The 57671-nt window shown below is 39.8% G+C and carries 44 protein-coding genes (2 of these 44 cut by a window edge); 24 read left to right on the top strand and 20 right to left on the bottom strand.

The annotated features are described in order from the left end of the window. On the bottom strand, window positions 1–539 hold the beginning of the coding sequence (locus SKC35_RS10380) for a M14 family metallopeptidase (protein WP_377979300.1). 2110 nt of this gene lie to the left of the window's left edge; only the first 539 of its 2649 coding nucleotides appear in the window; the start codon lies at window positions 537–539; the stop codon falls past the left edge of the window. 76 nt (window positions 540–615) lie between these two features. Here SKC35_RS10380 and SKC35_RS10375 point away from each other — a divergent pair, with 76 nt between their 5' ends. Then, window positions 616–2010, top strand: coding sequence for a PQQ-dependent sugar dehydrogenase (locus SKC35_RS10375; protein WP_377979299.1), 1395 nt, complete (start codon window positions 616–618; stop codon window positions 2008–2010). Window positions 2011–2310: 300 nt separating this feature from the next. Beyond that, window positions 2311–4740 (top strand): TonB-dependent receptor, encoded by a 2430-nt coding sequence (locus tag SKC35_RS10370; protein ID WP_377979298.1) that lies wholly within the window; start codon window positions 2311–2313, stop codon window positions 4738–4740. A gap of 210 nt (window positions 4741–4950) precedes the next feature. Here the strand turns inward: SKC35_RS10370 and SKC35_RS10365 are convergent, their stop codons facing one another. Together SKC35_RS10365 and SKC35_RS10360 are read right to left on the bottom strand one after the other, a co-directional pair. Next, window positions 4951–7056 carry a TonB-dependent receptor domain-containing protein gene (locus SKC35_RS10365; RefSeq protein WP_377979297.1) on the bottom strand — a complete coding sequence of 702 codons (2106 nt, stop codon included), beginning with the start codon at window positions 7054–7056 and terminating at the stop codon, window positions 4951–4953. Further along, a complete protein-coding gene (locus SKC35_RS10360) occupies window positions 7049–7645 on the bottom strand; it encodes a DUF4956 domain-containing protein (RefSeq protein ID WP_377979296.1) in 597 nt (198 codons plus the stop codon). Before SKC35_RS10360 ends, SKC35_RS10365 begins: the two co-directional genes overlap by 8 nt. A gap of 153 nt (window positions 7646–7798) precedes the next feature. Here SKC35_RS10360 and SKC35_RS10355 point away from each other — a divergent pair, with 153 nt between their 5' ends. The 7 genes from SKC35_RS10355 (at window position 7799) to SKC35_RS10325 (ending at window position 24136) form a co-directional block, all read left to right on the top strand. Beyond that, the gene (locus SKC35_RS10355; protein ID WP_377979295.1) at window positions 7799–8230 is read left to right on the top strand and encodes a Rieske 2Fe-2S domain-containing protein; all 432 of its coding nucleotides are present in this window, start codon (window positions 7799–7801) and stop codon (window positions 8228–8230) included. Next, on the top strand, window positions 8230–9141 hold the full coding sequence (locus tag SKC35_RS10350; protein ID WP_377979294.1) for a DUF5777 family beta-barrel protein: 912 nt from the start codon (window positions 8230–8232) through the stop codon (window positions 9139–9141). The genes SKC35_RS10355 and SKC35_RS10350 overlap by 1 nt, the downstream gene beginning before the upstream one ends. Beyond that, a complete protein-coding gene (locus SKC35_RS10345) occupies window positions 9138–9674 on the top strand; it encodes a YceI family protein (protein ID WP_377979293.1) in 537 nt (178 codons plus the stop codon). The genes SKC35_RS10350 and SKC35_RS10345 overlap by 4 nt, the downstream gene beginning before the upstream one ends. Further along, window positions 9671–10384 (top strand): hypothetical protein, encoded by a 714-nt coding sequence (locus tag SKC35_RS10340; protein WP_377979292.1) that lies wholly within the window; start codon window positions 9671–9673, stop codon window positions 10382–10384. Before SKC35_RS10345 ends, SKC35_RS10340 begins: the two co-directional genes overlap by 4 nt. 30 nt (window positions 10385–10414) lie before the next feature. Continuing rightward, window positions 10415–11326, top strand: a complete 912-nt coding sequence (locus tag SKC35_RS10335) for a bile acid:sodium symporter family protein (protein ID WP_377979291.1) — start codon at window positions 10415–10417, stop codon at window positions 11324–11326. Window positions 11327–11442: 116 nt separating this feature from the next. After that, on the top strand, window positions 11443–23253 hold the full coding sequence (locus tag SKC35_RS10330) for a putative Ig domain-containing protein (protein ID WP_377979290.1): 11811 nt from the start codon (window positions 11443–11445) through the stop codon (window positions 23251–23253). Window position 23254: 1 nt separating this feature from the next. Then, window positions 23255–24136 carry a PorP/SprF family type IX secretion system membrane protein gene (locus SKC35_RS10325; protein ID WP_377979289.1) on the top strand — a complete coding sequence of 294 codons (882 nt, stop codon included), beginning with the start codon at window positions 23255–23257 and terminating at the stop codon, window positions 24134–24136. A gap of 45 nt (window positions 24137–24181) precedes the next feature. Here SKC35_RS10325 and SKC35_RS10320 read toward each other — a convergent pair whose 3' ends face one another. From SKC35_RS10320 to SKC35_RS10305, 4 genes are all read right to left on the bottom strand, one after another. Continuing rightward, on the bottom strand, window positions 24182–27046 hold the full coding sequence (locus tag SKC35_RS10320; protein ID WP_377979288.1) for a caspase family protein: 2865 nt from the start codon (window positions 27044–27046) through the stop codon (window positions 24182–24184). Between the two features lie 3 nt (window positions 27047–27049). Then, on the bottom strand, window positions 27050–27847 hold the full coding sequence (locus tag SKC35_RS10315) for a DUF4384 domain-containing protein (RefSeq protein ID WP_377979287.1): 798 nt from the start codon (window positions 27845–27847) through the stop codon (window positions 27050–27052). After that, a complete protein-coding gene (locus tag SKC35_RS10310; RefSeq protein ID WP_377979286.1) occupies window positions 27828–28379 on the bottom strand; it encodes a hypothetical protein in 552 nt (183 codons plus the stop codon). The genes SKC35_RS10315 and SKC35_RS10310 overlap by 20 nt, the downstream gene beginning before the upstream one ends. Window positions 28380–28527: 148 nt before the next feature. Next, complete coding sequence (locus tag SKC35_RS10305; protein ID WP_252624131.1) at window positions 28528–28800, bottom strand: hypothetical protein; 273 nt, start codon at window positions 28798–28800, stop codon at window positions 28528–28530. 86 nt (window positions 28801–28886) lie between these two features. Here SKC35_RS10305 and SKC35_RS10300 point away from each other — a divergent pair, with 86 nt between their 5' ends. Together SKC35_RS10300 and SKC35_RS10295 are read left to right on the top strand one after the other, a co-directional pair. Next, window positions 28887–29933 (top strand): helix-turn-helix transcriptional regulator, encoded by a 1047-nt coding sequence (locus tag SKC35_RS10300; RefSeq protein ID WP_377979285.1) that lies wholly within the window; start codon window positions 28887–28889, stop codon window positions 29931–29933. 185 nt (window positions 29934–30118) lie between these two features. Next, window positions 30119–31513 carry a Gfo/Idh/MocA family oxidoreductase gene (locus SKC35_RS10295; RefSeq protein ID WP_377979284.1) on the top strand — a complete coding sequence of 465 codons (1395 nt, stop codon included), beginning with the start codon at window positions 30119–30121 and terminating at the stop codon, window positions 31511–31513. Here the strand turns inward: SKC35_RS10295 and SKC35_RS10290 are convergent. Next, complete coding sequence (locus SKC35_RS10290; RefSeq protein WP_377979283.1) at window positions 31510–32859, bottom strand: 3-oxoacid CoA-transferase; 1350 nt, start codon at window positions 32857–32859, stop codon at window positions 31510–31512. The two genes, SKC35_RS10295 and SKC35_RS10290, sit on opposite strands and share 4 nt — an antisense overlap. 52 nt (window positions 32860–32911) lie before the next feature. On the opposite strand from SKC35_RS10290, the gene SKC35_RS10285 reads away from it, so the two are divergent. Beyond that, entirely contained in the window at window positions 32912–34093 is a 1182-nt protein-coding gene (locus SKC35_RS10285) for a helix-turn-helix domain-containing protein (protein WP_377979282.1), read from the top strand. A gap of 18 nt (window positions 34094–34111) precedes the next feature. On the opposite strand, the gene SKC35_RS10280 is transcribed toward SKC35_RS10285, so the two are convergent. Next, complete coding sequence (locus SKC35_RS10280) at window positions 34112–34603, bottom strand: ester cyclase (RefSeq protein ID WP_223131307.1); 492 nt, start codon at window positions 34601–34603, stop codon at window positions 34112–34114. Between the two features lie 173 nt (window positions 34604–34776). Between SKC35_RS10280 and SKC35_RS10275 the strand changes: the two genes are divergently transcribed. After that, complete coding sequence (locus SKC35_RS10275) at window positions 34777–35685, top strand: nuclear transport factor 2-like protein (protein WP_377979281.1); 909 nt, start codon at window positions 34777–34779, stop codon at window positions 35683–35685. An 84-nt stretch (window positions 35686–35769) separates the two neighbouring features. Then, window positions 35770–36726, top strand: a complete 957-nt coding sequence (locus tag SKC35_RS10270; protein ID WP_377979280.1) for a Fic family protein — start codon at window positions 35770–35772, stop codon at window positions 36724–36726. Here SKC35_RS10270 and SKC35_RS10265 read toward each other — a convergent pair. Beyond that, window positions 36718–37563, bottom strand: coding sequence for a helix-turn-helix domain-containing protein (locus SKC35_RS10265; RefSeq protein ID WP_377979279.1), 846 nt, complete (start codon window positions 37561–37563; stop codon window positions 36718–36720). The two genes, SKC35_RS10270 and SKC35_RS10265, sit on opposite strands and share 9 nt — an antisense overlap. Before the next feature lie 116 nt (window positions 37564–37679). Between SKC35_RS10265 and SKC35_RS10260 the strand changes: the two genes are divergently transcribed. The 3 genes from SKC35_RS10260 to SKC35_RS10250 all read left to right on the top strand — a co-directional run bounded on the left by SKC35_RS10260 (window position 37680) and on the right by SKC35_RS10250 (window position 41425). Next, window positions 37680–38630, top strand: coding sequence for a phytanoyl-CoA dioxygenase family protein (locus tag SKC35_RS10260; RefSeq protein ID WP_377979278.1), 951 nt, complete (start codon window positions 37680–37682; stop codon window positions 38628–38630). Window positions 38631–38659: 29 nt separating this feature from the next. Further along, complete coding sequence (locus SKC35_RS10255; protein ID WP_377979277.1) at window positions 38660–41038, top strand: zinc-dependent metalloprotease; 2379 nt, start codon at window positions 38660–38662, stop codon at window positions 41036–41038. Window positions 41039–41128: 90 nt separating this feature from the next. Further along, on the top strand, window positions 41129–41425 hold the full coding sequence (locus SKC35_RS10250) for a hypothetical protein (RefSeq protein ID WP_377979276.1): 297 nt from the start codon (window positions 41129–41131) through the stop codon (window positions 41423–41425). Here the strand turns inward: SKC35_RS10250 and SKC35_RS10245 are convergent. The 3 genes from SKC35_RS10245 to SKC35_RS10235 form a co-directional block, all read right to left on the bottom strand. Then, window positions 41422–42285: an EamA family transporter gene (locus SKC35_RS10245; RefSeq protein ID WP_377979275.1), complete on the bottom strand. Its 864-nt coding sequence runs from the start codon at window positions 42283–42285 to the stop codon at window positions 41422–41424. The two genes, SKC35_RS10250 and SKC35_RS10245, sit on opposite strands and share 4 nt — an antisense overlap. Beyond that, window positions 42279–43481: a hypothetical protein gene (locus tag SKC35_RS10240; protein WP_377979274.1), complete on the bottom strand. Its 1203-nt coding sequence runs from the start codon at window positions 43479–43481 to the stop codon at window positions 42279–42281. Before SKC35_RS10240 ends, SKC35_RS10245 begins: the two co-directional genes overlap by 7 nt. A 90-nt stretch (window positions 43482–43571) precedes the next feature. Then, window positions 43572–44600: an alginate lyase family protein gene (locus SKC35_RS10235; RefSeq protein ID WP_377979273.1), complete on the bottom strand. Its 1029-nt coding sequence runs from the start codon at window positions 44598–44600 to the stop codon at window positions 43572–43574. Window positions 44601–44752: 152 nt separating this feature from the next. Here SKC35_RS10235 and SKC35_RS10230 point away from each other — a divergent pair, with 152 nt between their 5' ends. The 3 genes from SKC35_RS10230 to SKC35_RS10220 are packed head-to-tail and all read left to right on the top strand — an operon-like array spanning window position 44753 to window position 47481. After that, window positions 44753–45250 (top strand): ester cyclase, encoded by a 498-nt coding sequence (locus SKC35_RS10230; protein ID WP_377979272.1) that lies wholly within the window; start codon window positions 44753–44755, stop codon window positions 45248–45250. A 2-nt stretch (window positions 45251–45252) separates the two neighbouring features. Next, window positions 45253–46566 (top strand): serine hydrolase domain-containing protein, encoded by a 1314-nt coding sequence (locus SKC35_RS10225; RefSeq protein WP_377979271.1) that lies wholly within the window; start codon window positions 45253–45255, stop codon window positions 46564–46566. Between the two features lie 9 nt (window positions 46567–46575). Beyond that, window positions 46576–47481, top strand: a complete 906-nt coding sequence (locus tag SKC35_RS10220) for an alpha/beta hydrolase (RefSeq protein ID WP_377979270.1) — start codon at window positions 46576–46578, stop codon at window positions 47479–47481. A 34-nt stretch (window positions 47482–47515) separates the two neighbouring features. On the opposite strand, the gene SKC35_RS10215 is transcribed toward SKC35_RS10220, so the two are convergent. Then, on the bottom strand, window positions 47516–47869 hold the full coding sequence (locus SKC35_RS10215) for an ACT domain-containing protein (protein ID WP_377979269.1): 354 nt from the start codon (window positions 47867–47869) through the stop codon (window positions 47516–47518). Window positions 47870–48071: 202 nt separating this feature from the next. On the opposite strand from SKC35_RS10215, the gene SKC35_RS10210 reads away from it, so the two are divergent. The 4 genes from SKC35_RS10210 (at window position 48072) to SKC35_RS10195 (ending at window position 53501) form a co-directional block, all read left to right on the top strand. Further along, on the top strand, window positions 48072–48929 hold the full coding sequence (locus tag SKC35_RS10210; protein WP_377979268.1) for an alpha/beta hydrolase: 858 nt from the start codon (window positions 48072–48074) through the stop codon (window positions 48927–48929). 36 nt (window positions 48930–48965) lie between these two features. Further along, on the top strand, window positions 48966–50276 hold the full coding sequence (locus tag SKC35_RS10205; protein WP_377979267.1) for a flavin-containing monooxygenase: 1311 nt from the start codon (window positions 48966–48968) through the stop codon (window positions 50274–50276). After that, complete coding sequence (locus SKC35_RS10200) at window positions 50273–50974, top strand: alpha/beta hydrolase (protein ID WP_377979266.1); 702 nt, start codon at window positions 50273–50275, stop codon at window positions 50972–50974. Before SKC35_RS10205 ends, SKC35_RS10200 begins: the two co-directional genes overlap by 4 nt. A 70-nt stretch (window positions 50975–51044) precedes the next feature. After that, window positions 51045–53501 (top strand): T9SS type A sorting domain-containing protein, encoded by a 2457-nt coding sequence (locus SKC35_RS10195; RefSeq protein WP_377979265.1) that lies wholly within the window; start codon window positions 51045–51047, stop codon window positions 53499–53501. Window positions 53502–53576: 75 nt separating this feature from the next. Here SKC35_RS10195 and SKC35_RS10190 read toward each other — a convergent pair whose 3' ends face one another. The 6 genes from SKC35_RS10190 to SKC35_RS10165 form a co-directional block, all read right to left on the bottom strand. After that, window positions 53577–54314: a hypothetical protein gene (locus tag SKC35_RS10190; RefSeq protein ID WP_377979264.1), complete on the bottom strand. Its 738-nt coding sequence runs from the start codon at window positions 54312–54314 to the stop codon at window positions 53577–53579. 9 nt (window positions 54315–54323) lie between these two features. Then, a complete protein-coding gene (locus SKC35_RS10185) occupies window positions 54324–56147 on the bottom strand; it encodes a KAP family P-loop NTPase fold protein (protein ID WP_377979263.1) in 1824 nt (607 codons plus the stop codon). Between the two features lie 222 nt (window positions 56148–56369). Continuing rightward, window positions 56370–56735 (bottom strand): hypothetical protein, encoded by a 366-nt coding sequence (locus SKC35_RS10180; RefSeq protein WP_377979262.1) that lies wholly within the window; start codon window positions 56733–56735, stop codon window positions 56370–56372. Between the two features lie 19 nt (window positions 56736–56754). Beyond that, a complete protein-coding gene (locus SKC35_RS10175) occupies window positions 56755–57009 on the bottom strand; it encodes a hypothetical protein (RefSeq protein WP_377979261.1) in 255 nt (84 codons plus the stop codon). Between the two features lie 15 nt (window positions 57010–57024). After that, window positions 57025–57330 carry a hypothetical protein gene (locus SKC35_RS10170; RefSeq protein ID WP_377979260.1) on the bottom strand — a complete coding sequence of 102 codons (306 nt, stop codon included), beginning with the start codon at window positions 57328–57330 and terminating at the stop codon, window positions 57025–57027. 38 nt (window positions 57331–57368) lie between these two features. Continuing rightward, window positions 57369–57671, bottom strand: the end of a protein-coding gene (locus SKC35_RS10165) for a hypothetical protein (protein ID WP_377979259.1). It continues 639 nt past the right edge of the window; the window shows 303 of its 942 coding nt (coding positions 640–942); the start codon falls outside the window, past its right edge — the gene reads right to left on this strand; the stop codon is at window positions 57369–57371.

Below are 57671 nucleotides of genomic sequence, written 5' to 3'. Positions count from 1 at the left end.
GTATCTGCTTTGCGCATATACCAATTGGAAACGAGTTCTTGACCATCTGGATTCGCGTGAACAAATAGGATGATGGTGTTTTGAAGAATGCGTTTCGTTTCCTCATCGTTTCTGGTTGTGAACTGATAAATGGATTCGATCCACTGGTGGATTCCCACGGTTTCAGTGGCGTGCAAACCGCCGTCGATCCAGACGATGGCTTTTCCTTCTTTGGCCAAAGACTTAGCCTCGTGCTCAGACAAGCCCTCCGCCCGCGCCAAGCGCTGCGAAATCGCTTTGTACTTAGCTAAATTCTTAATATTTGCCGGATCAGAAACGATGACCATGTATTGATTTCGGCCCTCTTCCGTCTTTCCAATCGACTGCAATTTCACGCGATTAGACGCCGCTGCCACCTTTTTCAGGTAGCCTTCGGTCTGCGTAAATGTAGCTAAATGGTAATTATCGCCTATATTAAAGCCAAAATGCGATGTAGGACTAGGAACCTGCGCGCGAATCGTCAGCGACGCGAATAATAGAACGAGTAAGATTTTTTTCATAAGTTGAATCAGGTAAGTTTTAAAGATAGAAATATAGAAATTAATATTTAGCTTCGTGGCAGAAAAATACCAAGCTATGTTAAAAAAAATATCCTTTATTGGCCTGATTGCGATGGCCGCTTTAAGTACCATGTCCTTGACGAATGCTCCAGCTGTTGCTGAAGAGCCAGCAGAGGTTAATTACACCAAATATTGTGCATCCTGCCACGGCGAAAAAGTGGAAGCTTTTGTGGACCGCAAATGGAAACACGGAGATAAAAAATCAGATATCTTAAACAGCATTACGCATGGCTATCCTGATGCCGGAATGCCTACTTGGAAGGAGGTTTTGACACCTAAAGAAATTGAAAAACTGGCAGATTTAATCGTCGAAAATTTAGCAGGCGTAGAACAATATAAATTTGCTAACAAACCGACTTCGAACATCTTTAAGTCAGACGGAATGACCATCGTTTTAGATACGATCGCCACTGGTTTCGATAGCCCATGGGGTTTCACGCAACTTCCTTCGAACGACTATTTGATTACAGATCGCGCGGGTGTATTATATTTAGTAGATCAAAAACGCAACAAAACGGCGATCAAAGGGACTCCAGAAGTGTATGCGCAGGGACAAGGTGGTTTATTAGATGTCACGCTTCACCCGCAATACGAGCAAAATGGCTGGATCTACTTATCCTACTCGAAGTTTAAAATGGAGGATGGGGCCAAAGTAAATACAACAGCCATCGTTCGTGGAAAAATTAAAGACAATAACTGGGTAGATGCACAAGAGATATTCGAAGCGAAACCTTACACAAAAACTTCTTTCCACTACGGATCCCGTATCACCTTTGACAAAAAAGGACATCTATTCTTCTCTGTAGGTGAGCGTGGAATGGAAAAAGTATTCCCTCAAAGTTTAGATAATGACAATGGTAAGATTCACCGTTTAAATGACGATGGAACAGTTCCATCGGATAATCCATACAAGAACACAGATCACCCAAGCATCTACTCTTATGGACAACGTAACCCACAAGGTTTGACGACGAATCCATGGACGGACGATATTTGGGAGACGGAGCACGGTCCTCGAGGCGGCGATGAGATTAACATCATCAAAGCAGGCAAAAACTACGGCTGGCCGGTGATTACCTATGGCATTAACTACGATGGAAAACCGATTTCAGCTATCTCCAAAAAAGACGGAATGGAGCAACCTATCTCCTATTTCATCCCATCGATTGCCCCATCTGGTTTGACTTTTGTGACGGGTGATAAATACCCGGCTTGGAAAGGCAACTTGATGATCGGCTCTTTACGTTTCAATTATTTGAACCGTGTGGAGGTTAAGAACAACAAAGTGGTGAAGCAAGAAAAGGTATTGTTAAACGTAGGGCGTATGCGCAATGTGAAGCAAGGCCGCGATGGGTATTTGTATGTGGGGGTGGAGAGTCCGGGGATGATATTCCGTCTTAGACCGCAATAGTTTATAGAGAGGTTTTAAATGTAAATCAAAATTGTGCTGCGCAAAAATTTTGTAATTTTCATTTAAAACCTCTCTAACCTTCTTGCGTTCTAAATCACTTAATCCTTTCTTCAGACAAAATCTATTCTCTCCATTAAATGTGAGGTCAATCACTATACCATCAAAAAAAGGGCCTCGGCCCTTTTTTTGATTCCGACTTTATGCTTTAAATGGAAAATCAACCGATTATCAAAAACTCATACGTAACGCAACGTTTTTGTTGAAATTTGCATCTTCATAATTCATTAACAAATTGCCTAGATGAGATTATTGATTTTATTGACATTCTGTTCGATTACGGCTTTTGGCCAAAATTCCTTACACCTCCGCCTTCAGGATTCTAATAAAGAAGCACTGCCATTTGCGACAGTACTTTTGAAAAAAACGACTGATTCAAGCCTTGTTAAAGGGATGAATACAGACGAAAATGGAGAATTACGGGCTACTAAATTACCCCTAGGTAAATTCACCTTAACCCTTCAATCGACGGGTTTCAAACCAACGAAAATCGCCTTAGATGAGATATCAGCGAATACTCAAATCGAATTAGGGGTCATCACATTACAGCCATTAAGCACCGAATTAGCGGAAGTGAAAGTGAAGGCAACGAAACCATTTATTGAAAAAAAGCTAGACAAGACGATCGTTAATGTGGAGAATTCTGCCATGGCGGCTGGAAATACGACCATGGAATTACTGGAGCGTTCTCCAGGTGTGATCGTGGACAAAGATGGCAACATTTCCCTTAGAGGGAAATCGGGTGCTGCCATTATGATTGATGGGAAAATCTCCTATTTAAGTGGAGCTGACTTAGCAAATTATTTAAAGAATTTACCGGCTGACCAAGTCTCTCAACTGGAGATCATGGCGAATCCGTCCTCTCGCTATGACGCAGCAGGAACGGGTGGTATCATCAACATCAAACTGAAAAAGAATTCAAACATTGGGCTGAATGGTTCTGCGAATGCGACTTTGGCACAAGGAGTATATTCGCGCCAAAGTACAGGGGTTAATTTGAATTACCGGAAGAATGGCTGGAACTGGTTTGGAAATGGATCTGTAGTTAACAGAGCAACTTTAGAACGAAATAATTTAACCCGTTATTTTAGAACCCAAAATGAGGTGTGGGAGAATGGATATGGTTTCAAAAATGAAAACCAATCGACGCAATTGAAAGGTGGTGTGGACTGGTATTACTCTAAGAAAACGACGTTAGGAATTTTGGTTTCTGGCAACATTAATCAATTTACTTTACGCGATGGATTGAATCAGACGGTACAATATACGAGTGCTGGAACGGCTTTGACCCGCTTAAATACGTTTAATAATGTCGGAAATCCGAGTCATAATTATGCTGCAAATTTCAACTTCAAGCATAGTTATGATAGCACGGGTCGGGAATTAACGATCGATGTGGACTATGCCCGTTTTGTGGACAATAGTGGCTCTAATTTGCGTTCACAGTTCCAGCGAGGGGATTTCATCACCTTGCGTACAGACTCCCTTTTGCTAAATAATGCAAACTCCTTGGTAGATCAATATTCCTTTAAATTAGACTACGTTCTTCCCTCCTTTTTAAAATCAAAATGGGGTACAGGTTTAAAATCGTCCTATGTGAAAACGGATAACGATTTACGCTTCCAGGGCAAGAACGATGGGGACGCTAATTTTACTTTTTTAACAGGCCAAAGCAACCACTTCGTCTACACCGAGCAAATTCACGCGGCCTATTTGAATACGGAACGTGCCATCGGCAAATTTAGTTACCAGATTGGCTTACGTGGCGAATGGACGGTAGCAGATGGATTGTCTCAGGCCTACACAGCGAACTCGAAAGATTCCACATTCCACCGTGACTACGCGCAGCTATTCCCGAGTGCTTTTTTACAGTATGATCTATCCAAAAACCACAGCTTAGGCTTGAATTATTCGCGTCGAATTGACCGACCAAGTTATGGGGATTTGAACCCATTTGTATTCTTTTTAGACAACTATACGTTCAAAGTGGGAAATCCAATGCTGACCCCTCAGCTAACGAACTCGGTGGAATTAAGCCACACGTATATGGGGGCTTTCAGCACGATTTTAGGCTATAGCCACACCACAAATGTGATCACGGAGATACTAAAGCAAGACACGCAGGCTAGAAAATCCTACCAAACATCAGCTAATATGGCGGAGAGGACTAATTACAGCCTTGGATTCTCCTTGCCTATCCCCATTGCGAAATGGTGGTCTACAAATAACGACATCTACTTTAACCGAGCAGAATTAGTCGGGAAAGTAGAAAATGCGAATTTAAGTCCGGTCAATAATCAATTTTACATCAGCTCGAACCACATCTTCACCTTGCCAAAGGCCTATCGTCTTGAAATCGGCGGCAACTACTTCTCGGGAGGTTTAGAGAGTGCGTTTATTTTTGGAGCTGGAGGTGCACTAAACTTAGGGGTCCAAAAAACCATCTTAAACAAACGCGGTGTCATCCGCCTCAATGCGCAAGACGTACTTTTAACCTCTAACCCAAATGTATTTATCAAATATGGCGACCTAGATATCATCGTTCGTCCGCGTCAAGATTCACGTGTGGTTCGATTGAACTTCACGTACCGTTTTGGTAATATGGCCATTAAGGGAGCGCGGGAGAGAGCGACGGGGTTAGAGGCGGAGAAGAGTAGGGTTAAAAGTAAATAAAGTCCGATTTTGGCCTAGTGATACGAAAATTGACCTGCGATATAATTTTTGGTATCACTAGTCCAAAATCGTTCCTTTTTATCTTTACTCTCTAATCTCTAATCTAAATTGTCCTTCGGACTCATTCCCTTCGGACTCATTACCTACGGATATCTCCTCTCTCTACTCTATAATCTCTAATCTAGAAGAAGAAATAAATATAGAGGATGACTAGTCATCCTCTATATTTATTTCTTCTTCGTTCACCTTCTTCCTCTCCCTTGCCTCTTTCATCTTCTTACTTTCTAACTTATAACTAAAGCCGATATAATAAATGCGGGTTTCTTTCTTGCGTTCGAGGTCGCTGACAAAGCCGAAAGGACGGGAATCGTAGATCGTTTTTTGGGTGTTAAATAAATCGTTAATCCGGGCATTAATGGTGAGTCGACCAAGGTCCCTTTTTAATCCCCAATCCACTGTATAATACGGGCTAATGATTCCTAAAGGATTTATCTGAGACGACTGGTAAATTCCCGAAAGCTGGGCTGACCAATTGTTTTTCCATTTGACCTGTTGATTCAAACGGGAGTTCCAGCTCCAGCGGTTTTCAGAAACTTGAGTCCCGTTGATTAAACCTTGCAGATCGGTTTGATACACGGAAGAACTGAGGGTTATTTTGAAAGCCTTTGAAACAGACCAAGTACTCAGATTCTCGAAACCCCAGGCACGGGATTTGGAGACATTCTCATAACGTGTCAAGGTGGTGTCGCCATCTAGAAAGGTTCGCACACGGCCGACTAAACCCGTAATTTCGCGGTAAAACAAGGAATTAGATATAGAGACAGTCCTAAAATCTTTCACGTGTGACAATTCTAACAAAAGCGCCTTTTCCGGCTTCAGCGATGGATTTCCCGCATTCAAATTCAAAGGGTCCGCAAAGGAAATGAACGGATTCAGGGACTTATAACTCGGTCTGGTGATCCGGGAAGAAAGGGCAAACGAAATCGACTGTGAAGTAGAAATGGGGTGCAAAATGGAAAGTGATGGAAATAGATTCACATAGTTTTGTAACACATCGCCACCAATTTCAGTGGCCTCGACGCGGAGACCCCCATCTAATTGAAGGTAACGCGCTTTTTGAGAAATGGAAACATAGGCCGCTTGAATGTGCTCTTCGTACCTAAATCCGTTTGAACGAACGCGATCTTTGACATAAATCCCCTCCTTCTGTTTTTCATACAAGAACGAATTTTCAAAGAAACGCGAGTTCAATTTGAACCCATATTCCAGCGAAAGCTTTTTTGAAAAGGACTTAGTCCAATCGCCCTGTAATAACAAAGTGGAGTTTACACTGGAGGCAGATGAACGCTCGTAGCGTACAGGAATGTTTGGATTAGAGGTGTCGAAATCCCCATAAAAATAGTGTTGGTAGAATTGATTGGCGTCGGAACCTTGGTTTTGGATCCATAAAAAATCGATCTTACCATTCGCACTTGGGCTATACGACAGGTTCAAATCAAAGCCTACATCGCGCCCATTCTTATCTGCATCGCGAGCATAAAAGCGGTCTGCAGCATAGCTGAATTCGCTTTTATTATAGCGCACTTCCGAATTGTGATCAGACGATAAACGGCCAATAAATGAAATCCCGAAAGTCCGGTCCTTGCTGAAAGTATAGATCGAATGTAGGCGAATAGATTGGTTGAAATCGCGGTTGATTTCGTTGGTGGTTTGGGCAATTTGAGAAAAGCCAAAGGGACTTGGATTTTCGCGGTATAGGTATTGGTAGTTGTTGCGCGTGTTTTGGCGTAAATTCAAATCTACTACATGCGTCCAACGTTTGTAACCTTTTGCATAGGTAGCCGAAAGCGCATATTTGTCGTTTGTTCCGAGGTTTGAATTCAGACGCAAGGACTCCGTTTTCGATCCTTTCTTTAAGATGATATTTAAGATACCCGAACTACCTTCCGCAGAATATTTAGCGCCCGGATTCGAGATAATTTCAATGCGGTCGATCTGATCTGCGGGATAAAGACTTAAGGCATTTGCCCGAGACGAGCTTAAAATTCCGGCTGGTTTTCCATCAAAATAGATGGTCAAATTTTGATTACCTCGGTAATTCACATTCCCATCGCTGGTCACATAGATGGAGGGTATGTTGCTTAAAACATCATACAGATTACCGCCCAAATTCGTCAAATTCGCCCCCACCTGAAATACCTTTTTCGAGGGATCACTCGTCATTTCAGAACGAATAGCATTTACCCGCACTTCCTGTAAAGTATCTTTCTGCGCAAAAGCGTAAAATGGAAATAGAAGAAAAAGAAACTTATGCATCTAAGTCAAGAGGGCCGGACTCATTCTCTTTGGAAAAATAATACACCCGTAATTGTGCGATTCCACGCTGATAATCGACTTTAACTACTTGCACTTTGTGAATCGGATATCCTGTGCGATCTGTTAAATCTTTTAATAATTCAGCGCGTTCAGCTGGCTTAATCAAGCCCAAATTTTCATAATTAAGCGTCTGAAAATTCTCGTGCGTTAATTGCAAAGTACGACCTAATAAAAAAGTCATCGCCACTAGCACCGAATTCGCGACTAAAAGCATCTCAATGTTCACTAAAGAGGCCAAAGAGTTGATAATTCCCAGCGTCACCACTAAGAAAAAATAACCCATTTCTCCGATGGGCACCGTCACCGTTCGGTAACGGAACATCGAAAAAAGAGCAAATAATCCGAAGGCAAAACCAAACTTCAAATCCGCCTCCGCTAATAGATAACACAACACAAAAAGGATGGTATTAAATAAGAAGAAGGTGAAAACGAAGTCGTTATTCCGGTATTTAGGATAATAGATAAAACGCACGACGATGAACGTAAAAAGTAAATTCAGGGCGTAACGAATCAAAAAGGTTTCTAGCATTTGTTCTTAATTATCTTCAAATATAACCATTTCCTATTATCTGCCCTATTCGCTTATTCATCATTCTGAAAAGCGTGTTCATCGACTACTGATAAAAATCATTTATGAAACGCTTAAATATTCCTAAATTTCAACTGTTAAACCCCAAAAAGTATGGAAAATAAAATCAAACGCCACGAGTTCTTGAAATCGTTAGGCCTAAAAGGCGCCTCTCTCTTAGCTGTCTATTGCGGCGTTTCCTCCCTTTCTTCTTGCACAAATGAGTCAGTAACACCCGCAAGCAGCGCTGATTTCACTCTCGATTTAACGAACGCGACCTATAGCAAATTAAATACGGTAGGCAATTATGTCATCGCGAATGGCATTGTTGTAGCGCGCGTTTCCAGTACTACGTTTGCTGCGGTGACCCAAGTTTGTTCGCACGAAAACAAGGCAAATGTCATTTACAGTGGAGGAGGATTTTATTGTACTCAACATGGGGCGACTTTTTCTACAAACGGCACCGGCACAAATGCTAACGGAAGTAGAGGAATTAAAGCTTACCAAACTACCTTATCTGGCACGACACTTCGAATTTTCTCGTAATGAAAAAATTACTCTTATTCCTTTTTTGTAGCACTTCTCTTTTTGCACAGGATGATCTTCTCGATATGCTCGAGAAAGAAGATGCAAAAAAAACCACCTTCACCCAGGCCACGTTTAAAGGAACGCGTTTGATAAATGGTCAAACGGTGGAGACACTGGCGAAACAGCACCTGAACTTTTGGATCTCCCACCGTTTTGGATCTGTCAACTCTGGATTCATGGATAATTTTCTGGGTTTAGATGAGGCCAAAATCCGTTTAGGCTTAGAATATTCCCTAACAGATAAATGGTTATTAGGAGCTGGTCGTTCGACTATCGAGAAGACCTATGATATCTATTCGAAGTATAAAGTGTTAGCGCAATCTAATAAAATGCCTGTTACCGTTACTTTATACGGAGGAATGACAACTAATACGATGCCAAGCGGTTATACAACTTCGAGTGGAAATGTGATGCGCTACCAGAATAATTTGCAACGCCAATCCTATTTCGGACAATTACTCATCGCACGTAAATTCAGTGATAAACTATCTTTACAGCTGATGCCTACGGTATTGCACAACAACAAATCGGAATCTATTTACCTCGATAACAATTTAGCTTCTATGGGATTTGGTGGTCGATACAAGCTGACGAATCGTTTGAGCGTTTCGGCAGAATACTACAAGAACATCGTCGATAAAGAGGATTATGAAGAGGGCGCCGGCACCCCTTACCCTTACCAAGATTCCTTTTCACTCGGTTTTGATATCGAAACAGGTGGTCACGTTTTTCAATTGCATTTGACCAACTCACGTGGTATGACCGAGAAACATTTTATAGGCCAAACCCTAGGCACCTGGGGCGCAGGCGACATCTTTTATGGCTTTAACATGGCCCGTACTTTCAGTTTAGAACCTAAGAAAAAATGAAACAATTCTTCCTTTTAACCCTTTTATTTGTTGGATTCCAATCCAAGGCCCAGTTATTTATGACGACGAACGGGGAAGTTTCCTTTTTCTCCAAAACTCCGATGGAAGACATCGATGCCGTCAATAAATCCGTTTCCAGCATCATCAATACGGCTACGAATGAAGTAGCCGTTCAAATGCGCATCACGAATTTCGTGTTCCCTAATAAGTTAATGCAGGAGCACTTTAATGAGAATTATTTGGAAAGTGAAAAATTCCCATCAGCGACCTTTAAAGGGAAAATCAAAGAATCCGTCAATCTAACAGAAGCAGGCACCTACCCTATCACCGCATCCGGATCTGCCACGATTCACGGAGTGACTCGTCCCATTGAATTGAAAGGAACGATCGTTTCAACGGGCACAACGTTAGCCTTAACATGTCAATTTGAAGTAAAATTAGTCGATTACAAAGTCGACATTCCGAAGATTGTATTCGCCAAAATCGCAGAGATTATTAAGATTTCTAGCAAAATGAACTATACCAAAAAATGAGAATCCTAGGACTTTTTTTAAGCATTTTCGTATTTGTTTCCTGCCTAAATGACAAGAACAGTCCATTAGCTTATCAACCCATTGTGGTGGATACGACGACGGCTATAAATCCGGTTCTTCCTGTAGGTTCGGCCGTCACTTCCTGCAGCCCAGATACTGTCTACTTCCAACAAACCATTCTTCCCCTGATCACTTCTAACTGTGCGATGAGTGGTTGCCATGATGCTATTTCCCACAAAGAGGGGGTGATTCTAACGGATTATGCCCACATTAGAGCCTATAGCTCTGCCACAAATCCAACAGGCAGCAGCCTTTATAAGAGCGTTGTGAATGGCTATATGCCACCTAAAACACCTTGGAACTCCACTCAAAAAGCAACGTTATTAAAATGGATGCAACAAGGAGCAAAAAACAACTCTTGTGTGGCCACAGCAGTGAATTGTGATACGACAGGAGTTTCCTTCAGTGCTACCGTTTTCCCTACCTTGAAAACCTATTGCACCGGTTGCCACAGTGGCACAACGCCATCTGCAGGCATTGATCTAAATTCCCACGCAGCCGTAAAGGTGTATGCCGCTAATGGCAAATTGATGGGCTCCATAAATCACACAGCGGGATACAAACCGATGCCTTCCAGCACTTCGAAATTAGGATCCTGTGAAATTAGTCAAATCAAAGCTTGGATTTCCGAAGGTACGTTGAACAATTAATTTTCCGTAAATTGGTAGCAAAAACCAGCTATGAAAGGTTTATTATTCACGTTCAGCATCATTGCTGCAGTCATCATAACGCTCCTTTTTCCTGAACCCTTTATTGGTTTCGGCGATTTGAAATTCAAAATTTTCATCATTCCCTTATTGCAAATCATTATGTTTGGCATGGGGTCCACCATGAAAATGAGTGATTTTGCGGAGGTACTCCGTTCGCCTAAGGCCGTGGTTTTAGGGGTCTTTTTTCAATTTACCATTATGCCCTTCGTGGGTTGGGGCCTCACTAAGGTATTTCAATTTCCGGCAGAAATCGCAGCGGGTATTATTCTAGTAGGTTGCATGCCTTGCGGTTTGGCCTCTAATGTGATGTCCTATTTGGCCAAAGCCAATGTAGCTTTATCACTCACCCTGACGTCAATAGCTACGCTTTTAGCCCCTTTGCTTACCCCTTTACTCATGAAAAACCTGGCAGGGCAATTAATTGAGATCGATTTATGGGCGATGGTGTGGGAAATCAGCAAATTAATCATCATCCCTATTGCAGTGGGAGTCCTTTATAATCGATTACTGGGATCTCGCTTTCAATGGTTTGAAAAAGCATTACCCACCATTTCGATGTGGAGTGTAGGCGCGATTGTAGTTATTATCACGGCTAATGGCAGAAATGCATTGGTTGCCGTAGGCCCGTTGTTAGTGTTAGTTTGTTTATTGCACAATGTGTTCGGGTTTATTCTGGGCTATTGGGGAGGGCGCTTAAGTCGATTGCCAGAAAGAGATTGCAGAACCATAGCCATCGAAGTAGGTCTCCAAAACGCGGGACTCGCATCAGGCCTGGCCATGGCCATGGGAAAAGTGGGAACACTAGGCTTGCCGGCGGCAATTTTTGGCCCAGTCATGAACATTAATGGCTCTGCACTGGCGAATTATTGGAAGGGAAAATAAAACGTTTATTAAGCGGAAAATAGAGTTTTAACAAAAAAAACAATTGCATCATTGTGCACATTAAGTAAACTAAAAAACTTAATTTTAAAATTGGATAAACTGTTCTATTAACACTAATGAAGAAAAATTTACTTTTCTTTATACTTCTTACAATATCCTGGATGGGCTTTACACAAGCTCCTCCGGCACCTATGATTTCGGGGAGTACCTCTACATCAAGTTGGAATTTGAAATCGATTGATAATATTGACTTCACATCTGTCCAGTCTACATTTAATGCACAACCCACTTCCTTTGTATTTAAATCTACTAGCCGATATAAATTAGTTATGTCGGGCACCTATGGTGTTGAAAATGCTGGTGTTCAAGATAGAGATGCTGCGTTTCAAAACAATGATCATACTCAAAATATTAGCCCTGTAAGTATATTAATTTCAAGCTGTACCGATAATTGGAATATCATATCCTCCCTCTCAGGAACTGCTTATAGTTGCCCTCCTAGGCCAAATTTTCCATTATCATATGATGTTAATCACACATATGAATATTATTTAGGAGCAGGAGGAGGATCAGCAAAAAAACCAGTATCATTTTCTGACAGCAACCCTGGCAACAATTCAGGCCAATTAACTTATAAAATTTATGAAAATGATGGAATAGCTCAAGTTTGCCCAGGTGGATTTGTAACTCTTACTACAAATTCTACTTCAGGCATTAAATGGTATAAAGATGGGACTTTAATCGCTGGACAAACAGGACAAACATTATCCATTAATACTCCAGGTGTATATAAATCATCACAAACCATAAATGGGGTTGAAAGTGAACTTAGCAATGGCATCACTTACCAAAATTTTTCTTTACCCTCGTTAGCTATTGGCACTATTGCATCAATTAACTCCAATGCTACTTCTATCTCTGTACCATTTTCCCCCAACCCAGATCCATTAAAGGCTACCATCACAGCTGGATCGCCAAATCCCTTAATCGGATTTTCTAATTATGTAGAACCATTTATTCCGATTAATTCAGCTACACCCCTGAATTTCCCAATTCCAAGTGGTCAAGTAGGCACTTATAATTTTTCGCTAACAGTTGAGAGTTTAATTAATAATTGTGTTTCAAATCCAGTTACTTTTGATGTAAATATATCTTTAGCAGCGCCAGCGTCTGTTTCATATACTACACCAAATCAAATAATTCTTGATCCAGCAAACCCGCCTTATGTAAGTTTATTCCCAACTTTCGTAGGCAAGGTGACCTATTTCAACATAAACCCATCATCATTGCCTCCAGGGTTAAATTTTAGCACTTCAACTGGTGAAATATACGGAACGCCCACTGCATTAAACCCAGCAACCAATTATGTTGTTACAGCGGGAAATGCGGCAGGAACAGCTTCTACTACTGTTAATATTTCAGTTGTAATTCCTCCTCCTTCATCTTTATCTTATCAAGGTCCTTACACTTACATTCAAAACACCCCTATTTCCACTATTTATCCAAGTGTAGCAGGAACAGTGGATTCCTATTCAGTAGTAGGTACAGCCTTACCTACTGGATTAACACTCAATACAACAACAGGGGAAATAACTGGTACACCTACCGTTGTAACACCTACTACTACTTACACAATTAGAGCAGCAAATTCGACTAGCTCTACTACCACTAATTTTGCCATTACGGTATTAATTGCACCTCCTAAAAATCTTAGCTACAGTCCTGCCACTAAATACGTCATTAACCAACCCGTTGGTACAATTAGCCCAACAGTTACAGGGGTTGTTACTAGCTATACTATCAATACCCCTTTACCAGCAGGATTAACCCTCAATCCTACAACTGGTGTAATTACGGGAACTCCAACAGCAGTTACAGCAAGATCACCGTATGTCATTTCCGCATCAAATTCAACTGGTACGACATCAACTACGGTATATCTAGAAACTGCCATTCCTGCACCAAGCAATCTGATCTATACTTCATCTGTGGCGTTAATACAAGGGGATTTAATGGACCCCATAAATCCAACTGTTACTGGCTCAGTTGCCACTTATACTGTTGCGCCAAGCCTTCCTGTAGGATTAGCGATTGACCCTTCGACAGGGATAATCACAGGGACTCCTACAACTTTGCAAGGTCCATTGAACTATACTATTACGGCAACAAATACCACAGGATCGGCATCTCGAGTTTTAACCATTTCGGTTATTCCTCCTCCTCCTCGAAATTTAAATTATTATGGACCCTACACAGTTGTTCAAAATACAGGCATTACCCCCATTATTCCAAGTGTAACTGGTAACGTTAATACCTATTCCGTGGTGGGAACACCATTGCCTGCTGGTTTGACATTAAATCAATCTACAGGTATAATAACCGGAACGCCATCAATTGCTAGTACTGCGACGAATTACACGATAAAAGCAGAGAATACCACTGGTTCTATGACCGCTACATTTAGTATGACGGTTTTAATTGCTGCGCCTACTAATTTAGTGTACAATGTTCCAACCACTTTTTATACTGGTACAGCAATCGCAGAAATTCGACCAACGGTTACCGGCATTGTTACTTCCTATAGCATTAATACGCCATTGCCGGCTGGATTGAACTTTAATACAGCAAATGGTTATATTACGGGAACTCCTACTTCGGTTACACCTACGTCTTCGTATGTAATTTCTGCTATAAATTCGACCGGTTCCACTAACGCAACCATAACCTTCCAGGTAATTATTCCTGCCCCTAGAAGTATTGTAGCACCTAATAACCTAGTATTGATTCAAGGGGACCTCATGTCTCCAGTTACTCCTAGCGCAACAGGCATTGTAGATTCTTGGTCAATTAACCCCACGGTACCTACAGGTCTTAACTTCAATTCTTCCACAGGAAGTATTACTGGAACACCCACCACCTTACAAGCTGCTACGAATTATACCTTAACAGCGACTAACACAACGGGGTCAACGACTAAAATTATTTCAATATCAGTCGTACAACCTCCACCAAGAAATTTAAATTATGGAGGACCATATGTAGGAATTCAAAATTCTCCTCTAACACCTATTGTACCTTCAGTATCTGGCAATGTGAGTACTTATGCCATCATAGGAACTCCTTTACCTGCTGGCTTAACCTTGAATACCGCCACCGGGACCATTTCTGGAACTCCTACTGTTGCAAGCGCTATAACAACATATACAGTTAGGGCAACTAATAGTACAGGATCAATGGATGCCTCTTTTGATTTAACTATATTAATTGAAGCCCCATATAATTTTAGTTATGTAAACCCGAGTAGATATTATGTAGGAACACCTATTGCCTCTCTGATACCAACATATTCAGGAACTGTAGCTAGTTTCACTTCTAATATTCCTTTGCCTAATGGATTAAATTTAAATCCAACTACCGGGGTAATCACAGGAACACCTACTACAACTTCGCCTAGAACAACCTACGTCATTACCGCAACCAATTCCACGGGGTCGGCTACTGCCTCTGTAGATTTAGAAGTGGTTATTCCATTACCGGGAATACCTACTATTCCGCAGACAACTAAAATTTTCTATCAAGGAGACCTTATTACACCATTTGGTCCTACTGCTACTGGTACCATAAGTAGCTGGACAATAAGTCCTACTATTCCAACTGGACTTACTATGGATCCTGGAACAGGGATAATCTCTGGCACTCCTACGGTTTTACAAAATCCAATAGTTTACACTATTTCTGCGAATAATAGTTCAGGAAGTTCGTCTGCAACTGTTACGATGTCGGTCATTCCTGCTCCACCTAGAAATCTAAACTATGGAGGACCACACGTGGGAATTCAAAATTCTCCCCTTACGCCTATTGTTCCTACCTATTCTGGCAATATCACTTCATTTGTTATTACGGGAACTCCTTTACCTGCTGGTTTAAGTATTAATGCAGCTACTGGGGTAATCTCTGGAACACCTACAATTGCAAGTGGAATTACGACTTACACCGTTCGAGCATCGAATTCGAGTGGTTATATGGATGCTACATTCCAATTAACGATTAAAATTGAAGCACCGTATAATTTCAGTTATCCGACACCCAGTCGATACTATGTAGGAACGGCTATTCCGAGCTTAGTACCTACTTATTCAGGTACCGTTGCTAGCTTTACTGCCACCACCCCATTACCAGCCGGATTATCTATTAATTCAGGTACAGGTATCATTACGGGTACCCCTACAACCCCTACGCCGCGATCTACCTATGTGATCACTGCCACGAACTCCACCGGTTCTGCTACGGCGTCTGTAGATTTAGAAGTGGTTATTCCATTACCAGGCACCCCTCAAATTACACCGGGTTCAAAGATATTAATTCAAGGGGATTTGATGGACCCCATTATTCCTACAGCTACGGGTACCGTTAGTAGCTGGACAGTAAGTCCAACGCTACCAGCTGGCTTAGCTATAGATGCAGGTACTGGAGCCATTACGGGTACACCTACCGTATTACAAGGACCTATTAACTATACCTTAACAGCATCCAATAGCTCTGGAAGCGCATCGGGTGTATTAACTCTTTCTGTTGTTATTCCGCCACCTAGAAATTTAAATTATGGTGGGCCTTATACCCATATCCAAAATACACCAATTACCCCTATCGTACCTAGTGTTGCTGGAACAGTTGCGTTATACACAAATACGGGGCCTGCTTTGCCTGCTGGATTAACCCTTAATACGACCACAGGGGAAATCACTGGAACTCCAACGGTTGCTAGTCCTGCGACTACGTATACTATTCGGGCTTCTAATTCAACAGGGGCGATGAGTGCTAGTTTTACCATGACGGTAAATATTAGAGCTCCTTATAACCTGTCTTATACGGTAGCTCCCTATTATATTGTTAACCAACCGATCTCACCAAGCTTAACCCCAAGTGTATCAGGAACCGTTACATCTTATAGTATTAATACACCGCTGCCTGCAGGATTGAACTTTAGTACAAGTACTGGTATCATCTCTGGAACGCCTACACAAATTGCGCCTCCTGCCTCATTTATAATTAGCGCAAACAATTCCACAGGTTCCGTTACTACTACGGTAACGCTAAATATTGTTATTCCTCCACCTGTTAATTTAACCTATACTTCATCGGTTATTTTAATACAAGGGGACCCAATGACACCATTAAGTCCTACCGTAACAAATTCAGTAAGCAGCTATACGGTTACGCCTACCTTACCTGCAGGACTTGCCATGGATCCTTTGACTGGCGTCATTACGGGAACACCTACCACCTTACAAGGTCCGACACAATACACCATTACCGCGGCTAATAGCACCGGATCAGTGACGAGAATTTTGACAATTTCCGTAGTTCAGCCTCCGCCAAGAAACTTGAACTATGGTGGACCTTATACGTTAACTCAACTCGCGAACATAACTCCTATCTCCCCTACGGTGACAGGAAATGTGAGTCAGTATGCCGTTATTGGAACTGCTTTGCCAGCAGGATTAACCATTAATCCTGCGACTGGGGTAATAACGGGTATCCCTACTTTGGCAAGTCCATTAACAAACTATACCATAAGAGCTGAGAACTCGACCAGTTCGATGACCACTACTTTTGGGATCACTGTATTAATTTCTCCTCCCAAGAATTTAGCTTACACTATTCCTCTTACGTTTTATGTGGGAACGAATATTGGCACGATTACACCTACCGTAACCGGCACTGTTAGCTCTTATTCTGTGGACACTCCGCTACCCACTGGATTAACATTGAATCCAGCAACGGGAGCCATTATTGGTACACCTACGGCAGTTAGTCCAGCTGCTACGTATACCTTTACGGCTACGAATTCAACAGGATCAACTTCGTTCACAGCAACGATTCAAGTGTTAATTCCAGCTCCATCTGCATTGAGTTATCCTACACCTAAAGTCTATACACAGGGGGTAACTATCAGCCCATTATTGCCTACTGTTACGGGGACTGTCACGTCTTATTCAATTAATACTAGTCTTCCTACGGGTTTAACTTTTGACACTGCCACAGGTTCGATTACGGGTACGCCTACTCAATTAATTTCTCCTACACTTTATACGATAACGGCCACGAATTCTACAGGTAGCATCTCTACTCAGGTATCCATTTCAGTGATCATTCCGTTACCTGTTATCTCGTATGCAAGTCCACAAGTATATATTCAAAACGTTTCTATAGCTCCTGTAAATCCAGCAGTAACCGGTATTGTTAGTTTATATACCATCAACAAACCGTTGCCTACAGGATTAGATTTAAATTCTTTGACAGGTATTATTAGTGGTACTCCTACACAAGTTAAAGTGAGTGATACGTACACGATTAGTGCAACAAATTCATCTGGTACATCAAGTGCTACGATAAATATTACGGTACTGATACCGCCACCATCTAATTTAACTTACCCTACTCCTAGAACCTTATATGTAGGGGATTATACTACCTTATCTCCGTCTGTAACTGGATTTGTGGCGGGCTACACGATAGACAAACCTTTGCCAACTGGTTTATCAATCAACCCCAGTTCTGGAATTATTTCAGGTACGCCTTCCGGTGTAAGTACGATGACGACTTATACTATCACAGCGACTAATACGACGGGCACGACTTCGAGTACAGTAAACTTAGAGACACTCATTGCTCCGCCGAGAAATCTTCAGTATAACAGTCCAAATGTATACTATAAGGATGAAGCCATCACGCCTTTAATCCCATCCGTTGTGGGAGCGGTAAGCACTTGGGCTATAAGCCCTAATTTACCTGCAGGACTGAATTTCAATGTAAATAATGGCCAAATTTCAGGAACACCTACCGCACTTAGTGCTCCTGTTTCCTATACGGTTACGGCACAAAACTCCACGGGTTCTATTACGGCAAACGCTTCCATTGAAATCAAAATTGCCCCACCTAGGAACCTGACCTACCCTAGTCCACATGTGTTTGTGGCAAATGAATTGATCACACCGGTTACCCCTACGTATACAGGTAATGTGGCTGCATTCACAGTGGATCATCCACTTCCTGCAGGACTTTCCATAGATCAAAGCAATGGACAAATTACAGGTACTCCTACCCAGGCAGCACCAGTAGATACGTACATTATCACAGCGACAAATACAACCGGATCTTCATCATCTCCGATTACAATTACTGTATTAATTGCAAGACCAAGAAGTTTCTCTTATCCAACACCGCAGGTGTATGAAGAACAAATTGCAATTCCACAATTAGTCCCTACCATCACGGGAACGGTTTCTTCTTATACGATCACTCCCGCCTTACCGGCAGGATTAACCATGAATAATACGACAGGTATTATTGCAGGTACACCTAGTTTAGCAAAACCATCAACGATTTATACTGTTACTGCTACCAACTCAACAGGGTTTGCAACAACAACAATTGATATCACGGTTCTGATTGCTAGACCCCGAAACTTAAATTATCAAACACCACAATTATACTACGAGACAATACCAATCACTCCTTTGTCTCCTACCGTATCAGGTGTTGTAACGTCCTATTTTATTAGCCAACCATTACCGGCAGGATTAAACTTTAATACTTCGACTGGTTTAATTTCTGGTACTCCATCTGTACAATCTACAAGGACTACTTATACGATTACAGCCACTAACTCGACGGGTACTAGCTCTGCGAATTTAGATATTACCGTAACGATGCCTCCGCCAAATAGTTTGAGCTATCCAAACCCAGGTATCTATTACACAGGTGCTCCTATCACGGCAATTAACCCTACAGTGACTGGAACAGTGGCTATTTACACACTAAACAAGCCATTACCGGAAGGATTGATTTTCGATCAAACAACTGGCCAGATTTCAGGTACTCCTACTGTCGCAAAACCAACAGATAACTACACGATTACGGCAACCAATATTGCGGGTTCTACGTCTACAACAATTGCTATTACCGTTTTAATTCCACCTCCGACTGGCCTGAGTTATGCAACCCCTCAAGTTTATGAAGAGGGCGTCTCTATCAACCCAGTCCTAAACCCTACCGTTACAGGGATCGTTTCAAGTTATAGTGTAAGTCCTAGCTTACCTCCTGGAATTATCTTAAATACGACGAATGGAGTGATTTCTGGTACGCCTACTTTGGCAAGACCAGCCACAAATTATACCATCACTGCAAGCAACTCGACAGGTACGGTTTCGACAACCGTTAACTTCACTGTATTAATTGCGAGACCATTAAATTTAAATTACCCTACTCCACTTGTATTCTACTTAAATAAACCGATTAGTAGCATTGTTCCAACGGTTACGAATACGGTCGCGGCTTATTCTGTGGATAGACCTTTACCAGCAGGGTTAACGTTGAATCCATCTACAGGTATTATTAGTGGTACACCCTCGGTCTTAAGTACAAATACGAATTACATCATAACGGCTACGAATAGTACGGGATCATCATCGAAAGCGGTAGATATATCTGTGGTTATCCCACCACCAGCTAACTTGCAATATACCACACCAAATATATTTACGCAGGATGAAATCATTACTCCATTAGTACCTACTGTAGAAGAGACGGTGGCTCAATATTCAATCGACAGAGCGCTTCCTGCCGGGCTAAATTTTGACCCAACTACTGGTATTATTTCTGGAACACCTACCGTATTTACAGGTCCAATTACGTACACAATTACAGCAACGAATTCAACAGGAAGTACTTCAAAAGCGATTCAAATCACGGTATTAATTGCGCCTCCTAAGAACTTGTTTTATCCAAGCCCGCACATCTTTGAAGAGGCTGTTGCGATCACTCCGATTAGTCCAAGTGTACTAGGAACAGTTACCTCATATACTATCGATCGCCCATTACCTGCTGGTTTATCGCTCAACCCATCTACTGGTGTGATTAGTGGAACACCTATTTTGGCAAATCCTGCCACTTCCTATACCATTAGAGCATCGAATAGCACAGGTGGAACAACTGCACAAACTAGTATTACTGTGTTGATCGCAAGACCGCGGAATTTGAATTATCCTACACCTTTAATCTTCTATCAAAATAAACCGATAGCTCCTATTGTGCCTACGGTCAGCAATACGGTGGCTACCTATACGGTAGATCGACCATTGCCAGCCGGATTAATTTTAAATCCAATTACAGGTATATTAAGCGGTACACCTACTACCTTAAGTACAAATACGAACTACATTTTTACCGCTACAAATAGTACAGGTACTTCTACTAAGGCGGTGGATATTGCAGTGGTCATTCCACCACCATCAAACTTAAGTTATACAACACCTAATGTATTTGTTCAGGATGATGCAATTACTCCTTTGTCCCCTACTGTAGATGGTTTTGTTAGTTTATATTCTATCGACAAACCTTTACCTACTGGATTAAACTTCAATCCATTAACCGGTGTTATTTCAGGTACACCTACTGTTTACGGTGGAAAAGAAACCTACATTATTTCAGCCACGAATACGACAGGAACTACTTCTACTCAAGTAGATATTACAGTATTAATTGCACCGCCTAAAAATCTAGTTTATACAACTCCAAATGTATTTGAAGAGGAAGTTACCATTACTCCTTTGACACCTACAGTCACTGGCACGGTAGTAACATATACCATCAATAAACCATTACCAGCTGGATTAACATTGAATCCGACAACAGGTATTATTAGCGGAACTCCTACTTTAGCGAGCCCAGCAACTGTTTATACGATGACGGCTATGAATACCACAGGAAGTACAAGCTTTACGGTCACTATTACCGTGTTGATTGCTCATCCTAAAATCAACTATACACCAGTAAATGTCTTCTATTTAGGCGACCCAATTAATCCAGCTTTGACACCAGTTACCCGAGGTATAATAGATCTAATCACTATCAATACTCCGCTACCTACTGGCATTTCCATAGCTAGTCCTTCTGGTGTCATTAGTGGTACTCCATCCGTATTAAGTCCGGCGACTATCTATACAATAACAGCCAGAAATAGTACAGGCCCTACCTCAACTAGTACGTCTATTAGCGTGGTTTACCCTCCACCTAGATTCTTCTATGCACCACGTGTTTTAGTTCAAGATACCACGGCTATTCCAGATATCGTTCCAGTTATTACAGGTATTGGGCCGATTAACTATTATAGCATTGACAAACCGTTACCAGCTGGATTAGCTTTCAATACCCTAACAGGGGTTATTAGTGGTCTACCTACCGTAGTTTCACCTAAGACAAACTATTTAATTACGGGAACGAATACCACAGGAAGTGCGACACAAGTTTTAGAATTAACGGTACTAGTAGCACCGCCAAAAAATCTAAAATATGAGACCCCGGTAATTTATGAGGAAGAGGTGACCATCACTCCTTTATCGCCTACCGTTAAGGGTCAAGTGGATACCTATACGATTGATAAACCTTTACCTGCTGGTCTGACATTAGATCCGAGAACGGGTATCATCTCAGGCACTCCTATTTTAGCGATACGAAGAACAGAGTATTGGGTTACTGCAACGAATACAACAGGATCAACTAGAGCTCGGTTAATCATTACAGTACTTATTGCTAAACCTAAAATATTCTATCCTAATCCAATACTAGGAGCGAATATGAATCCTGCTTACACGAATGTTAACTTGTTCTATCCAGATCAAGCGAATACACCTTTAGTACCGATTACGAAGGGTATCATTAGTTCGGTCACTTTAGACAAACCTCTTCCTACTGGTTTAACCATCGATCCATTAACCGGTATAATAAGTGGCAATCCTACCCTTTTAATGCCTCCGACGACGTATGTGGTAACGATTTCCAACAGTACAGGTTCTAACACTACCACGGTACAATTAGCCTCTGTGGTAGCAAAACCAAGTAACTTGAGCTACATTACTCCTCAAACGTATATTGAGAAGAAAATTATAACTCCATTAACGCCTACGGTAATTGGTGTTCCTACCTCGTATGTTGTAGATAAACCGCTACCTGCTGGACTTGTCATCAACCCTGTGACAGGTATTATTACAGGCACTCCTACGAAAGCCCAGGGGCCTATTGACTATCTGATTACGGCATCTAACTTAACTGGATTTGCCACCTTTATTGTTAAAATTGAGGTACTAATTGCCTTCCCTGAAATTGATTACCCTGCCACAGGTGTATTCAAACAAGGGGTTCCGGTGAGCTTCAAACCTAAAATTGTAGGTATTGTAGACAAAATGAGCATCGACTCACTATTACCTCCAGGTTTATCATTTAATACACTGACAGGTTTAATTTCAGGTACACCTACCTGGCCAGCAAAACCAAGAACGTATATTATCACGGCGACGAACTCGACAGGTCCAGGTATTGATTCTACGGTCATCACGGTCTTAGAGGATATCAATTATGATACGGATCAAGATGGGTATACCGATATTGTGGAAATTGGTGGAAATAGAGATAAGCCAGTCGATACAGACAAAGATGGAAAACCAGATTATAATGATGAAGATTCGGATGGTGATGAGGTGATAGACAAGTGGGAGAATGACATCAATTTTGGAGCTGTAATCGATTGTGATCATGACGGAATTGATAACCGAATAGATCCAGATAAATGTGATTACGTAGCCTTCCAGGGTATATCCCCTAATGGTGATGGACGAAATGATTATTTAATTATCCCAGGTGTAATGCGGACGACTCCTAACACATTATCTGTCTTTGACCGAATAGGAAATCTAGTATTTGAAACGAAAGACTACCAAAACAATTGGGGTGGAGAAACCAATCAATCGAATATCTTATTTAAAGGAGACGGATTACTACCAGATGGGGTTTATTATTATATTTTAGACTACAATGGAAAAATTCCTACAGTCTCTACTTATATTTACATCAATAGATTAAAGAAATAGGATGAAAATTCGGGTTCTCGTTTATTGTTTATTGCTCATGTGCTCTGCCAAAGTTTGGGGCCAAACAGACCCTGTATTTTCTCTTGTTCGCCTTTACCCACAAATTCTCAATCCAACCTTTGTGGGTGCATCTGAAAAAAATGAAGTCATCATAGTAAATAGGAACCAATGGATAACAATGCCTGGCACGCCTATGACAACCGCCTTCTTAGGCAACTTTAATATAGGCGAAAAGATAGGAGTAGGATTCACTTCCTTTCTTGATCAATTAGGACCGATAAAGGCAACTTCTATTAATGGAGATTTGGCTTATCACATTCCAATGAACAATAATTGGGCCTTTTCAGGAGCTATTAGGATAGGGGTTACTAATTTAAAATTAGACTTTGATGGTGTAAGTTTGCTAGATAGAAATGATGAAATGTTTAATCAAAACTATTCAACAGGACTTCAAGTAAATTCAGGCTGGGGTATCCGATTGGCTAAGTCAGATCGATTCTATGTAGCTATTTCACAACCTAGAATGCTTTGGAATGATTTTGGTTTACAAACAGGAAAGTACAAAGATGCCTCGTTCTTTTATGGAATGGTAGGTAAGAAACAAGTAGTCAATGAAAACATTTCTTTATCTAGTAATGCAGTCGTTCGTGTAGCGCAAGATTTGCCACTAAGCTATGATGTTAATTTGACTGCTGGATTAAACAACTTGCTAGATGTCGGTTTTAGCTATCGTAATCAAAATGCTATCGGTTTTAATCTAGGCATTCAATTCAGCCCTACTGTCTACCTAGGCTATCAATATGAAATACCTATCAATACGATCTCTAATGTGACTAATCAGACACATGAATTCGTATTAAAATTTCAGTTTGAGAGACAATAATATCAAACTGAAATTTATATATCACATTCAATATTTTATTTTGAATTACTTTTTTCCAAACAATGGTAGTGTCTTAAACTTCAATTCAATTTCCTTTCCAAGAAGTATTGAAGGTGTCTGAATTTTATTTAATTTTTTAATCGCACTTAATGCAACATCTTTTCTAATTAAATTAAATAGCGAATCTATCGAAATATCTCCTTTACTCTCTTGCAATCGTTTTAACAAATGATAAGTAAATAACCCATGTTGATTTTGATCGTCAATAACTGAACTTTCATTTCCTGAACTAGAGCTAATTAGAATCATATTTGCTCCTAATTCAGGATTAACAGGTGTTACCGAAATACCTTTTACTGTAGAGATAGGTTCCACTTTCCCCAAACCGCTAAAGCAAGCATCAATTACTAAGGTAATTTTACCGTGTGGTTTAGCAGATAATCTTGACATTAAACTCTTCAATGAAATACCCTGATTGACATTATTTCCACTAATATCTATAGGTATTAAATAGGGTTCTTTTGTTTTTTCATCTGGCATTCCGTGTCCAGAATAATAAATTACAATTTCTTTATCCTTTCCATCAATTTCCATCAATCTTTCAAGACGTGAAATAGCCTGATTCATTGTACCATAGGTGGCATTTCTTAAAAACTCAACATTAGCCTTTTCAAATCCAAACATTTGCGTCAAATAATTAGCAAAAGTTTCGCCGTCTCTAATCGCATAAGGCACATTACTTTCAGCAGACAAATTAGGTTGAAAAGACGAATAATCTTCATTTCCAATCACCAAAGCATAACCATCACTTTTATTTCCAACAGGAATATTTATGTCAACATCACTCAAAGATTTATCTTTATTTTTATCCAAGGAATTAACATCAGTCAAGCCCTTTTTCAATTCAATGATTTTATGAATAATCATCTCAATTTTAATTTTTCTATATTCGGGTCCAAATTGATCAGACTCTTCAGAAAAATGAACATATTTCTTACGGGTACCCTCAAATACATCAGCTGAATTTTCCATAAAATTCCTAACAGAATATGTTCTCAAAAACCCTAATTGGCTATTTAGGGTAATTCCAGCTTCTTGATTTAAATTCAAACCAGATAATTGGCCTTGAAAATAATATGGAAAATTCTTAAATGGACCGTATTCATTACCATATGGCAAAGCATTGTTAATTTTAGATTTATCAGTTGAACCTGTAAGATTAAAAGTAACTTTAGTATTGGGCAATAAATACTCGCCTAATTTTTCCGTAGTTGATTTTACAAAAAAATCAACCAATGTGGTAGCAGCAACTGATTCAAAAATATCGTATTTACCTGCCTTGTAATCTGCTGTTTCCTTTTCAATATTAGCCTTAATTCCTTGTGATAAAAAAACTACGTGAAGATTTAATTCATCTTGTCCTAATGAATCCTTTTCAACTTTCAAATTAGCTTCCACTGTCAATTCAACGTCATTAAGTTTACCTTTAGAACGCAAATTATTCACTAATTCAGATAAACTATTTTTAAATTCTTTTTCTTTGGAGGCAATTTTTTTTGCCATTTCAAGAGAGAACTCCTGTTCAAATACCCCCATTTTCCGTTTATCAGCACTATACCGAATGGTACCGCCTTTTGAATTAATTTCTAAATCGCTTACGGCAAAAGTATTATCTTTTTCAAGTGAAAAATGAATTGATTGAATACTTAACTCTTCCTTTGAATCAACTGGCTTAAGTAATTTAAATTTAACTGTTGGGAAAGGCTTTAGACTAACAGAAAGACTATCATTGATAATTGCAAAATTATAGATATTTGATGATTTTAATTGAGCAAGGCTATCAACCAGTAAAATAGTGTTTTTTTCTACAATATTTTTGACACTCAAACTTGTTACTCGATTATCGTAATCGACTGCTTTTTCACCATTTTTTTGCTTTATAAATTGATTCTTTCTCTCTTCAACCATCTGGCTTACAATTCTTTTATAATTCGGCTCTAAATTAGTCACTTCAGAAATTAAAATTTTAGAATCATTACCAGAAGTAACAATATACCTTTTAGTGTTCAGTAAGTCATCAATCATGCCTACAGATACAGAACCAGTATGAAGTTCCTGAGAGTTAATAATTCTATTCTTTAATAAATCCAAGGTATAAACAAAACCGTCTTCATCACCGATATATGCATAGTGATCTAAAGGATCTAACTCAATTCCTGTGATTGAAGACTTTGAAATTTGAAGTGCTTGTTTAACTTTAGTCAAGTCTTGATTGTAAATGACTAACTGTCCATTAGTAAGACCAACAAATACTTCAAAATTTTTACTATCTGCTTTTATTGAGGTTATACCAGATGACAACTTTACTCGCTCAGAAACATCACCAGTGCTTGGATTGTAGTAATAGATATAATATTCATCAGATAATATTAATTTTTCTAAGTTATTATTCCATTCACCGTCAGTAACAAAATGTGGCAATTCCTTTTTAATCAATTTTATATTCCCTTTCAATATTTCAGTCTCATATAAAGAGCCATCCACTGAAATCACAAAATACTTATCTCCGTATTTATTTGATAGAATTCTTTTTACTTGAATATCCTTTATATTATTTTTATTCTCATGTGACATTAAAAAATTCCAATTATCATAAATGGCTAATTTCTTGTCCAATATCATTAAAGTTTCTCCTCCTAGGGGTGAAACTTTAATAAATGGTAATGTTGAAGTTTCAACAGCTAGTTTGTTATAGTAGTATACACCTTTAGGAGTCCCAAAAAATATTCTATAGCCATTATTAGATTGATTCAAAATAGAGGCGCCTATTTTGTATTCAAGAGCTTTTTCTTGTGAAAAAACAATGGTAACATTTATAAAAAAAACTAAGCCTGTAAAAAATAATCTCATAGATTAAAAAATTAAAAAATTCTTAATTTGCTTAGAACGCTTTGTATAATCTAATTGATTATACCAACTCGCCCACGAATTAAAATCGGTTATTTGTTGAGTTGAAATCGAAACATTTTGGGGATAAGAGACAAATAACAATCCATTTTTCTCTCCTTCTTTATTAGATGTGGTAACATTCCAGTTAAATGACTTTTCTGGCAATGAAATTATTTTATTACTTTCTATAAAATTAGACTGCTGATTATTAAATGGGTACAACAAGGAATATTTACCATCGCCATCAATTAAAAATACCCAGTAATATACTGGATTAGGTGAGCTGATTTTAACAAAAATTGGATCTCCATTTTTATATCGAGAGCTTAATCCTTCTACTAAAAGATTTGTTTTACCTAAAGGTTCAACATCAAATTTCATCACACTTATATCAGCTCGAACACATATATTTACTTCTCCAGTTTCACCCACAGATTGATCAAAAGATCGAATTGTAAATTTCGAAATTTCACCTTTTAGATCTGCAAAAGTCGATTCGTAATATTCATCTTTATCAGAACTAGATCCTTTTTTTACGTCAAAAAATTGATTGGCAGTAATCACCTCACTTATGCCCGCTTCCTGAAGAGCTAATAATTTCACATTAAAAATAGCCGATTTACGAGCTTCTTCAATTGTCTGATTTTGTTGTAATACAGCACATGCCGATAAATTATTTAACCTGACTTCTTTTTGAGAAACCAGGTTAAATGAAATTGACACAAAAAGCAGAAATGCTATTTTATTTTTTAGTTGGAACATCTTTGTCTAATAATGTTCTGAATTTATCATAATCAAGATCGAGTTCTTTTTTCTCAGATGAAGACAATTTATTCATAATTGAAGTAGCCAATGCCTCCTTACTAATTGCTAAAGCTAAATATGTATTATATTGTCCCGTTCGCTTGTCGAAAGCCAATGTTTGACATGCTACCTTAATATCTGATAAAGTTTCATCAACTGTTTCTGAAGTAATAGACTCAAATCTAGACTTGAATTCTTCTTTATTATTAACACTTCGTGAAACCGAATAATCATCGGTCAAAGAACGAATATTAGATCTTATTAATGACGCAATTTCTGTTTTTGCATTCATTAATGCTTTTTTTCTGGAAGTAACTTGATCAACACTTACTCCTTTTCCTGAAGCCATATAATCCTTTTTAGAGGACGTATATTTATCTTCAAAACACGGCAATTCAACTTCTTTTTGCCCTGCAGGTAACTTTGTACCACAGCTATTTAATAACATAGCTGCAATAACTACAAATGAGATTTTAAAAATTAGTTTCATTCTAAAAAATGTTTGGTTCAAATAAATTTAAGAATGTATTAAACTAAACTAAAGCACTAATTATTTAGCGGTATTATATTTTGCAGAACACTCCTAAAATAGATTTTTAACATTATTAAATATGAATAAACTGAGCAGAGCGCGGTAACTAACGCGTCTCTAATTCCGAGAACAAATTCAATCCCGCACCTCCAGCTAAGTAAAGTACTTCCGCTAACACCGCTTGCGTATACAATCCATCTACATCAGAATTTCCGAAAAACTGAAAGTCTGCCAAAATTAATCCAAGGCAAAGTAAGAAATTAGTGATCACAAAAAGTTTAATGGAACCCGTTACTTTAGCCACTTTGAAAGCTTTTAAATAGCCTTCTGTTGCGTAGAAAAAGAAAGGTAATACGAGTAATGATTTGATATTTTTCATGTTGTTATCGTTTTGTTGATGCAAAGTTTCATTTATAGTTCGCCAAAAGTTGGCGACTTACTAAGAGTTTACTAGATTCGTACCACATGAATACGACAGATCGCCTAAAAGAGCTGAATAACTTATTTCTGCGAAAGACTTTTCCTTTGCGCGCGGCAACGGTGAGTGATTATTTCACGGAACATTTTGACCAACTCAGCTATAGCGAACGCAGCTTCAGCCGCGACCTAAAAGCGTTGAAAGAAAAGCTAGCGGAACGCTATCCTAGTTTAGAAGAGACGGAAGGCGATTTAATACGGTATTCAAAATCGGAGAACCGGTTCTATTATATTCGAGATGATATCAGCGCTTTCCCCTCTTTCTCCGAGAAGGAATTAGACCAAATCGCGTCCATCATCGATTTCAACAAACATTTGTTTACGGGGGGCAATGGAAACGGAATTGTGAATAAGTTGCGGGCGATCTCTTTGGAAAACAACCTCACAAAACACAAAGAACTAGCGAACTGGCCGGCTATCGAATTAATCAACGAAGGTGATCGCTCCGGATCTGAACACGTTAAATTTCTAGTAGACGCCATTGCCGGGAAGCAACTCATCGAAATATCGCACAAAGGTTTAACCGCCACCTCTAAAGCAAAAACCGTCACCGGGCTCCCCTTGCTGATAAAGGAATACAACAATGGTTGGTATACAGGCTGGTATGTATTGTTCCAAGAGATTTCAGACCTACATACACGCATTTCGCTTGATAAACTTAGGCTCTTTGCCTTAGATCGAATCGAATCTATTCGACCAATTCAGACGAACTATAAAATCCGAATTCACCCAGATTTTCAACCTTCCGATTTTTTCAAAAACAACTTAGGTCTTTTTAGAGGTACCGGGGCCGCTGAGCGAATCATCATTCAGTTGCGAGAAGATTCTTGGATCAAAGAATATGTCACTAAATACCCGATCCACCCATCACAAAAATCAGTAGATGCCTTACATGTTGAATTATTATTAGAGATTAATCAAGAATTAGAAAACTTTCTACTGCGCTATTCCACTGAATTACACGTAGTGGAGCCTGAACAATTACGAGAAAAGATGCGCGCAAATTTAGCCATTGCTGTATCGCTTTATCAATAAACTGATAATCTGATAGACCGGTATTTGATAACCGAGAAATAGACCTACCTTCGCTTATTACAAAATCAATTAGTGGTTTGGTGTGCATCAAGATGAAAGAATTTTTCTTTCATCTTTTTTTTGATTTAGGAGGCAAGTAGTTTAGCTAAGTCTTTGGCTTTTAATTACAAACCTATTTCCTATACATGAACAACCTACAAAATTCACGCCGGGATTTCCTAAAGAACGCCGGCCTTATCGGAGCTGCAGTAGCTTTCCCTAATATTCTATCGAAATTTTCCGGTGAAAAAGTCAATCTTGCTTGTATCGGTATCGGTAACCAAGGCGGTTTAGACGTGATGTCATTGTACAACACGGGCCTAGCCAATATTGTCGCCCTTTGCGATGTAGACATGGGCGCACCGCAAACGTTAAAAGTGTTAGAGAAATTCCCAGATGTACCTCGCTTCCAAGATTTCCGTCAAATGTTTGACAAAATGGGATCGAAGATCGAGGCCGTTTCCATCGGTGTTCCTGATCATTCTCACTTCCCTATCACGATGATGGCGCTGGGTCTAGGCAAACACGTGTTTGTGGAGAAACCCATGGCGCGTACCTTTAATGAAATCGAATTGATGATGGCAGCGGCGCGCAAGCACCCGAAAGTAGTCACTCAAATGGGTAACCAAGGCCACTCCGAAGGAAATTACTTCCAATTCAAGGCTTGGAAAGAAGCAGGAATTATTAAGGATGTGACGTCGATGACGGCTCACATGAATTCGCCACGTAGATGGCATAGCTGGGATCCAAAGATCACCAAATTTCCGGCAGCTGAAGCGATTCCTTCTTCTTTAGATTGGGATATTTGGCAAGGTGTTGTACAACCACATGAGTACCAAAAAGATTTCGTAAACGGTCAATGGCGTTGCTGGTTTGACTATGGTTTAGGTGCGCTAGGTGACTGGGGTGCTCATATTATGGATACGGCGCATGAGTTTTTGGACTTAGGCTTACCTACAGAAATCAATATGCTACGGGCAGATGGCCACAATAATTTCTTCTACCCGATGTCTTCGACTATTCAATTTAAATTCCCTGAGCGTAAGAATATGCCAGCCATGGATATCACGTGGTATGATGGGGTGAACAATATTCCTCCGGTTCCTGCGAATTACGGAACGAACGAACTAGATCCGAACATTCCACCAGCAGGCAATGGTAAAATCCAGCCAGCTAAACTAAATCCAGGCAAGATTATTTACAGTAAGGATTTAACGTTCAAAGGTGGATCACACGGAAGCACGCTTTCGATTTTAGGCGATGCGGGTAAGGATTTGAAATTACCAGAAGTTCAAGCTAGTCCTTCAAACCACTACGCAAACTTCCTAAAAGCGTGTATGGGTCAAGAAAAGACGCGTTCTCCGTTCGAAATCGCAGGTCCTTTAAGCCAAGTGTTCTCCCTAGGTGTGATGGCCCAAAAATTGAATACGAAATTACAATTCGATCGCAAGACGAAACAAATTACCAACAACTCTCTGGCTAATTCTCTTTTAGTGGGAGCGCCGCCAAGAAAAGGTTGGGAGCAGTACTATAAAATCTAAAATTCAGGCACCACGTCTGGGATGATTAATCTACCAGCTGTGGCCGCTTTGATTTGTTCAATAGAAACCCCGTGGGCGCGCTCTTTCAACAGAAAGCCGCCTTCGGGGTTTATGTCTAATACGGCTAAATCAGTAATGATTCGCGTGACACAGCGCACCCCGGTTAAAGGTAAATCACAAGCAGAGACTAATTTCGATTTTCCATCGGAGGTCAGGTGCAACATCGCCACAATGACTCTATCTGCGGAAGCGACGAGGTCCATCGCCCCTCCCATCCCTTTGACCATTTTGCCCGGCACTTTCCAGTTCGCTAAATCCCCGCGCTCAGAAACCTGCATACCCCCTAAAATCGTCACGTCAATATGGTTGCCACGGATCATCGCAAAACTTTCGGCGGAACTAAATAGAGAACCACCCTTTAAAATTGTAATTGGACGCTTGCTCGCATTAATTAAATCGGGATCTTCTTGACCAGGTTCGGCTAAAGTGCCAATGCCTAATAATCCATTTTCTGATTGCAAAATCACTTTCATTCCTGGCGGAATATGATTCGAGACCCGCGTAGGAATACCGATGCCAAGGTTGACATAATCTCCGTCTTTGATTTCTTTCGCTAAACGGCGGGCAATGATTTCCTTCTGTTCATCTTCTGAATGAGCTAAGGCACCGAATTTTTCAATGGGTTTGACATAGTTTGATCCCTGAAAAATGCGCTGCACATAAATGCCTGGGGTATGGATTTCATTGGGATCTAAGGTTCCCGCGGGTACTAGTTCTTCTACTTCGGCAATCGTGATTTTTCCCGCTGGAGCCATCACCGGATTGAAATTTCGAGAGGTTCCTTTGTAAATCAGGTTGCCTTCGGTGTCGCCTTTCCAAGCTTTAATGAATGCATAATCAGCCGTCAGAGCGGTTTCTAACAGGTATTTTTTGCCTTCAAAAACCCGCACTTCTTTTCCTTCCGCCACTTCTGTTCCTACGCCTGCTGGCGTATAAAAGGCCGGAATCCCCGCGCCTCCGCAGCGAATGCGTTCCGCTAAGGTTCCCTGAGGAACTAATTCCACGGCCAGATGTCCCTCAATAATCAAGTCCTCTAAGAGGTGATTTTCACCCACATAAGAGCAAATGAGTTTTTTAATGGCTCGCGACGCCAGTAATTTACCCAGCCCAAAGCCTTCGATACCCGCCTCATTCGAAATACACGTGATCTCATTTAGGTGGGTGGAAAGCAAGGCATCAATGGCATTTTCTGGAATTCCTGTAAGTCCAAAACCGCCAAAAAACATCGAGGAGCCCGATGTAACATCAAAAATAGCCTCAAAAGCCGATTCGTAAACCTTGTTCATTGGGTTAAATTAAACAGAATATTCTTATCTTGTAGCTGATTAACATCAGGTTTTGGCAATACTAGCACCACTATTCGGCATATTCACCTCCTTTATTCTCTTGTACTACCTAAGTTCATTGAATAGATCTAATACGTTTTTGGCCTTGTTTTTCTTGTGCTGTAATTCGGTATTGATGGTGTATTTTGGGTTGCATTATAGTAAAATCGAGTTTTGGGAGGGCATCTGTTTCGTCCATTTTCTACCACTCTCCTTCTTGCTCGGCCCTGCTTTGTTTTTTTATGTCAAACACACCGTTTCGGAAGATAAGCAACTTCATTTGTCTGATTTAATACATTTGATTCCGGCGATTTTTACGGGATTAGCCACCTTACCTTTCACGACTTTGCCCTTAGCGACAAAGACGGCGATGGCTCACGAGATTGTGAATATCACAGAAGATTATAATTTGAATTTCCAATGGGTCACTTTTGAGCAAATATTATACGGCCGCTCGATCCATTTAATTCTCTATTGCTTTGCATCGATCATTTATTTCCTGTGGAATAAGAAACATTTAATGACAAAATATGGCTCATTGCCATCGAATCATCGCTTGATACAGAAATGGATTTTCTCACTCGTTTTTTTACAATTAGTGATTGCCTCGAATAGTTTAGGCCACATGATTACCATCTATGCTCATAACTATGCGATTTTTGGCATCCCATCAAATATCATTTTCAGTGAGGCTCGTTTCTTTGCGATCTGTGGAGGTGGTTTTTTTGTCCAAAACTTCATTTTGTTTTTATTCCCCAAAATCCTCTACGGTAACGTTTCCTACGAAGTGGAACTCATCGCCGGCACGATCTTGCAAGAAATTAAGTCTAGTTTAGCCAAGAAATCCAGTAGCTTTTATGCCTTTGAAAGGGAATTAGAGGGTTATTTAGCCTCACATCCCTTCGTAAAAAAAGACTTCTCTTTATCGCAGATGTCCTTTGATCTAAAAATGCCAGAGCGATTCCTGTCGAATTACTTTAATAAGGAGATGGAAAAGACCTTTGGAGAATGGAAGAATGACTTGCGCATTGAGTATGCGTGTCAATTAATAGAGGAGGGAAATGCGAAGAAGATCACAATCGAAGCGATTTCTACTGATGCTGGTTTCGTCTCGCGTTCGAAATTTATCGATGCCTTCAAGGCGCGCAAAGGAGTAACCCCTTCTGTATATATCAAAGAAAAGGCAGGAGCCTAAGCCCCCGCCTTTATCCACTTATTTACTTGCCGGCAATAGACCTAATTGAGTCATCAATACCATGTTGTCCATAAAATCTTGCTCTTCAGCAATTTTTCCGTCCTTCATTTTAACGATCGTGCAACCAATTACGTCTACCGATTTTCCTGTTGCAGGAATGCCAAAGAAGTTACCCGTGTGCTTTCCTTTGAACTGCCAGTACTTCACTAATTTGTCGCCATCCGCAAAGATTTCTTTCACGATAAATTGACGCTCCGTGAAACCAGTTACAAAGTTTTCGTAATAGGCTTTGCAATTCGCTTTGCCTTTTACTTCAGGTACAGTATGCAATACCGCATCCTCTACATAAGCTGAGTCCAAGATATTGGTGCGACCTTCATTGATCGCCACTTCCCAAACACGCCCGTAATAAGCTACGTTAGCCTTGCCTACAATGGCATTTTGATCCGCCTCTGACGTGCAAGAGAATAATCCTGCCGCCACACAAAGAGATAGAATAATTTTTTTCATTGTTATTAGTTTTTTAATGTTTGCCAAACCTAGTACATCTCCCCCGCTAATGCTCATTTAGGATGAGCGAATTTGTTCCCTTTTGCGCATTTGGGAACAAATACATTCTCCTTTTCTTTCCACAGACCCTTTTTTCCGCCGTACTTGCTGACCTAATCAAAAAATTAATATCAATGAAAAAATTTGTTCTAGCAGGTGCGATCATCGCATCGACATTCAGTGTCTCGGCACAAACGACAGCAGGTAAAATCTTCTCTGGTCCAGATGCTGGCAAGAGTTTCCAATTTGGTTCTGAGAAAAACAGCCAAATTTTGTTAGACTTCGTCAAAGCTTACAATTCAAAAGATGGAGAAAAAGAACTTTCTTTTTACACCCCAGAAATGGCAAAGAAAAGAGAAGAAATGACGAAAAAATCCATTGCTTACATTAAAACCGTAGAGGATGTGCCTATGGCTATTTTACCGGTTAAGGTACCTGGTTCAAACGAAGAAATCGTGATGTTGCAATCGGTAGAAACACGGGTAGCTAACAATGGTTCTAAGGAAACACTTAACTTGTTTGAGTTATTCAGATTTAACAAAGACGGAAAAATTTCGAGTTTCACACAATATGGTTCAATTCCCAAAACCAATGAATATGGTCAAACTTCAGGTGGAAAATTTATCACAGCTGATCCTAATAATGAGGTAAATGGCAGAGCATTCCAATTCTCAAATCGCGGTGAGATTGAAGCTATGGAGAAATTCAACAAAGCCTATAATGCGATGGATGTAGCAACAGTTTTAACATTCTTCGCTGAAAAGGTAAAAATCACTGACTTTGATGGCAACAAATTAGAGTTGACGAAAAAAGACCTTAGCCAAATGATGGAAGGTTATACTTCACTAGACTGGAAATTTACAAGCATTATTCCTGTTAAGATCGCCTATACGGATCCAGTTTCAGGTGTATTTGTAACTTCTACAGAGAAGCGTGTTTCTAAGGATGGTTCTGTTTGGAACAAATCGTTAGTTGAAATTTTCCAATTTGATTTAAACGGAAAAATTTCTGGTATTGATCAATATTCTCAAGGGAGAAAATAATCCTAAATGACAATTTTAAAGAGGCCGAAGGACATTGTTCTTCGGCCTTTTATTTTACCTTTGATAGTATCATATGATACTATCATGAAGCCGCCCTATACTATTACCGCCTCCATACTGAATTTAGTGGTTTCGATTTCCCAGAAGATAGGGGAAGCCTCCGCACATTATTTGGACAAACAATCTCCTAAATTGAGGAAGGAGAATCGAATAAAAACGATTCAGGCGACCCTAGGCATCGAGGGTAATTCGCTGAGTGAATCACAGGTACAAGCAATCGACGAAGGTAAAGTATTAATTGGTTTTGAAAGAGATCAAAAAGAAGTCCAAAATGCGCTTGCTTTATATGAGCGTTGGAACGAGTTTAACCCGGTAAAAAGCGATTCACTTTTAAGCGCACATCGTATTTTAATGCAAGGTCTGGTGACAAATCCGGGGGAATACCGCAATAGATCCGTGGGAATCACTAAAGGAAAAACCCTTACACATATTGCTCCGCCTGCAGATCGTGTTCCGTTTCTAATGAACGACCTTTTTGACTTTGTTTCAAATGATCCTGATCCACTGCTGATTAAAAGCTGTGTATTTCATTATGAATTCGAGTTTATTCATCCTTTTATAGATGGGAATGGTCGGATGGGGAGATTTTGGCAATCTGTCATCTTATCTAAATCGCATCCTATTTTCGAGTTCTTGCCTTTTGAAACGATTATAGCTTCCTCTCAAACCGACTATTACCTAGCACTCGCCCAAAGTGACGCTTGTGGACAATCCACTCCGTTTATTGAATATATGTTAGGGGTTTTGGACAAATCCTTAGCACAATTATTAAATACGACTAACGTGGTTCTATCTGAGACGGAACGCATAGAATACTTTATTTTTATAGGAATGAAGGACTTCTCCCGCAAAGATTACCAGCGCGTTTTTAAAAATCTATCAACGGCTACGGCTAGTAGAGATTTGAAAAAGGGAGTATCTCTTCAGTTGTTTTCCACCTATGGAGAAAGAAATGCCACACGCTATCGCGTCTTATTTTAACCGCTGTTTCCTGAAACTCGACGGAGACTCCCCTGTCCATTTCTTGAAGATCCGGTTGAAATAGGAAAGACTTTCGAAGCCGGATTCGAAGCAGGTTTCGGTCACATTCTTGTCTTGAATCAAGAGTTTCTTCGCGTATTGGACGCGGTATTGATTCACGAAATCGGTGTAAGTTAGTTTCGTCGTTTTCTTAAAATAACGGCAAAAGGCCGAAAGAGAAAGGTTGACTTCGTTCGCGATTTGCTGGGTGTCGATGGTTTTTTGGAAATTTGCTTCGACGAATTGATGGATGCGGTGCATCCGTTCTTGTTGTTTGAGGATGGTTTGGCTGGAAATGGGGCGAACATCGAGGTCCACATATTCGTCTGATTCTGCCAAAAAATGGAAGATGCTCATCAACTCCATAAACTGATGAAATCGATCTAAATGTTCCAATTTTTTCAACCGTACACCGGCAATCCGCTTCGTTTCACCCGTAAAAGCCAATCCCGTTTTCGCCCGTTCCATCAGATCTACGACCTTTTTTAATTCTGGAATTCGAACCAATCCACCTTCAAAATAGGTCTCCGGAAACTGAATCACGACCGTCTCCACCGTTGCCTTTACGCCATAATCAAAATTCAAGTGGGGAATATAGGATCCGATTAAGGCCAAATCACATCCTTCATAAGTCGAGATATGTTCTCCAATGTGGCGAATTCCTTTATCTGCCTCTACATACACCAATTCGATTTCAGGGTGGAAATGCCAATAGAAAACTTCATTCAATTTAGGGGTCAACAGGAACCTAAACGAACTATCACTATCCGGCAGAATTTGCTCTAAATTCAATTTCATTTGCCTAAAATAGGTAAATACGAAAATAAAATATCAATACAGTGCAAATAATTATCAATAGAGCAGAAAAAAAGGTACTTCATGAACTCTACCTTTGGCCTATAAATTAATCACCTATGAAAACAGACATCCCAAACAACGGCCACTACGATATTCCCGGCAATCCCTCCACTGCAAAGAGCAGTGCGGTTAAATTAAACGATCGTTCGAATGGCGAGCCACTTCGTGTATTAAGCGAAGAGGATTGGGCGTTTTGGAAACACAATGGCTATGTCGTGATTAAGCAGGCGGTTCCTAGAGAACAAGCTTTGAAGACTGCGGCATTCTTGTATGAATTTGAAGAGAAAGATCCGAATGATTCCTCCACTTGGTATACGGCGCCACGGGCTGAAATGAAGATGAAAGAGCTGGCGAACACGGGAATGGTGGAATGTTATAATAGCCAATTGCAATGGGATAATCGCTCGGAACAGCGGGTCTATGATGCCTTTGCTGATATTTGGGGGACGGAGAAATTGTGGGTGACCATCGATCGCGCGAATTTGAATTTTCCTATTCGTCCAGGACACGAATACAAAGCTTTTATTCACTGGGATTACGATCCGGAGACGAAGCCGGTAAACGTCCAAGGAGTTTTGGCCTTAGCAGATCAATTAGACGAGAATATGGGAGGCTTCCAATGTATTCCAGAATTATTCCGCAACTACAATACGTGGAAATTAACACAACCAGAGGACCGCAATCGCTTCCTACCTGATACGACCGGCTTTACCCCTACTAAAGTCAAATTAGAAGCAGGAGACCTCTTGATTTTCAATAGTTTGCAACCTCACGGAATCCGAGCGAATAATAGCGACAAAGTACGCTGTGCCCAATATATCTCGATGATGCCAGCGGAGGAAGATAACGATTCATTGCGGGATTGGCGCGTAAACTCGTGGCGAGATCGCATTGCTCCTGAAGGCTATGCCTTTCCAGGTGATCCGCGCAAATGGGAACAAACAAAATACGAAACAGCTAGCCTAAATGAACTAGGTAAAAAGATTCTAGGTTTAGATCGCTGGTAAAAACAGCAAAATAATTCTTACATTAGAGCATGAAAAAACTGCTCCTTCTTTTCGCCTTAATCAGCTTTAGCACCACCGCGCAAATCGCTGAGAAAGTAAAATCCATGAAAGCCCACACGGGTTATTTCAACTTCTACTACGATGAGTCGAATGACAAGATCTTTTTAGAAGTCAAAAAGCTGAATGAGGAGTTTTTATATACCTATTCCCTAGCGCAAGGCGTGGGAAATAATGACCTCGGATTAGACCGCGGACAACTAGGAAACGAGCAAGTGGTCTTCTTTGAAAAACAAGGAAACAAAATATTCTTAGTTCAGCCGAATACCCTATACCGGGCAAATACGAGCAATGCTTTGGAGAAATTATCCGTGCAACAAGCTTTCGCTAAGTCCGTGTTATATGGTTTTAAAATCGAAAGCGCTTCGGATGGAGCCTATTTAATCGACATAACTGATTTCCTGATGCAAGACGCACATGGCGTATTAAAGCGCTTAACGCAGGCAAAGCAAGGGTCGTATAGTTTAGATAAGTCCAAAAGCTCTTTGGCCTTAGACCGCACTAAATCATTCCCTAAAAACACGGAATTCGAGGCGCGCCTGACTTTTGCAGGCAATGGAACAGGGGCAGAAGTGCGCTCCGTAGTACCAAATGCGGATTACGTGACGGTGGTGGAACACCATTCTTTTATCGAATTACCGGACAATAAGTACGAACCGCGCTTGTTTGATCCACGTTCAGGAGCAAACGCGATCTCTTTCCAAGATTATTCATCCCCAGTGAATGAGGTGGTATTAAAGCAGTGGATTACGCGCCATCGGTTGGAGAAAAAAGGCCCTAAAGCAGCAGTCAGCGAGGCAGTTAAACCCATCATTTATTACTTAGACAATGGCACCCCAGAACCGGTCCGCTCTGCTTTAATGGAGGGTGGTCGCTGGTGGAACCAGGCATTCGAGGCTATCGGATATAAAGACGCATTCCAAGTCAAATTACTACCAGAGGACGCGGACCCGATGGATGTACGCTACCACGTCATCCAATGGGTGCACCGTTCTACACGGGGATGGAGTTACGGCGCATCGATTACAGACCCAAGAACGGGGGAAATTATGAAAGGTCATGTAAGTTTAGGGAGCCTTAGAATCCGCCAAGATTTCTTGATCGCACAGGCGTTAATGAACGCGCCATTTGCGACTGACGGATCTGCGAATGGGCCTATGATGGCGATGTCTTTGGCCCGGATCAGACAACTGGCGGCGCATGAAATAGGCCATACGCTTGGTTTTGCCCATAATTATGCAGCGAGTGCACGGGAGAATTCGAGCGTCATGGATTATCCTCATCCACAGATTGATTTCAAAGGGGATCAAATGGATTTCAGCCACGCCTATGATACGAAAATTGGAGATTGGGACAAAGTATCGGTTGATTACGCTTATGGTGATCACAAAACGACTGCTGAATTAAATCAAGTGATAGATAAAGCATATGCCAAAGGCCTTCGCTTCATCACCGACTCCGATGCCCGTAACCCGGGTGGGGCACACATTTATGCACACCTTTGGGACAATGGAAAAACGATTGTAGACGAACTAGATCACATTTTGCAAGTTCGAAAAAAAGCAATAGCTAATTTCGCCGTTCACAACATACGCCCGAACGAAACCTATTCTCACCTAGAAGACGTCTTCGTTCCCTTGTATTTCTTGCACCGCTACCAAACAGAAGCGACTACGAAAATTATAGGCGGTTCTGAATACAATTATGCGGTGAGAGGAGGAAAGGAATTAGTTTTAGAGCCAGCTTCAATTGCCTTACAAACACAAGCTTTAAAAGCGGTGACCCAGACTTTGGACGCGCGCACACTAGCGATTCCTAAGGATAAATTAGCACTCTTCCCTCCACGCGCTTTCAACAATGACCGGACGCGCGAATCGTTTAAAGGCAAGACCGGCATCACCTTCGATCCGATGGGCGCAGTAGAATCTGCTGCAGATTTTACCTTGGACTTCTTATTGCACCCAGACCGCTTATCGCGATTAGCCGGAAATAAAGCGGTGAATGCGCAGCAATTAGGCGTTTCTGAGACCTTGAGTACCTTATTAAATGCGACTCTTTACACGGCACACACCGATCCCTATTTGCAAGCCACTCAAGAGACCATCAACTTCAAAGTGGTTTCTTCTTTATTGAATGTGTTAAATGCGCCTTCTATATCGCCTTTAGCGGCAGCAGAAGTCGCTGAGTCAGTGAAAGGAATTCGATTCCTGTACAGCAAAAAGTCAGGCGCTTTCGCAAGCTATCTTGTTCAAACAATCGATCAATTCAAAGCGAATCCAGCGGATTGGAAACCGATGCAGACGCCCGCGATTCCGGATGGAGCGCCGATTGGGATGGATTGTTTCGAATAGGCTGTACTCGTTTGAACACATTTGGCCCCATTTGGCCAAAGGATGTATCCTGCGGTTAGCGTAGCTTTATTCCATAGAAATTAAAACGCTATGGAAACAAAACACTATCTCTGCAAAAGTCCTTTTTACGTTTTATTAATGGGAAAAGAAGGTCGCGAAATTAGCGTCCGAAATGGGATGATCGAGGTGTATTCCCTCCGATTATTTCGTTGGAAAAAGCTAGTAAACACCTTCCCTGTTCATGATGTCGTTCAAGTTCGGAACATCGAAAATCTCGTTCTAACGGACACCTTCATCGCCCTCACGAAAAATCGTTTTTGTTCGCTTCGGCATTTACGACCTAAGGAAGCTTTTGGGTTTAAGAGTTATTTGGCGATGATGCTTTAAACCACTATATAAATCGATAAAAGCAACAAAGCAATCCCCAGTAATTTTAAGGCCTTTAATTTTTCGCGGTAAAGGATTTGGCCAAAAATCATCGTAAGAACAAGTTGTGATTTACTGACAAAGATGATTTGCGTAATCGAAGCTGTTTTATAGGCTATATTTAATAAAATAGAGCCCAGCATAATGCATAATGCCAAAATGCGGATGGGAGCCTGTGGGATTTGCTGCCATTTTTGCTTTTGGAAAAGAAGAAAAACTCCTACACAGAGGGTCACACACAATTCTAGCAGAAAGGAAAACGGGATTACCCCGAGCCAGGCGACAGGATACTTAAATAGGGCATAGGATACACCCCAAAAGAAGGAAGCCAAAATACTCCCTCCCAAAGCCTTCAAAAAAGAGCTTATCGAACTAAAATGCCAATCACTTTGGAAGAGTAAAAAAACACCTCCCACGACGCAAATAGATGCAATCGAATAGGCAATTCCCCATGCCTCTCCTAAAAATAAGACTGCGGTCAATATACCGAATAAGTTAATCGATGAAATAGGGGCTACTAGAGAGACTTCTTCCGTTTTCAAGGAGCGGACAAAAAAATACAGGCCAAACGAACTAAAAAAGCACAAACCGCTACTCATCGCCAGTTCCACGGCCGTAAATACTGGGCGCTCACCTAACCAAGGTGTGAAAATACCCCACTGAAAATCAGCAAAATAACAAAGACCAAAAAACGAAGTGGTATACAAGCCTCTACTAAAAATGACTTGCAAAAAGGGGGCGTCCTGAATCGCTTTTTTCCAATAGGCATTGCTAAAGCCATAAAAAGCCGAACTGAAAAGAATATACAAAAAACCTAACATCCTGCTTCTATAATGGCTACTTGCTGATTTACCCAGCCTTTATCACAACTATAAATGTACAGCAGATTGATTTGACTCATCGCTGAGCGCGCCTGCACTTTATTGCCTTTCAGGATAAAATACCGGGCTTTTAACAAATACATTTTATTGAGATTATGCTTCTCTGGAAACGAAAAATTAATCAATAAATCGTCCACTTCAAATCCCTCAATAAAATCAAAAACACTTAAATCCTGCTGATACACTTCCAATAATCGATAGAAAAAGACCAAAAAAGAAAGTTTAGACGAGAAGTCCTGCAATCCATTAAAAAATTGATGAGCCGTTTCTGATTTTGATTCTAAGATATAATCCCAGGCAGCTATTCGACCTTTTAAATTAGGGTGCATTCCCTCCTGGAAAGCATTTTTACTCAACGCTAAATGCCGTTTAGCACCAGGTATGTCCTGTAGCTCGAAGGCTAACTGGCATAACATCAGATTTTTAAATACCGGCATATCCTCTACTAAATCCTCTGAAGTAGCTAAGAGCCATTTACCATAATAACCTTGTAAGCAATCCTCCTCTACAAATAGTTGCAATAGGATTCGCTGTGCCAGTTCATTCGTCTTCAATAAGCCAGCGACATAGTTGATGACTGCTTCGTTGTTTTGGCAACTTTGTACGTAGATGGATTGAAAGGACACGTAGAGTCGCCAAGTTACATCCTCGCTATTCGTATCAAACGGGAGTTCGAATATCTGCGTTAACAAATCGAAATTTTTGACTTCTAAACAAAGGTCAATGATCGATTTAAACTGGTACACCTCATCCCAGGTCTTCATCTGAAATTGCTGAACAATTCCTAAAATAATCTGATCATCTTTTCGATTTCCAAGGCGATTTAAAATGAGCATTTCGTTGAAAAAATCTTTTTCAAATTGATTCACCGCCTGCTGAAAGGCGGTAAAATCCGAGTAGCCCATTCCTCTAGAGAGGCTATCTAAGGTGAATCGAGAGGCATTCGTAGGTCCTTTGATTATGCCAAAAAGTCTCCTCAAGGTATTGTATGAAATGGAAATTTTTCCTTTTTTCTCCAGCTCCTCACTTAGTTTTTGGCAAGAATAGGCATCTATTACCTGTATACCATAGACTTCTTGGATGATTTTAATCAACCACTTTTTTTCGTGAAAACTGATAGGTACAGATGCGGGCATATTTTAGAACAGATACCACGAAATATACGATTAAATTCATTCAAGCCAAATTTGGAATTTCAACGAACGTTGAAATGAATCTATTTGGACTCATTTGGACAAATGTTGAACATTCGCCCTATTAACAAGTTCTTGACCTTCCTTCTCATCAAAAGGCCCAATCTGCTGATGAGGCCACATTTTTTCATGGATTAAATAGGGCCTTAAATAGGCGAATGCCTTCCCTAAACTAGCCCCTGAAGGACTTTCATAGTGCCAAAGATCCACCTTTATTTTATCTGCCAAATCCGCTAACAGGAAAAAACCAGTCAGGTTCATCACGCAATAGCCCAATGATTTAGTCCGAGCTATTTCGAAGGGTTGTGATCCGTCTGGCTTGATTTGAGATTCGATGCGTTTTTTAGTGAATCTGAGCTGTTTTTTAGCTAGGTCATTCTTGCCTACAAACAAGGCATAATTCACCACTTGCACATCAAAATAAGTGCCGTGATTATTGTGTTCATCTGCCTCATCTAATCCGATAGGACTTTCTAAAAGCCAGGTCAAATAATCGCTAAACCAGGCTTTCAAGGCGGCGTGTTTTTCAGATGTCCAAGTCTTCGAAGCACGCAATCGCGTAGCAGCATCCGTAATTTTATATAATAAACGGGTTTCGATGATTCCAATTCCACGGCCTGTGTTGATGCCGGGAATGCCTTGTCCAAAATTCAAGTGTGGAGTCTGACGCGTAGCTGGATCTAAAAACCAAGCTTCCATTAATCGCGAAGCAAAGCGAGCATATTTTTCGTCTTTTGTTTGTTCAAAGGCTTTGGTCAACAAAACGACATCGTCCGTCATTAAATCCATCTCTTCCGAATCTGAAATCAAATCAATCTCCGGATTTCGAACGCCATCACGTCGAATGTAGGGCTTACCCTCTTTTTTCGTCGTATCCGGCCACCAATAAGGGCCTTGACTCATGTAATCGTGCTTGTCTCCGCTGGGGGGAATTTGGCGTTTATCCATGACGGAATAGACACGGGCATTTTGCAGTAAAATATCCGCTTTTTGTACAAGTGAGGATTGTGCAAAAACAGTTGATGCCCAAATGGTTAGAACAACAAGTAATCCATTTTTCATTGATTGAATTTTATCTATTAAAGACACGAATAATTTATATCTAATCAAAATCACTTGTTCCCTTTTGCGCAAAAGGGAACAAAGTAAAAATTTTAATCCAAGCAGACAATTACTAAAATGGTATTTTTGGTCATAACCAAAACTCACCCAAAATGAAAAAAATACTCTTACTTTTCGTCACCTGCCTTGCAATGACAGCTAATGCCCAAAACAAAAAAGAATGCGAAGACCTAGTTAACGCAGAAAAACACGTGGCGGACAACATCAAAATGTATACAGCTACCTGGGATAAAATCTTTAACCAGCGGGATATCGATCAAGTGAACGAGCAAAATTTTTCTACGGATGTTGTTTTAATAGGCCAAAAAGAAAATATCAGATCAAAAGGTATTGAGGGTTTTAAAAAATCTTTCAATTACTATCTAACCACTTTTTCTAATATCAAATTTACGTTCATCGATGTTTGGGGACATGGAGATAAACTCGTGAAACACTGGAATTTTAAAGGAACACATACCGCCACAGGAAAACCGATGGACTTATCTGGTGTTACCTTAGTCAAAATGAAAGATGGAAAAATAATCGAAGAACAAGATTTCGATGACAACTTATCTTATAATCAACAATTAGGCCATTTCTTAGTCAAATAACCATGAAAAAACTGATTCTATTATTATTCCTCGCGCTCAATGCCTTCGCGCAAAACTTACCCACTGGTGATCCGATTCAAGCCGGATTATCGAAAGAAGGATTACAACGTATAGAGACTTTTTTAGCCTCCCAAAGCGAAAAGCAAATCATCCCCGGGTCCATCGGCATGGTGGTTCGCCATGGGAAAGTGGTGTATAAAAAAGCCTTTGGCAAAGCAAACCTAGAAACAGGCGAGTCTATGCGCACGGATCATTTGTTTAGAATGGCCAGCATGACTAAAATCATCACTGGAGTGGCTGGCTTGAAATTATTCGAGCGCGGGCTTTTTACGATGGATACTCCATTAGAAACTATCCTTCCAGAATTCGCCAACATGCAGATTTTAGTGGGATACGACACGCTAGCGCACAAATTCATCACACGTCCTGCGAAGAACAAGATTCTGATGAAGCATATTTTCACGCACACATCTGGGATTGCTTATCCCCCATTTTCCAATTTGGGACGTGAAGGATATTTAAACGCGAAAGTGACGATCGCCTTTCCTAAAGCGAATACGAAATTAACTTTAGCAGATATCGCTCAAACTACCGCCAAATTACCTTTAGTGCACGAACCAGGAGAAAGCTGGAACTATGGTATGAACTTTGAGGTACTCGGTCGCGTCATTGAGGTGCTGGATGGCCGCACTTTTGCAGACTTTTTACGTCAAGAGATTTTTGCCCCATTAAAAATGTCTCGCACATTTGTGGGCGTTCCATCCAATGAATGGAAAAATATGGCTCAAGTGTATACACAAGATAAAACAGGTAAAAAGAGTGTTTACACGGACGAAGTAGGGAAAAAACTGCTAGGTTTTTCTACTGAGATGACGATGGATTATTATAAAAATACCAATACGCCTTTAGCCATGGGTGGAACAGATATCATCAGTAATGTGGATGATTATGCGCGTTTCTTCCAAATGTTATTGAACTATGGGGAACTTGACGGCGCACGCATTTTGAGCAAAAAGACGGTGGAAATGATTGAAAAACCATTATTCGACGTAGCCACTAAAGATGGAGTTGCTTTAGGAGTAACCGGACGTTCTCAATTCAAGGCAGGCGTTACTGTTTATGTCTATCCAGAAGAGCAAGCGAAGTTTGAAACGATTTCGGCGGGATCTTACTTCTGGAAAGGCTATTTTGGGACCCAGTTTTGGATCGATAGAAAGGAAGATATGTTTGCTTTGATTTTCTTCCAGCTTGCTCCAGAGCCTACCCGTTTTAATGAAAAATTCAGACACCTCGTTTGGGGAAGTATTGCTAAATAAAACAAAATCATGAAAAAACTATTCACTCTTTTATTCGCTCTCGTTGCTCTACAAGCAACTGCCCAAACGGCACAACCAGCAACGCTTCACGGCTCTGTGGCCTATGATATTCCCTCTAAATTCATCAAAAGCAACATTCGGGTTTCCGTTTCTGTACCTATGGGATATGACCCGAAAGCAGATACAAAATACCCTGTACTTTATGTATTAGATGGCTTTTATTCTTTCCCATTGATGCACGAAATGCACAAGATGATGGCTGGAGAAATCGAACCAGCCATTATCGTGGGGATTGGTGACGATCGCATAAGTCTTCCGGAATGGATTATTCAACGTTACCCTATCCTGAGTTTTGACAATGTGGCCTATGAGGATTCTTTCCACGTGGCAATGGCATTACGTGGCGCTCCGGTGAAATTGCATTCTGGAGATGGCGCTTTGTATTACGATGCGATCAAAAAAGAGGTCATCCCTTTCATCGAGGCGAATTACAAAACTTCTACTGACCGCGGTTTAACGGGGCACTCGTTAAGTTCCTTGTTTGCTAGCCATGTCTTATTTAAAGATCCAGGTTATTTCTCCAAAGTAGGTATCAACAGCGCTCCCCTATTCGTCAATGACGATGAAACGATGCGTTTAGAGAAAGAATTTTATGCTTCGAAAAAAACGTTACGAGGAAAAATATTCATTTCTGCATCGTCTTTGGAAGGCAAAAACCTTTTCGAGAAAAGAGCTTTGAATTTAGCTACCGCATTGAAAAGCAGAAACTACCCAGGGCTAACGGTGAAACACCATGTGTTCCAAGATGAAAGTCATGTATCAGAAATAGGTGCCCTAACCGGCAAAATTCTCTATTTCTTCTATGGTCTCCCAGTCGATCGAACACTGGGAAAGGGCCATAAGGCAGACAAATAGCAAAAAAGGCTCACCATCATCCGGTGAGCCTTTTTTATTTAATCGTATTTTCTATCGCCAGCACTTTCTTCGCCTGCTCATAGTATTTACTTTCGACCAGAATGTAATCTGTATCGAACGTGCTCACACAAAACAAGGGGATTTTATTATCTGCCAAAGTCTTCGACAAAGCGGCTAATATACCGGTTATCGAAAAGTCCAATGGACCCTCGATCTTAAAGCCCTTCCAATTCTCTGCCTTCTTAATTCCAGCAGGAGCAAAACGTTGATCTACCACGATGGATAATTCATCACTTGTTTTCGAGATGGAATAGAACGAACCTTGATAAGCCCAGTCGGGCACTTTCGAGTCAGGAGCTAAACGGCAAACCGCGTAGGAATCTGGCATGAGGGAAAGGGTGAGGTTGCGCTTTTGGGCATGTGCGAAAAAGCAAACAAACAGAAGGAGTAGTGTTTTTTTCATATGCCAAAGAACAGCAATTAGATCCAGAATATCTTTCGAAGTCCCGCGAACTTGTTCCCTTTGCGGAAATGGGAACAAGTTGAACTTGTGTTATTCGATTTATAATCCGAATTTTAAACAAAAAATCATGCGTTTTTTCACCCTAGTATGTTGCATCATCAGTTCAATAGCCTTCGCTCAAAAACCACTCATTAATCACCACGCTGTTTCTTACGAACTCTATTCGACCCTAAATAAAACGACCTATCGACTGGGGGTTTCTGTACCCAAAGAGTACGATGCGAAGAAAAAATACCCGGTGCTTTATATACTAGACGGTTACTATGCCTCTGAAATTGCACATGGAACGCACAAAACATTGAAATTTTTCGAAGAGATTGACGATCTTATTTTGGTAACCATAGAAGGCACAGCCGTAACGAATAAAGATTGGTTTACGAAGCGATGGTCAGAATTAACCTTCACAAAATTCCCTGCCTACGACAGCACAACCTCGATCATGGAGGGCATACCAGCACCTGGATTAAAATCAGGCGATGGGAAGCGATTTTTGAATGTGATCAAAAATGAAATAATCCCTTTTATTGAAAAAAAGTACGCTACAAACGGACATCGAGGACTTTCTGGCCATTCACTTGGGGGCCTCTTCACCGCGAATGTCCTTTTCCATTCGCCTGAACTTTTTGACCATTATGGCATCAATAGCCCCTCATTTGTGGATTGGAACAAAAATGATATCCTCTTAGCAGAAAAGGAATTTGCGTCCACACACAAAAGTCTACCTGTCAAAGTATTTTTATCCTATGGTCAACTGGAGGACGAGGAAGGAATACAAAACATGAAAAATATAGCGACTTTATTCAAGAGTCATTATCCAGATATGGAAATTAAACTTGTTCTTTTTGATGATGAAGGTCATGCCTCTGTGATACCTGCCATGATCAGCAAAAGTATTAGATACTTATACGAAAGGAAGATTAAATAGTCTTTTTACTATATTTGAAAAAAGACTCTCTAAACCATGCAAAAAGTGTGCGTAATCGGTGCTGGACCTTCCGGAATCACCGCCTTAAAAAACCTGTTAGATCAAGGCCTGGAGGTTGTCTGTTATGATTTCAATACCCAAGTAGGTGGTAATTGGGTCTATAATGAGAAAACGGGGCACTCGAGTGTTTTTGAGACGACGCACATCATTAGTTCAAAAACCTTATCGCAGTACGAGGACTTTACGTTCGATGACTTTGAAAAAGGAATGCCTGACTATCCTTCTCACGATCAACTGAGACGTTATTTTCAAGGCTATGCCGCCCATTTCAATCTGTATCCACACATTGAATTCAATACGTTAGTGAAATCTTGTGAGCTAGACGAAGCGAAGAATTGGGTGGTAAAAACGGAGCATAATGGCGTCGAAAAAACAGAAACATTCACCCATCTCGTCGTTTGTAACGGACACCATTGGCTACCTAGAATGCCTCAATATCCTGGGGAATTCAGTGGCAAATTCATGCATTCACACGAATTCAAAAAAGCAGAACCTTTTCGCGATCAACGTATTTTAGTGATTGGTGGGGGAAATTCAGCTTGCGACGTGGCCGTAGAAACGAGTCGCGTCAGCAAAAAGACAAGTATCAGCTGGAGAAGAGGGTACCGGATTGTGCCCAAATTTTTGTTTGGGAAACCGAGCGATGTAGTCGCTTCGCGCTTAGCCTGGTTACCTACCAATTTGAAATTTTTCTTGTCTGAATTATCCGTCAAAATATTCTCCGGATCCAATAAAAATTATGGACTACCTGAGCCAGAGCACAGTATCACGGCTACCCATCCCACGATCAATGAGGAATTATTGTATAAAGTGAGGCATGGCAAAGTGTTTCCTAAACCCGATATCGATCATTTTGAGGGCAAAATTGTCCATTTCAAAGATGGATCTGTGGAGGAATTTGATACGATCATTGCCTGTACGGGCTATATTTTAGAACATCCCTTCTTTAGAAAAGACTTCCTGAATTACAGTGAGGGCGATGTGCCTTTGTATTTAAAAATGCTGCACGAGAAATACGAAAATTTGTATTTCGTGGGCATGTTCCAGCCACTTGGTTGTATTTGGCCAGGTTCTGAATTGCAGAGTAAAATTGCGGCAAGAGCGATTAAGGGACTTTGGAAAAGACCAGAAAACATCGCTGAATTATGCCAAAGAGAAGTCACCCATCCCCACCTGAATCAAATCAAAACCCCGCGACACACAATCACGGTGGATTTCCATTTGTTCATAAAACAACTCAAGAAACATCTACCTAACAACTACGTGAGCAAAACTCCAGTTTCATGAAAGAAACAATCGTTTTTGTGCACGGTATGAGTCACGGCGCTTGGTGCTGGGAGGAGAATTTCGTCCCCTATTTCCAAGAACTAGGTTACGAATGCATCGCACTGAATCTACCTGGGCACGAAACGCCGGGAAGCACTCAGCGCATTTCCTATTCCGTAAACGACTATGTTCAAGCCCTTCATCAAGCTGTAGCAAAATTAGATCAACCACCTATCATCATCGGTCATTCGATGGGAGGAATGATTCTGCAACGTTTTTTAAAAACGGGGAGGTGTAAAAAGGCGATTTTAATGTCTTCGGTTCCTCCTTCTGGGGTGCTGATGGCTACCCTTCGTGTATTATCAAAATTTCCGGGTGCTATTCCGTATTTATTTCAAATGAATCTTTTGGGTGTATTCCGCAAGTATCCACAACTGATGCTGAATGACCTAGGGTTAGTTGATAAATTTGCCCCAAAGATGTGCGCAGAATCCTTCTTTGCTTTCATCGGATTAATTGTCCCTATTTCTCTTAAAATTGCAGCACCTATTTTAGTTATAGGTGGTTCAAACGATCAATTAATCACTGTGAACGAGTTTACCCAAACAGCAAAACGATATGGCGCTAAACTTGTGATTATTGAAGGGGGTTCACACGATTTGATGCTCGATGAGGAGTTTGAGAGAACGGCAAGCGCCATTGACCGTTGGATAAGTTAACGACCGCTTAATAATTTTACCTAAAAAACCACTTAGGAAATAATAATTTCGATCAAATAAACTGATTGAAATGAAGAAATATTTCTTAACCATCTCATTATTCCTGATTCCATTATTGGGTCTTCTAGGTCAAACAATTCAAGTCAAAAAAGTACATAAAAAAGTAATCGAATACGCTCCAGATTATCAAAATCTACTTGACAGCTTGAAAGAACCAAAATACCTTAATAGGTACCATGAAATTAATGACTTCAATAATGATGGCAAACTAGATCTATTCATTCATACCATTGGAAATCCCGAAAAAAGTACTGTTCGAAGTTTATTTTTAAATAAAAGTACAAGTAGCAAATACAGTTTTGTAGAAGATAAAAATTACAGGACATTAACGTATGGCGATGGGGGTTTTCTGTCTAATATGTCTGGAGACTTCAATAATGATGGCTTAATGGACATATTTTGTTATACAGAAAATTACCACGGAAAACCAGGGAATCAACCAAAAGCATATTTCAAAGATGGCGATAACACTCCTGACTTTGTTTTGTTCAATACTGGAAAATCTTTTGTTCAGAAATTTTTAGATACTACGGTAATTAATCATGGGACAAAGTTTGACTACATAAATCAAAAATTCCCGATAGTTTTCGATTTTAATAAAAATGGGTTTCCTGAAATTATATACGGTAATCAGGGCCAAATTCCTTTCTCTGAACCTATTTCGGGCTCAAAAACACTTCTAATTTCTTATGAATTTGATAAAAACATGAAATGGAAAAATGAATTCAATTTATCAGTTCCCAACAATAGCAACTCAAGTCAACAATTATATACATACACATATAATTCTGGTGTGTTTAATAACATTTGGTTTTTTCTAACTTCAATAGATAAGTATTACGATTTAAGTACAAAAACATATCTTGATCAATTTGATTCAAACAATTCAAATTGCTATCGAGTTACTCAGCGATTCCTGAATAAAATTGATTTAAGCAAAAGCTTTGATGGGAAAAATGTTACGAAACTCGCTGAGCTGAACATCGAAAGACCATTTGAAATTGTAAATGATTGGGGTACCCATGTAAAAGATTTAGATAATGATTTGAATCCTGAAATCATAACACTAGAATGGGGGAATAATATGAAACCTACAGACAAGAGACCTTCTAAAATTGCAGTATATGATGTAAATGGAAAGGATATATCAAAACAGTGGTTTGATTCAGATTTGAACTATGATTATACAGATACCCATGCAAATGGAATTCACTTAGCCGATTTAGATAATGATGGAGATATTGATTTGGTACCTCAAAACGGCTGGAATGAGGAAATTAACGGATCAAAAGGGTATAATATTTTCTTAAATAATGGCAAAAAATTTATTAAAACATTTGTCACCTATTCAGGCTCAAAAACCTCTAGTGGATTTTTCGACCAAGTAGCAGATCAGTTTGGTTACCCAAGATCGAGAGGATTTAAAATCCCTGTTGATTTTGATAAAGACAAAGTATTTGAATTAATGCATGTTTTCGAATATGAAGACATTGACCTTGTTGAATTAAACTTTTGCAAATCAGCCACCAAACCAATCCTCAACACCTCAAAATTTACTTTTTGCGCATCTGACACTTTAAAGTTGTCTATCATAAATAGCGTGAAGGGTGATAAATACAAGTGGTATTCGGGGTCCAAAGTAGATTCTTCAAATGTTACGGCAAAAAGCTTCCTTGAGTCATTTAAGGTTCTACTTGTCAAAACTGACAGTTTGGGATGTGAGACAAAAACTGATACGTTGGCCATCACAAAATTAGCCGCAGTACCTACTCCTACGATCGCTAATACGACTCCCCTCACTTTTTGTGCAGGAAGCAATGTTGTTTTAACCAGTAGTGGAACAAATAATCAATGGTATTTTAATGGCGCTGCGGTCGCAAATGCGACAACAGCATCTTTTACAGCTAACGCTGCTGGGACTTATAAAGTCAAGGCACAAAGCGGCGATTGTAGTAGTCCTTTGAGTTCGGCAGCAACCGTGGTCGTCAACCCTATACCACCCATACCTAGCATCAGTTTAGAAGCAAACGGAGGTTTAACATCGAGTGCTTCAGAAGGAAATCAGTGGTATTTTAATGAGGTGAGAATAGAAAATGCAACACAGAAGACAATCAATCCAACGAAGAGTGGAAATTATACGGTTAAGGTAATAACTCCTTGCGCTAGCGAGGTCAGTAAACCCTATAACTTAGTGGTTACTGCGACAGAGGAAACGATTTTAGGGCGAGTACAAGTGGCGCCTAACCCTTTCTCGAACCGATTAAAGGTGAGTTTCCCTGTTGAATTTGGCAAAACAGTGCAAGTTAAAGTACTGGATAACATGGGTACTACTCACTACAAAAAACAAGTCGTAACGGATGGCGAACTCCTCGATCTAAGTCAGTTGAATGGAGGCAATTATGTACTAAGAATTGAGTCAAATGATAATATGGGTGTAAAGGCGATGAAAATAAGTAAGGTTCAATAAAATCGGCTGAAGCTTCTCTCATTAAAACACATTTTAAGTTCTAAACTATTTGAACAATATAGGACTCTTAATTATCTATTTCAAAAATTTACTCAATGACCAAATTAGTCTATTATAACTACCTAAATCAATAGCTCTTTGTCCTGTCAACATGGAAGTGTAATATACTGCCATACCATACTTATTTATGGGAGTTCCCACTTCATTGGATTGAAAACTCTTAAAATCATAACTAGGAAAATAATTTCGTATTTCGGGATGGCTTGAATTTATCAGTAAATCACGTATAAAAGAATTTTCAATAATTATAGCCCTAGGTGAAATCTGTTTTAAAGCAGAAAGAAAGATATCAAAACAAGCATTGGTGAAATCTTGATTTTGACTTAACAATTTGACGACTAATTTTTGAGAAGTTTCACGAACTGGAAATAAATCAATATGCTCAATATTAACATTAAGCTGCTGAGCAATGTGATTGAATTTTTTAAAGTAGGGATAATTTTGCCTGAAAACTTTATGAATATCTCCCAGGAGTTTAATGTTGGAATTGACAGAATCTAAATCGTAAAAAAGAGCTTCAAAATCAACCTTATCCAACTTTGACAAATACGCAGTAGCGTCATTTTTTACACAATTGACTTTAACGAAATGAAGCGATTTATCTAAATCAATAAACGAAGGGTTTACTCCTACGAACAAGATATCACTTTGACTTAATTCATCATAAATCATAGGGGCTCGTCCGAAGAAATAATCTGTTGGACTTTTCAAAAATAGGTCAATTGTTTGATGGTTGTGATGAACTGAAAGCATATATTTATATTATTTGATAATTTCAATCACAACAAAATTTAATAACTCTTGGTATTTATTCTTCAATAACGGAAATAAACTATGATCTAAAATAAGATCATTGGACTCGTTAATTGAAATCAATTCATTGTCCACCAAATTAAAATCAGTCTTAATTTTCTCGTACATTTCTTGAGTTTTTCCTGAATTATTTTTAACCCAAAAAGTTATTCCACCGGTTTTTTTATTTGGATTTGCTGAGTAAATGAGTTGTTGATTTCCTCTACCCACTTTTGAATCATTATTGAATGAAGATCCTGTTTTTGCAAACGAAATCCTAAATCGCTCATTAACAGACATGAATTCATTTAGAGGGGACCACAATTTTAAATAATTCTCTAGTCCGATTGAAGGCAAACCCTCCTCTTTGAGTTGAGAAATTTTACTTTCTAATCCTGAATAAACTGTCTTGTTACCAATTTTTTGGACTGCAAATTTCGTCTCTACATTGTCATCAACACTCGTGATTGAGGCAAAGGCGATTGCATTTTCCAACTCTTCCTCTAAATTATCATTATACTTTGCTCTAAGTAGGTTCAAAAGCTCAATAACGGAGAAAGCTCTTGATTTTAAATAAGAATCCATTTGACATGCTCCCCACACAACCTGCTCCCATTCTTCATCTAACAATTCTGTCTCACCAAATTTTGCAATTTTCACTTTCACATCATCAAGATCAATTCCAATCTTACTTGCAAATGATTTATTCCAGTCACAAAAATTGTTTTTTTGTGTTATCAGTCTGAAAATTTTGGGGTATGAAATTTGAATTCCAAGTAATACAAAAAGCATAAAATCGTCTCCTTGCAATTGACTTTCTTCCTTCTCAATAGCTTTTAAATGATTTATTAAACTGAAAGAATTTAAATATCGTTTGAGACTTCTAGGATTACTACCAATGCTTAATCTAACTGCTTTGGTAAATAATTCTTTATCAGAAACATTTACCTCTATTCCGAGCGAGTTAAACTTTTCTACAAGAAAATTCTCAATGTCATAAGTTCCTATAGGCATAGAGAAGGGCACTTGGATTATTTTGTCAAAAAATGACCTAAATTCCCTTTCATTCTCCTCTGTTTTAGGTCCAAATTTACTTTCTAATCCTTTAACCACTACATCGTAATCTATGGCTAACACAAAAATGCAATGAGGTATATCAAAAATATTTTTGAGGGCTTCTAAAATTTCAACTGCATCGCTCGGAGGAATTCGATCTAAGTCATCAACAAAAAATACAACACGATCCAATGGGACATTGGGATCACTGATTAATTCTGATATGAGTGCCGCAATAGTTGCTTTAATTTCTGCAATTTCAATAGTCGAAACATTGTTTCCATCGTGATTATCATTATATGCATTTTTAAAATCAACTCCAATCTGATTCGAAATAAACTGATTCGTGATGTTCCCTAGAAAACGTGTCGCCTTCTTGAACTTTTTTTCATTTTCATCTTTAAACGACCACAAACCTCTACTTCGACAGGTTTGTTCTAATTTTTCCATCATTGCTTTTAATACACCAGGAGTAGTTTCATTCGGCCCTCTAAACATGCTATACTCCCACGTATTAACCCAAGAACAAGCAATGGATCTTTCATTAAAATCTTCATATAAAAGAGCCATTAAAGATGTTTTCCCCGTTCCCCATTCCCCTTGCAATCCAATAGTTATGGGCGTGTCACTATTTGAAATAAAATTCGACAGGGCAATGCTATACTTTTCAACTTTTAGCAGATCCTCTTCTTTCCTAGAAATTGCTTTATCGACAATATTTGATTTAATGTGACCCATAGTTGGACTAGTAGTTTAATTAAAATAGATGACAATTAGACTAAAAACGTAAAAGGCAGCTGTGCTGGCCATCCCTAATTTTGTACTAAAAATCACGAATCCACTTTTCGTCCAAAAATCTCTTGGGGCCATAAAAAAAGTAGAGATTGACCAGGTTATTATGAAGGAGAATAAAGACGCTAGGAATGCTATGAGATAAATTACAATTTCCATATTAGTGGATTATTTTTCCGCCCTTGCTGCATCACCAAGACTGACTTTGTTATCAATTAATTTCGAAGCTTCTTTGTCTTTTATCTGAACAGTAACCCCAAAAGTTGCCATAAATAATTGTTCTACGACACCCACTTTCATACTGGCACGTATTTTAAGTTCTTCATTACTCTTCGTAAGGATCGTATTTGATGACTTGTTATTCAATGCTGCTAAGGTCAAAGTCTCTTCAGCAATGATATTTCCTTTATAAAAGACTAAGGAAAGCCCGAAAGCTTCCTTAAAATCTTTCGATAACGTCTTCAGTTTCTTATTCGGAGAAATAGAAAAATCAGCTTTATCGAAATGGTCTTTGATTGAACTAAATATTCCCATATTAATTTTAACAGTTTAGTTATTTTTTCTTTTTAAGTCTTTCCTTTTCCCGCTTTATCGCTTCTGCATGACGCTGTCTCTCTTTTTTGTGAGCCTCAGCGATTCTTTTTCTTTCTAAAGCTTGGCGTTCTCTCTCTCGTTTATTTGCCTCAGCAATTTTTTTTCTCTCTGCTGATTGTCTTTCTCTTTCTTTCTTTTTTGCTTCAGTTGCGCGCTTCTTTTCAGCAGCTAAACGTTCACGCTCCCGCTTCCTTTTTTCGATATCTGAGCTCATAGTCTATTTTTAAAATTATGCTTTGCCAGCTTGATTTAAAGTCATTGAATTATCTGCAAGTTTAGTATCTGTAGAATTAGATATCTGAACAGTTATTCCAAATGTCTCTTGAAAATAACGTTCCACATTTTCCACTCTACTTTTAGGACCCAATTCTAGCTCCCCCCCTGCGTTATCTATTTTAGACAAATCAGAGATTTTCTTCGTGTCATCAGCGATTTTTGCTCCATTATAAATTCGAATTGAGCAATCGAACTCTTTTTTAAACTGAGCCTTGATACTCTTTACTGAGCTTGACTTAATTACTTTAATAGTTGCCATAATATTTATGTTTGGTGATTTAAATTTTAAATAATATTTTAAGAATTAATCTTGTTTATAACTTCGGAAATGTATTTTAATTCTGCTGTAGTTATTTTACCATCAATCATTGATAATTCTTGTAATCGATTAATTAGATTCTCGCTCAATTGCTCATCAGATTTAATTAATTCAAAATTAATAGGCAATAAATCCTCCGAGTTCAACTGGAATTTCATTTGTTCTCGTGAAACTGAATCAATCAATACCTCATCGATCAAGGTAGATAATGCGATTATTTCTTCACTTTCTAGTTTTGTGTCGACCTTTAATAGATTAATACAAACTCCAATATAATTTTT

The sequence above is a fragment of the Aquirufa originis genome (assembly GCF_042714495.1).
GTDB classification, from domain to species: Bacteria; Bacteroidota; Bacteroidia; order Cytophagales; family Spirosomataceae; genus Aquirufa; species Aquirufa originis.
The sequence above is the reverse complement of the archived record's forward strand: the minus strand, read 5'-3'. Positions and strand labels throughout refer to the sequence as shown.

Bases quoted from the DNA above. Each gene is read 5' to 3' on its own strand.
- SKC35_RS10375 (WP_377979299.1), top strand. From the start codon at position 616: ATGTTAAAAAAAATATCCTTTATTGGCCTGATTGCGATGGCCGCTTTA.
- SKC35_RS10370 (WP_377979298.1), top strand. From the start codon at position 2,311: ATGAGATTATTGATTTTATTGACATTCTGTTCGATTACGGCTTTTGGC.
- SKC35_RS10365 (WP_377979297.1), bottom strand. From the start codon at position 7,056: ATGCATAAGTTTCTTTTTCTTCTATTTCCATTTTACGCTTTTGCGCAG.
- SKC35_RS10360 (WP_377979296.1), bottom strand. From the start codon at position 7,645: ATGCTAGAAACCTTTTTGATTCGTTACGCCCTGAATTTACTTTTTACG.
- SKC35_RS10355 (WP_377979295.1), top strand. From the start codon at position 7,799: ATGGAAAATAAAATCAAACGCCACGAGTTCTTGAAATCGTTAGGCCTA.
- SKC35_RS10350 (WP_377979294.1), top strand. From the start codon at position 8,230: ATGAAAAAATTACTCTTATTCCTTTTTTGTAGCACTTCTCTTTTTGCA.
- SKC35_RS10345 (WP_377979293.1), top strand. From the start codon at position 9,138: ATGAAACAATTCTTCCTTTTAACCCTTTTATTTGTTGGATTCCAATCC.
- SKC35_RS10340 (WP_377979292.1), top strand. From the start codon at position 9,671: ATGAGAATCCTAGGACTTTTTTTAAGCATTTTCGTATTTGTTTCCTGC.
- SKC35_RS10335 (WP_377979291.1), top strand. From the start codon at position 10,415: ATGAAAGGTTTATTATTCACGTTCAGCATCATTGCTGCAGTCATCATA.
- SKC35_RS10330 (WP_377979290.1), top strand. From the start codon at position 11,443: ATGAAGAAAAATTTACTTTTCTTTATACTTCTTACAATATCCTGGATG.
- SKC35_RS10325 (WP_377979289.1), top strand. From the start codon at position 23,255: ATGAAAATTCGGGTTCTCGTTTATTGTTTATTGCTCATGTGCTCTGCC.
- SKC35_RS10320 (WP_377979288.1), bottom strand. From the start codon at position 27,046: ATGAGATTATTTTTTACAGGCTTAGTTTTTTTTATAAATGTTACCATT.
- SKC35_RS10315 (WP_377979287.1), bottom strand. From the start codon at position 27,847: ATGTTCCAACTAAAAAATAAAATAGCATTTCTGCTTTTTGTGTCAATT.
- SKC35_RS10310 (WP_377979286.1), bottom strand. From the start codon at position 28,379: ATGAAACTAATTTTTAAAATCTCATTTGTAGTTATTGCAGCTATGTTA.
- SKC35_RS10305 (WP_252624131.1), bottom strand. From the start codon at position 28,800: ATGAAAAATATCAAATCATTACTCGTATTACCTTTCTTTTTCTACGCA.
- SKC35_RS10300 (WP_377979285.1), top strand. From the start codon at position 28,887: ATGAATACGACAGATCGCCTAAAAGAGCTGAATAACTTATTTCTGCGA.
- SKC35_RS10295 (WP_377979284.1), top strand. From the start codon at position 30,119: ATGAACAACCTACAAAATTCACGCCGGGATTTCCTAAAGAACGCCGGC.
- SKC35_RS10290 (WP_377979283.1), bottom strand. From the start codon at position 32,859: ATGAACAAGGTTTACGAATCGGCTTTTGAGGCTATTTTTGATGTTACA.
- SKC35_RS10280 (WP_223131307.1), bottom strand. From the start codon at position 34,603: ATGAAAAAAATTATTCTATCTCTTTGTGTGGCGGCAGGATTATTCTCT.
- SKC35_RS10275 (WP_377979281.1), top strand. From the start codon at position 34,777: ATGAAAAAATTTGTTCTAGCAGGTGCGATCATCGCATCGACATTCAGT.
- SKC35_RS10270 (WP_377979280.1), top strand. From the start codon at position 35,770: ATGAAGCCGCCCTATACTATTACCGCCTCCATACTGAATTTAGTGGTT.
- SKC35_RS10265 (WP_377979279.1), bottom strand. From the start codon at position 37,563: ATGAAATTGAATTTAGAGCAAATTCTGCCGGATAGTGATAGTTCGTTT.
- SKC35_RS10260 (WP_377979278.1), top strand. From the start codon at position 37,680: ATGAAAACAGACATCCCAAACAACGGCCACTACGATATTCCCGGCAAT.
- SKC35_RS10255 (WP_377979277.1), top strand. From the start codon at position 38,660: ATGAAAAAACTGCTCCTTCTTTTCGCCTTAATCAGCTTTAGCACCACC.
- SKC35_RS10250 (WP_377979276.1), top strand. From the start codon at position 41,129: ATGGAAACAAAACACTATCTCTGCAAAAGTCCTTTTTACGTTTTATTA.
- SKC35_RS10245 (WP_377979275.1), bottom strand. From the start codon at position 42,285: ATGTTAGGTTTTTTGTATATTCTTTTCAGTTCGGCTTTTTATGGCTTT.
- SKC35_RS10240 (WP_377979274.1), bottom strand. From the start codon at position 43,481: ATGCCCGCATCTGTACCTATCAGTTTTCACGAAAAAAAGTGGTTGATT.
- SKC35_RS10235 (WP_377979273.1), bottom strand. From the start codon at position 44,600: ATGAAAAATGGATTACTTGTTGTTCTAACCATTTGGGCATCAACTGTT.
- SKC35_RS10230 (WP_377979272.1), top strand. From the start codon at position 44,753: ATGAAAAAAATACTCTTACTTTTCGTCACCTGCCTTGCAATGACAGCT.
- SKC35_RS10225 (WP_377979271.1), top strand. From the start codon at position 45,253: ATGAAAAAACTGATTCTATTATTATTCCTCGCGCTCAATGCCTTCGCG.
- SKC35_RS10220 (WP_377979270.1), top strand. From the start codon at position 46,576: ATGAAAAAACTATTCACTCTTTTATTCGCTCTCGTTGCTCTACAAGCA.
- SKC35_RS10215 (WP_377979269.1), bottom strand. From the start codon at position 47,869: ATGCCAGATTCCTACGCGGTTTGCCGTTTAGCTCCTGACTCGAAAGTG.
- SKC35_RS10210 (WP_377979268.1), top strand. From the start codon at position 48,072: ATGCGTTTTTTCACCCTAGTATGTTGCATCATCAGTTCAATAGCCTTC.
- SKC35_RS10205 (WP_377979267.1), top strand. From the start codon at position 48,966: ATGCAAAAAGTGTGCGTAATCGGTGCTGGACCTTCCGGAATCACCGCC.
- SKC35_RS10200 (WP_377979266.1), top strand. From the start codon at position 50,273: ATGAAAGAAACAATCGTTTTTGTGCACGGTATGAGTCACGGCGCTTGG.
- SKC35_RS10195 (WP_377979265.1), top strand. From the start codon at position 51,045: ATGAAGAAATATTTCTTAACCATCTCATTATTCCTGATTCCATTATTG.
- SKC35_RS10190 (WP_377979264.1), bottom strand. From the start codon at position 54,314: ATGCTTTCAGTTCATCACAACCATCAAACAATTGACCTATTTTTGAAA.
- SKC35_RS10185 (WP_377979263.1), bottom strand. From the start codon at position 56,147: ATGGGTCACATTAAATCAAATATTGTCGATAAAGCAATTTCTAGGAAA.
- SKC35_RS10180 (WP_377979262.1), bottom strand. From the start codon at position 56,735: ATGGGAATATTTAGTTCAATCAAAGACCATTTCGATAAAGCTGATTTT.
- SKC35_RS10175 (WP_377979261.1), bottom strand. From the start codon at position 57,009: ATGAGCTCAGATATCGAAAAAAGGAAGCGGGAGCGTGAACGTTTAGCT.
- SKC35_RS10170 (WP_377979260.1), bottom strand. From the start codon at position 57,330: ATGGCAACTATTAAAGTAATTAAGTCAAGCTCAGTAAAGAGTATCAAG.